Origin of the sequence: Flavobacterium shii (assembly GCF_025847235.1) — a bacterium.
Lineage (GTDB): Bacteria > Bacteroidota > Bacteroidia > Flavobacteriales > Flavobacteriaceae > Flavobacterium > Flavobacterium shii.
In genome coordinates, this window is record NZ_JAOZEW010000001.1 from 173,015 (window position 1) to 230,685 (window position 57,671).

Here is a 57,671-nt window from a genome sequence, read left to right on the forward strand (position 1 = left end):
GAATCTTTATTTTCAAAAGTATTGGCCACAATTGGAAAAGCAACCAAAGAGACTGGAAATTTATCCTTATGGGCAGTTGCAGCCAGAACCCATTATCCTAATGATACTTTTGCCGAATTTGAAAATACCTACTTAAAAGAAGTTCCCTTTGTGGTTTCTCCGTTTATACCAAAAGTGGCGTTTAAAGAAAAATGGAACGAATGGGTAGATTACCAAACCAAAGAAAAAGTAAGAACACCATCTTGGTACGAACTACGATTTGACTTACCCAATTACTCCAAAATTCCAAATTATTTACTGTACAGTTTAGACATATATCAGCGCCCAAATAGTTGGGATTATTTACTCAATTCGGCTGGAAATACTTATTATTGGCATAGTCTCACTCCACAAAATGCAGATGCATTGGCATTAACATTATTGCAAAATTGTGCAACTGGAGATGGTTCGAAACCCGATTTAAAAGGATTTCTGGATATTATAAACCGTCCCGAATTTAAATTTTCGGATACTACATTACTTTTATATGCTTGCAGTTTCTTTCAGGAAAAGAAAGACATCCGATTATTGGCTTCTGAAGTTTTGATTAATCTAGTCGAAAAACAAACTATAGATATCGAATTATTTGCTCAGAAACTGGCTTTCTTAGCATCAGGAAAGTATGGTGTATTCTTACGATTAGTAGATGGATTAATTGCCATAAAAGATGTTTCGCCATTACATAATAGTGCATTACTGAAGTTGTTTAATTCCTTTTTTGAAAATCTTGATTTAAAAGATAAGTTACCTACAAACTTCAAAAAAATAATCGAAAACTATCTTGATATTTTAACAAAAACCAACCAAAAACCATCGCCTAAAGCAATTGTTTTCTTTGAGCAATGGAAAGATAACGCTTCGCTTAAATCATTGATTAGGCAAATTTTAAAATAAAGAAAATGACAGATTTAGAATATAATTATAAAGGAATTTCGACGTATAGCAAAACCAAAGGAATCAATAATTTGGTCTTGGCACACCAAACCGAAATCGAAGAAGTAAATAATATACCGTGCTTTTTTTGGGGAAGTTTGACAGATCCTTATGTTACCGCAAAATGTTGGAGTACGATTGCCAAAGTCGTTCGTTCTAGTTTTGGTCCTGTTCCTCCAAGTCTTCGTGATCCTATTGTATCGGCGGGAGCAGAACGATTGCGTTTTGAAGGTTTTTCGTCCTGCAATGGTGTTTATGTACGACTAGATATGAAACCCGAAGCTATAGATGGAGAGTTTATTGCCAACGGAACTACCAATGTAGATTTTAATGACCCGATGCTAAATGCGCTTAACGCTATCCAAAAAAACGAAAAAGTAACCCTTGCCGTTGGTCAGCAAGAAGTACAGGTTATTACTACCAAAGCAAAAGTTACCGAAAAGAAAGTAACCTTGCCAATGCGATGGATAAAAGGCTTAACAAGTGTGCAGCTTTATCTTGCCGATATGGATGTAAAATATGAATTGAATAAAATACAAACCATTCAGTTATTTCAAAGTTTGCCAAAAGGAAGTGTAAAAGGAGATTTTTATATTACTAAAAGAGCAGGGAAATTTATGTTCTCGACTCTGGCTACAAATGATAGTGTACGAATTGGTGGTGTACAACGACTAAGATTATTAGAAGGAATTCTGGCCATTGTAGAGAAAATTTATATCTATGAATCTTCAGATAAACAAACTTGTGCCATAGTTTCGGAATTTGGAAAAATGCAGTTGTTAATGGCTTTTTCTCCCGATTCGTACCGCGGATTTTCGGGCGAAGGAAATGTTCTCGAAACCATGACCGAAAACTTACCTATAGAATGGGTTTATGGTTTAAACAGTTTATTAAAATCGAATGAAACTTTTGATCCAACCATGCTTTCTATCGAGAATGATATTGATTTTGGAACTATGGATAATCTAACTTCTAATTTATCGTCGATGGGATTATTGGGTTATGATTTAAGCGAGAAAGCCCATTTTTACCGTCGTCTTCCTTTTAAAACCGAGCGTATTTTATCTTTAAATCCAAGGCTGAAAAATGCTAAAAAATTAATCGATAATGAGGATATAGAAATCGTAGAACGCAGAGCCGATTATATCGAAGCCAAAGTAAAAGGTTCGGGCGTTATACATAAAGTTATTATCGAAGGATCAAACCAAAGATGTACCTGCGATTGGTTTACTGCTTATCAAGGCAAAAGAGGTATTTGCAAACATATTCTAGGCGTAAAAATGACTATTTCTTAAAGAATTAGATTTTACTCCTAATAAAAAAATCGCCCTGATAAACGGGGCGATTTTGTTTTATTGATATAACTTTTATTTTTAGTTAAAGTTTATAAAAGTCTTCTATAAGATAAAAAACGGTGTCGATTACAAAATTGTTTTATTAGCGCTGTTTCTTCACTTTTGATCTGCTGGCTTGACTCAAACGTTCTGCTTGCGCTCTTGCTTTTTCTAAGGTAACAGGAGATTGTTTGGATAGTATCTCCATGCCTAACTTAGCTCTTTCCTGAAATGATATTTTGTAGTTCATACTTCATGAAGTTTATAATGCAAATATATAGATTTGAAATATGTATTTAATCAAAGTAAGAAAAAGCATATATTTACGCTATACAAAAAAACAACCTAAACCGTATTTTATCAAATCAAACGTGTTTTTTACGGATTACTACTTTTTTAAAGAATTTTAAATACCTTTGAATTATGAGCACAGCAACAAAATCTAAACATATTGGCAGAAATATAAGCCGAATAAGAGAGCTTCGTGGTATGAAACAAGAAGCACTTGCACAAGCTATTGGTTCAAACCAACAAGCTATTTCCGGAATTGAAGGAAGTGAGGAAGTTGATTCTAAAAAACTGCTAGAAATTGCAAAAGCTCTGGGAGTTACTGTAGAAGCTATTGAAAACTTTTCGGAAGAATCTGTTTTTAACTATTTCAATACCTTCTATGATAATAGTGCTAATCATGGTCAGGTAAATGGTCCTTTTAATTCTTGTAATTTCAATCCTCTTGATAAAGTTGTTGAGCTTTACGAACGTTTGGTTCTGGCTGAAAAAGAAAAGGTTGAGTATTTAGAAAAATTGCTGAAAGGGAAATAATATTTTCTTTTTATATAAAATTGAAAAAAGCTCAAATTTTTAAAGTTTGAGCTTTTTTGGTTTATTGAAATTATTAACTCTTTTAAATTACTTAAAATAAAGATTTTTTACGGCATAAAACTCGCTTAAAACTTCTTCATAATAATCTCCTAATAGCTTAAACTCTTTTTTTAAAATATTTTCGTATTGATTAATCAAATCTATAGGCATTCCGTAAAAAGTATTTCTAAATAATTCTGAAGAATATCTATTTTTATCTTTTACTGTTATGGTATTACTTAGATATAGATATTTTAGAAAATTAATGCATACAATAATTATATTAGGATTACGATTTACAGAATATTGCAAGTTTTCCAAGACTAAAAGATAATAATTTTCTCTACCTGTTATAAAATCAAAAAACTCATTTTTCAAAGTTTCAAGATTAATATCAATACCTAAATAATTACTTTTTAATAAGAATCTATAAAATTCTGTATTACATTTTTCAGGATAAAAGGTTATTAGGTATTTTTCGGGATTAACTATATTACCTCTTAAATTTGCATTTCTTTTAAATAAAAATAAAGTACTATCGCTACTAATTAATTTATGATTTTCCCTCATTGATAAATGCAGATAATCAACTAATATTTTCATAAAATTAGAATCAAATCCTATTTCATTTTGCCTCAATTTTGGAACCAAATCTAATTTTTCTTCGACAAAATCAATTTCGCAATTTTTATCAATCCAGACAAGTATTGAATTTATAAATTCTGCTCTCTTTTCTTTATAATTCTCGGGGATATCATATCTTGTTATTCCTTCCGTAGTAATTTCAATACTCATCGAGGATTCTGGCGAATTTTTAAGCTCTAGTAATTCATCTTCTATTTCTTTCTTAATCAAATAAGATATTTTAAATTTATGCTTAAACTTAAAATCCATATCTCTTTCTAAAGAAAATAGTAATAATAATGTGCTGAAATCTAAAATAAATTCCAACTCATGACTAGAAGTAATCTTTTGGGAAAATGCAATAGGTATTGTAGTATATTTACATCCCCTAATACTGGTCAAATGTGAATACGCATTTATATGATTTTCTCTAAAGACTCCTCTTACTATTTCTGTAAAACCAACTTTATAATCATAATATTCATTTAGAAAATTATCTACTCTTTCCTTTTCTTGAGTGCCCGAAATTCCGAATTGTTCAATCAGAAATTTTTTCATTTCTTCCGCATCTTGAGGTATTTGAAGCGATTCAAAACCTAACTCATTAATTGGGTTATTTGCCTCTTCTGAAATATCTCTAAACAATTTCATAGCATCATTATAAATCTCAATGATTACAATTGTATTAAGATTATTAGACATTGGAGATTTAGTGGAAAAGGATTCTCCTTTTTTCTTACCTATAAATTTTTTATTTAATCCTCCTGCGCTTGTAATTTTCTTCTTTTCAATTTTTCCATTTACACTATATGCGACCCAATAACCTAATGCCACTTCCTCATACTGTTCAAAAAAATCTTTAAGTAATAATGAAGCTGTAAAATAGTTTTTTCTCGCATTAGTATTATTAATATCGAATGCTAGATTATATAAAATTTCAAATCCTTTTGAAATCTTAATATTATTGCGAATCATTATATGGCTAATATTTAGCCCAATAGCTTCATCATCAAAAACGGTTTTAATGTCTGTACAGATTTCATTAATTTTATCAAATGATTTCTTCCTTTCAAGAGTCGCTAAATAAAAAAATAGATATTGTTCATTATTAGGAAATTCTTTGCATAAAAGTTTATCTATCTCTTCAAGATTATTCACATCATCTATCTCGAAATAGAAATTATGTTCAAATCCAAGTAATAGCTCATCTATGTATGAATTATTCTCTCTCCAAAATTTTAATAGTTCTAACAATTCCTTATATCTACCTCTTTCCTCATCATTTTTATCGTGCAATTGTTTGTGAAGGAGTATTATATATAATCTTAAAGAAACTGATATTTTAGATTTATCTATATAAGTTTCCATATAATTAATGGCTTCTTTTACCTTTCCTATTAAGTCTAGGTTATTAGCTATTACATTTTTACAATTAGCATCAAATAAATTACAGTCCTTTATTTGAATTATCCGTTCATAAATTTCTTCACTATCATACTCTTTTATATATATCACTTTTATTAAAATTTCAAAAAAAACTTTTAATTCATCAAAACTAAAATCTTTTTTTAAAACTTTTTCTAATTCTCTATTATACAATTCTTTATCATAATTTTTAGTTTGAACACTAAAGAACGCATTATCAATATTAAGAATATGCCTTTCATTTAGAACATCTATTGATTGTAAATACTGGTCAAATAATTTTTCAACTTCGTCATCTTTTCCCAACAAATGAAATACAACAGACTTAAAGAGAAAATATTCACTATTTAATTCTCCATTTAAACTTTCATAATCATCCAATAATGCAAGTGTTTTTTCGTATTCCTTTCTATGATTCAGAATTTGACACATAAAGTATGTGTAAAACCAAAAGTTTTTTTGCAACTCTTGAAATGCTTTATTAATGTTTTCAAAATCATTATCATTATATGTTTGTACATAACTTAAATAGTAATAATAAAACTTTTGGTGACTAATGGTATTAGATATTTCTGTTTTATCTAATGTATTAACAAAAATCTCAGCTAAACTGATAGTAAGCACAAGTTCAGGGATTTCTTCCAAGAGAAATCTTTCCCCTGCAATATATTTTGTTGGATATTTGTTAAATATTTTAGTAAGTGCCAAATCTATAACAATTAACCATGATGTTTTATTATCGAATGTAACTTCCTTGTATCTTTCAAAATCAATATTTAACTCAAACCCATATTCTTTTAAGTTTTCAAAAAAATCTGAATTTTCAATTCGAACAATTTGATAAATGACACTCTGCTGAAAACCATAGTTATCAAATACAATTTCAGGCACAGACTTAAGATAATTCTTAATATCATCAGAGGTTAAAACTTTTACAAACCAAGCACTTATATTATATTCATCAATTTGAATTATTTCATCAGATAATTTTATTGCTTTTACGTTATCTTTTAAATTCAGATATTCAACGCAAGCTCTTTCTTTTAGAGTTTCATCTTGATTATTCAATAAATATGCTTGAATAAAATCTTTCCCAGAGTCTTCCTTAGAGTATTCAGCTAGATCACTTTTGCATAGAGCTTTTAAATAAAGTAATTTACTTTTTATTTTATTATCGATTTCAGCCTGTCCATTTTTTATTCTGTCTTCTAATCCATTAAGTAAATGAAGTGCCGTCTTAGGTTTAAAAGACAAAATCAGATTATTAATCTCCTCTAATTGTTGTTTATACTCAGTAAGTAAAAAAGATAATCCTTCAAAAACATTCGTAATACTGTTCCCGAGATGAACTCCCCCTCCGCCACTATCAATATTTCCTAAATTTACATTATTAAGCTCCATAATTATCTCCTAATCTAAAATCTCCTCCTCCTGTGTTTACATTACCAATATTTACGTTTTTACTATTCGTAATTGTATTTTCAACTTTTGGAAGTTTTTCTAAAATTTCCTTTAAATGAATTTCAAATTCAGGATTATCTTCAATAGAGTTTTCAATAAGTGCTTTTGCAATATTTTGTTTTTCTTTACTTTCAGGATTTGCTTGAAGTTCAAGTAATGCCTTTTTAGGTTTATCATCTTTAAAGAATAATGTTTTAATCCAATTAATTGCTCCTTCTGAAATATTTTCAAACCCCTTCTCGCTAAATTTTTCGATTCCTTTCTTTCCTAATTCAATTAAAAAAGGTGTAATAACTGCCATTGTAATTGGTTCCATAATATTTATTTATTTTTTAACTAATTCTTAGAAATAAATCTCACTCCTAAATAAACTTTTTCCTCTCCTCTAATATACTTTCATTTTTCTAATTAAAATCGTACTTTGATTATTTTATATTAAAAACATTTTGATCAAAGATGAATAACATTTTAGTAATAATTTTACGATTTTCCGTAAATTTTCAAATATAACAAAACAATAAACTTTCAAACCAAACACCTGATTTTTCATAGGACTAAAGCCGTAGAGTTTTATTCCTAGAGTGTAAGAAACTTTGATAAAAGCTCAAGTTTAATGTCGAGCTACTCGTGGAGATTTCTCCTTACGTCGAAATGACAAGTTTGGGATTATTTTGTGTAAAACTAAAGTTTCTTACACTCTTGGTTTTATTTTATTCTATGCTGAATGTTTCTAAATTTTATCCTCTGTCCCTTTGCTTCTTCGCGCCTCAGTTCCTTCTATTCCTTTGTCCCTCTGCACCTTTGTCACTTTGCATCTTAGTTCCTATGTCCCTCTGTTCCTAACAAAAACTAATAATCTTCATCATCAGGTGGAGCAGTTTTATTGCGTGTTGTAATTTCCCAATTCTCTTTTTGATATGGATTATCTAATTTATCAATTTGAACTGAAATTTCTAATTCCTCTTTGTCTTCCTTGTTTTTTCGAATAAAAATCCTAAAGCCATACCCTTTTATTTTTTCGATGTATTTATCGGTTATGGCATTGTTTTCATAATAGTTTATCGCAACATTAATTTCTTTTGAAAACTGCGTATTCTTAGCTAAGAATTCTAAAAATTGCATGGCAGTTTCTTCTCTAAATTCAGTATCGTTTATTTTATCTGGATCTACTTTATAAAACGCATTAAACTCTAACATTAAATTATCGCACCCCCCTACACTTGCATTAATTATAGTATCATTCTTTCTGTATACTTCTAAGATAGTTTCCGTATAATTATGCATTTCAATACTTCTGGTACGCGTTTCTACTCCAGGAATATCATTAAAAATGGTTTTTGATTTTAATTTTGCAGCTTTGCAACTTGACAAATACGATTCTTCATATAGATTACCATTCTTGTATATAAATGATAATGAAGTAGATTTTAAATCTTCTACCGAACTAGAATATGTTCTGAAATTTTGTGTAACCTTAATTTTAAATTTATTATCAATAAAATTTGCTTCGTCAATTATATTGTATGAAAAAGGAGCATATGCAAGAATACTATGTGACTCTTTCTCCTTAATTTCATCTTTCATAATATAAAAAATAAAATCTTGATTTGTGTTTGCATTTCCTCCCAACATTCCTTCAGATGATCTATTAATTACATAATCAATGATTCCGTCATTATTAAAATCACCTTTTTCAAAAATTGAAAATGAAACTGTATAAGGATCGCCATCATTTGCAAATGAAACATAATAAGGTGATTCACTTATTTGCATTTCCTTATATTTTTGGCTACCAATTTCTTCGCTTATAAGTCTTTTTAAAAAATTGCTTTCTATTTCTGTGAGAATTATTTTTTCCTCTTCTGGTTCTACAGCCGAAATGGTATCCTTAGTGATTTTTTTATGTTTTGTTTTAACTTCTTTTTTACATGAAAATGCTAAGACAATAAATACAAGAAGAATTATTTTATTACTTATATAGTATATTGATTTAAAACTCATTAATTAATCTATTTTTTATCTCGTAAAATATTTAAATTTAATTGTTTTTTTGGTACTTATTATTTGTAATAAGGTTTCAAATTAACAAATAATAAACCACAAATCATTATAATAAATTCGCTTAAATATAAAACCTAACCAATTTTAAAAACATAAAAGTTCTGAATTGCCTCCTGCTTCAGCTGGAGGTTAAAGAATTGATGATAATGAATGTGGCTTTAGCCAAATAACTAAATATTTCGGCTAAAGCCACATCTATATTTCCTTTTATCACTCCAGCTAAAGCAGGAGCCAATTCAAAAATGGAAATAGGATTTGTCCAAATCTATTATTCAATATCATCTAAATTCTTCTGAGCATTTATGCTTTAAAACAGATTAGGTTTATTCTATATTCCAAAAAAGCTTTTAGCATTCCTAGTAGTTTCTTCCGCAATTTTAATTCCTGAAATTCCTTTAAACTGTGCAACAGTAGCTGCAACAAAAGGCAGAAAAGCAGGTTCGCAACGGCGTTCGTGGTATTTCTTTAAGAGATTGTTTGGAACATTTTTTGGCAGCATGAATGGCGCATCGGTTTCGATCATCATTCGGTCAAGCGGAACGTATTGAATCACCTCTTTTAAATGACTGAAACGTTTAACATCAGAAATCGCTCCCGTAAAACCCAGATAAAATCCGTTATCGAGATAGGTTTTAGCTTCTTGTAAACTTCCTGTAAAACAATGTACCACAGCTTTTGGTAATTGTGGCAAATAGTCTTTTGTAATGCTCATAAATCTTGCAAAAGCAGCTCTCTCGTGCAGGAACAAAGGTTTCTGAACTTCGATTGCTAATTCTAATTGGGCTTTATAACACAATTCCTGTACATTTCTGGGCGAAAAGTCACGATCGAAATCGAGTCCGCACTCTCCTACCGAAACTACATGTTTTTGCTTTAATAAATTTCGCAGTTTCGAAATGCTCTGCACATCAAAACTCTTGGCATCATGCGGGTGAATTCCTGCTGTTGCGTATAATATTCCGGGATATTCTTTTGCCATTTCAGCCGAAGCTCCACTATTTTTTACGCTTGTTCCTGTAAGTATCATTTGTGATACATCGGCATCTAATGCGTTTTGTACGACATCGTCTATGTCATTATGGAATTGTTTATTGGTTAAATTAATTCCTATATCTATATATGTATTCATTTTTTTTTAAGTTACAAAGGCTCAAAGGTTCAGAGGTACAAAGGTTTTCTCACTTTGAGTCTTTATATAATTATTTTTGTTTTTTGTCATGTAGGCACTAAATTTTATTCTTTGGTTTGTTTTAATCGCGCAAAGCCGCGGAGTCGCAGAGTTTTTATTTTTGCCACAGATTAATAAGATTAAAAGGATTTTAAAAATCCGCTGAATCTGCAAAATCTGCGTGAAATAATTCTTTGCGCACTTCGCGTAAATCTTAGCGAACTTTGCGGTTAAAAGCCTTTGAACCTTTGCCTCTCTGAACCTTTAGAAATCTCCATAATACACCTGAAAACACGGCAATTTCAGGTCATTTCTCCATGTATCTACTACTTGGTTTCTATCATCGAGAGCAAACTCTACAAAGTATTTATCTTTGATAAAATCATTATAGATTTCCGTTTTTATAATAGAATCTTTTCGGCTATCCTGACTTTTTCGCATAATTAAGTCATCGAATTCTATTGTATGTTTTTCAAGAAACCTCAACGTTGGTTCTTTGTATCTATCTTCTCTTCCTGAAACCAAAAGTATTTTATAACCTAATTTATTGTAATTCCTTAACACGTTTGCCACGGGTTCATTTATTAAATCCTGATCACATTTACTTGCATCAAATGGATTTCTTCCGTTCATTAAAGCCAATGTTCCGTCAAGATCACAGATTATGGCTTTTGGCAATTCTGGGTTTTGGATTGCGTATTCAGGAGAATCTTTAAAAAATTGTCGATGCATTTTCTTAATCACTTTTTCTCCAACTGGTTTTTCTCTTAAAGCATCTCGCTCAATACAAACCGTAACATCTGTATTTACTTCGAGAACCTCAACAGTTACATTTTCGCTGAATTTTGTATTGTATTCCTGAACCAATTGCGTAACTCGTTTCAAGTTTGTTTCGGATAAATTGGTATCATCTACCACAATACTTTTTCCTTCCTCTAGACATTTTACGATTAATAGGTCACGAACTTTTTTTACAAACTTCTCGTTATTTTTACTCGTTGTTCCGTTATCAAACATCGCACGTAAATCGTCTCGATTGATTCTTTTATATGTTTCTGGATTTTCTGAGATTATCTTTTTTGCCAAAGTCGATTTTCCACTTCCTGGCAATCCTTTCATTAAAATTACTTTTCTCATTTTATTCTTCTCCTTTATTAAACGGTTTTTCAAATGTTGGTCGAATCATTTTCCAGATAATCTCTGAATAGTCTTTGCCATTTAGCATTGCAAATAATACACCTGAATATTGACAAGTCAGGAAATACAAGGCTGTTTCTTTCTGGGAATCTAATACTTTAAAATCTGCTTTGCTCTGGTTCTCTATTATTAAATATTTATTCTCTAAATCGGCTTTGGTTTGTTTCACCCAATCAAAAAATTCATCAGGAATGCGTTCCAGAATTTCTTCCATTGATTGATTTGTTTTGAGATATTCCCAAATATTTAGGTTAGAAACCTGTGTAATGATTCGATGCAAACGAAGGTATTCTTCAAATTTGATTTTCACTCTAAAATTATTCGAATATTTAATAATAAAACCTTCTTTGTTGGTGGTATCCATTTCTTTTAAAGTCAGAATATCTTTAATTCCATCATATCTTTCAACTACAGGAAAACCAATATCTTCTAGCGGAAATTCTACTCCCGTTTGTGTATCGATAATTGCTAGTAAAACCAACTCTTCGGAAGAACCATAATCTAAAACAATTCGGTTTTCGGGATAAATAATCTCGAATAAATACGTTTTGCTTTTATCCAATAATGTCCATGAGTCTTTATATTTCCCGTGCAACATTTCGTTTGCCTTATCGGATTGGTCGCTTGCAAATGAACCTCTACTAGCTATAAATGGAACCTCATCTATCCAATACAAAATTCCCATTGAACCATCCATTTTATCATACACCTCAAAAGTTGTATCAGGAAGTATTTGATTTTCCATTTCGCCTAAATTAAAAAACTTAGGAAATGGTCTTGCAACGACTTTAAAATTTTCATCTAAGATTAATCCTCTACAACTTAATGTAACATCATTCCATATTCTTTCGAATTGAGCACTTTGGGTATAATTATAGATATATAAATCATAATTAGGGTGTTTGTTCACTCTAATATAATTTTGGGATATCATCTCTTTTAAAAGTACTGTATTCATTTTTTCTTTTCTTTAAACAAAGATTCAAAAATTACTACGCAGTTATTTTGCGTAATTAAAATTATTTTCATCTTCATACTTGTATTCAGATAGTTGTTTCATTGCAATGATCCTTGTTTTTAGTAATTCGATATATACTAAAAGTAATTTTTGAAAGATATAAAAAACCCTGCTTTTAGCAGGGTTAAAAATTAATTTAGACGAAACGATTGAGGCCCAAACTCTTCATAAAAAATATCTGATTTATCAATATTAAAACTAATTAATGATTCATAATGAGCTTTGATAAATGGTGCTGGTCCGCATAAATAATATTGAGCATTTTTAAGTAAAATCGCTTCTTTACAAAGATGCAAGTCAACTCGACCTTTGATAACATTAGCATCAACATCTTGTTCGCTGTCTTCATTAAACAAAAATGTTTCTAACCAGTCCGATTCTTCTTCCATAGAATTAATTACCTCTTTGAAAGCATGTACCGATTCATTGCGACAACCATGAATCCAGACCGTTTTATTTTGATTGTTTTTTTGGTTGGTTTCCAGCATACTCAATAAAGGGGTAACTCCAACCCCACCACTTATTAAAACGATTGGTACATCAACGTTTTGCAATGAAAAACTACCTGCAGGAGCTGATACATTCACAGCATCCCCCACTTTCATTTTATGCAGCGTATTCGAAACCATTCCTTCGGGATGAACACCTAAACTAGTTTCTTTTTTTACAGATATTCTATAATATTTTGGATTAAAGGAACTAGAGAGACTATATTGCCTTGGTTGTACCAATCCTAATTGTTCTACAAATACTTGTACACTCAAATATTGCCCTGCGGTGTAAGTTGCAATTCCTTTACCATCGGTGGGATATAAATAAAATGATTTAATTTCATCTGATTCTTTAACAATTTCTTTTATCGTAAAACTTCTCCAGCCATTCCACCTGCTTGTTATACTTTCATTATTAAGATAGAGTTCGGCTTCTATACCAATCATAATTTCTGCCAGTTCCCTATAAGCTATAGTCCAGGCGTAAATTAATTCTGGTGTTGCAACTTCTCCCAGGACTTCGCTAATAGAAGCAATAAGATGTCCTCCTACAATAGCATAATCATCGGCTTGGATGTTTAAACTAACATGTTTATTTCCTATACCTTTTAAAACATTAATCAAAACTGAGGGATTATCTATATGCTCTGCATAAGCCAAAACAGCTCCTGCTAAAGCCTGTTTTTGTTTACCATTGGATTGATTTCCCATATTAAAAACTGACTTTAATTCTGGATTATGTTTAAACATTCTTTTATAAAAATAGTCTGTTAAGACTTCTCCTGATGATTGCAAAATTGGAATTGTAGCTTTTATTAATTCTTTCTGATTATTATTCATAATATATTTTTTTAATTTCCCACAAAGCTAATCTTGACACTAATTCTTTTTTATGATTTAAATCACAAAGCCATAAAAACAATACTTTATTCAAGCCTTTTAACACTTTCTAAATTTAATTTGGTGACATCGATGTGGGGATATTGTGGGAATTTAAAATCATTTATAAATGACAAACGCCTTATAAATAAGGCGTTTTGAATCAAAATAAAGGTAAAATTGTGACCTTGATGAGATTCGAACTCATATTCCCTCTCGGGCATTGCGGCTCTAAATACGCTTCCCTACTTTCCCTAACGATTTCGGTGCTTCTGTAAATTCTACCCATTAGTCCGCACGGGTCTAACCGGAATATCCGCAAACTCTACAGCTAGTATTTTTCTGTAGGCTTTTCCTTTTAAGCTACAAGGCCTTTCTTTTTGATGATACAAAGGTTTACAGTTGGTACGCAATTATTTTGCGTACTAAGAAAAATTTCTATTTTTATGTAAATTAGCCTTATGAATTTAGAAGAAAAATATACCGAATTACTCTTAAATATTGGTTTTAAAGAGAATGAGATTCAGAAAAATTGGTTGGATTTGAAAAAAGCATACTCGAATAAATCAAGGCATTATCATAACTTATCGCATATAAAAGATATGATTGCTAGTTTTGAAACGTATCGAGATAAACTTCAAAAACCTAATGAAATATTATTTGCTATTTTCTATCATGATTATATCTATAAAAGTTCCAAAAAAGATAATGAACTCAAAAGTGCCGAATATGCGTTATCGATTTTACCTGAAAGTATCTCATTTGATAAACAATTGGTTTTTGATACTATTTGCGCAACGCAGCAACATCAACACAATGCAATTGAAGATACTAATTGGTTGATTGATTTTGACTTGAAGATTCTCGCCAGAGATTGGGAGGATTATCAAATTTACTTTGAACAAATCAGAAAAGAATATCGCATTTATCCTGATTTCCTATACAAACCCGGACGCGCAAAAGCATTGAAACATTTTCTTGAAAATGAATATATTTTTCAGACAGAAGAATTCAGGAGTTTATATGAGGAGAAAGCGAGAATGAATATTGAAAAAGAGATTGCAGTATGATGTAGAGGCGCACAGCAGTGTGTCTCCCACAATACATTTATACGTATAAAAATACCTAACAGGTTTTAAAAACTTGTTAGGATAACAATACTTGATCTTGTAGATATAGGACTAAATCGAGATTTTATATATATTTTTAAAAGCTAAATTCATTTCGTCAACAGTTTTGCGTTTAACCACAAAATGTTAGCCGCACTGCGGTGCATCACTACTGAAAATTGGGAACGAAAAACAACACATTTATAACAATATAAAAACGATCGTTTATTCCATAATCGGGGTTTGCGTGAAGGATGGGAGCGGCATCCTTTTTTGGGCATTTTCGCCCAAAAAAGATATAGCGCACAGCCTGACCCGCTTTTTTCGGCGGGACACGCCCAAAAGAATATTTATATCTTTATAAAAACTTATCGCTTTCCTGTGTAATTAGGACAGCCGAAACATTTTACGCTTAGATTAAATTGATACGTTAGTAAGATTTCGTAAACGCCTCCGGTTTTTCCCATACTTGAGGTATTTAAATCGTAGGAAAGTCCTAATTTTAAATTTTCATATTGCAATCCTGTAAAAAGATTTATTGAGGTAAGTAACTCTCTGTTTATTCCGTTTTTTGATGGATTGGTAACTGCTGTTGCTCCAAAATATATTTTTTCGAACTGGATTGATGTCCCTAAATCAAATCGATTGTAACGTCCTTGTTGCATATAATTGGAGGTAATGAGCATTTTGGTTTCGTACGGAAGAAATAACACATCGACATAATCTGCCAATAGAAATTCATAACCCGAACTTAGGGAAAAGAATGTATCCAAAGGCACATTTCCGTTTGCAGCAAACGAAATATTGGGTCTGTTAAGGTGTTTCATAGACAATCCAATCCAAAGACTTTCGGTGTTGAAAACCATACCTGCTGAGACATCGAAAAAATTGACTTTATCATTTTTCAACATCGGATCTACTGAACTTGAATTTATAACTCCTGTTCTTATATTAATCTGATCTTCGAGTAATAGGTTTTGGAATGCAAATGATTTTAATCCAAAACCGGCTTCGACAGCAGGTCGAAAATACCAAGTATCGTTAAGCTTTACTCTATAAGCATAATTGGCATTAATTTGCGTGTAATTATAATTGGTTAGGTTTTCTCTTTGATTTAAAACACTTATACCATAACCGCTATTCATGTTTTCGTCCCAGGTATTGACAAATGCATAATCGGTATCTATTTTTAAATCCAAATCGGGCCATTGTTCTCTGTGTACAATCCCTGCGTATGTGGTTTCCATAAAACCCGAGAAACCTGGATTTAGGGTTTCGGGAATTAAAAAATATTGTGTAAAAATTGGGTCCTGTGCTCTTGATTCTGAATAAAAGCAACAGGTAATAATTATAATAAATAGTCTTAATCTCATTGTAATCTGTTGCTTTTATTTAAGTAATGTGAATGCTCCTCTTTCGGTTACTGTATGGTTGTAAAAGGTTTTTGCCGTGATTCTGAAAAAATAATTACCATTTTCGCCTGGATGATTTTTGATTTGTCCGTTCCAACCGCTGATGTTTTTTCCTGTTTCGGAATATACTATTCCCCCCCAAGTGTCAAACACATCAAGAGTAATGTTTTCTAATCCTAGAAATACGGGTGCAAATGTGTCGTTAATACCATCATTGTTAGGCGTAAAAGCTGTTGGCATTATTAAGCTATATCCTTTTTCTACCACTAGTGTGGATGTATAACTATATTGGCATCCGAATGGATAAGTAACTGTTTGCTTTATAGTATAGGTTCCTACTCTTGTATAAATGTGCTTTGGACTTTCTTCATTTGAAAAATTACCATCTCCAAAATCCCATGAAATATTTGTAAAGTCGCCAGTCGCCAGGTTTGTAAACAAAATTGGGTCGTAAATGGAATACAGATCATAAACATCTTTTCCATATGAGCTTGTAGAGTAATTGGCTATTCCTAAAACTGGTGTTTTAACATTGTAAGGAAAATTGGCAGTACAACCAAAACTATCGGTTACACTAAATATAATTAAGCCATTATTCTCGGTATTCATGATCTCATTATTGGCTCCTGTAATAACTCCATCGGACCAGCTTAATGTATATGGCGGAATACCTCCTTTTACATGTCCTACAAATGTTTGGTGAACATATTTGGTCGCACAATCAAAATCTGTTAGGACTTCGATTGTTGGCGTAAGTTGTTCGAATCGGGTAATTTTATATGTTTCTGATTTTTTACAACCATTGGCATCGGTAACTGTGACGGTGTAATTATCAGGTGGAAGTTTACTTAAATCCTCTGTTTTTGCACCATTTGACCATGCATAAGTAAATGGAGGCAGACCACCTGTTACAATTAAATTAATCTCCCCCGTATTTGCATCCAAACAATCTAATGGGTTCGAAACATCGGCTCTTAATTCTAATAATGGTGGTTCAATTATAATAAAGGTTTCTTTTATTACGCATGACTTGGCATCGGTAATTGTTACACTATATTTTCCTGGCCCAATATTATTACGTTCTACTCCTGCGGTCGAATTATCATCCCAAACCAAAGTAAGTGGGGCTTTACCGCCTACGAGATTTAATCGGATATGAGCATCATTTGATCCAAAACAAGAAACGTTTTTAACATCTGGTTTTATAGTAAAAACCGGAGCATTATCTATTATTATAGGAAATACTTTTGGACAACCTAATGCATCGGTAATCGTAATAATGTAGGTTCCAGCTGATAAGTTATTCTGCACTAAGCCTGTTCCTAAATTACTCCATTTTATGATATATGGATCTCCTGTTGTAAATGGAACTCCTCCTTTTATACTATTAATAGTAATCGATGCATTGGCATAATTATAACATGCAATTTCGGTTTTGCTGTAATTTAAAACTATTTCATCATTTTGTAGTAATACAACTTTCCGTTTATCGGTACATCCTGAATTATCTGTAACGGTTAAGTCATAAGTTCCTGCTGCTAAATTTTTTAAATTCTGAAGATTACTTCTAAATCCGTTTGGTCCTGTCCAACTATATCTGTAATTAAAAACACCTGGCGATGTTTCGGTAAATCGACCACCAGTTGTACTTACATTAATTTCTCCGGTAAAGTATCCATAACATAAAATATCAACTTGACTTTCGAATTTTACTTTTAATAATGGCGGTTCGATAATGGTGTAACTATCTGTAAGTATATTACAATTATTAACTTCGGTAATTGTAACATCATAAGTTCCTGGGGCAAGATTATTAATATTTCCTGTAGTTGCCGGATAAGCAACTCCATCTTTTTTCCATACATACGTATAAGGTGGTGTTCCTCCTGTTGTCGATAAATTTATGTTTCCGTTATTTAAACCAAAACACGTTATATCATTTTTACCTCCACGAGATTGAAATAAATCCGGCTCGGTAACCTGATAGGTTTGTGAAAATGGACAATTCCCATTATCCTTAACTATTAAATTATAATACCCAGGTTTTAAATTGGATATATCTTTATCGGTACTCGTAAATCCGTTAGGACCTGTCCATGAAAAAGTATAAGGTGTTGCTGTTGCAAAAGGAATTCCTCCTGTAACACTTATAGAAATTGAACCATTATTTGATCCATAACAGGTACCATTTTTTATAACTTGGACTACTTTTATTAATGGATCAACTGTTACTGTTATTGTAAAATTTGGTCCGGGGCATACCTTGGATATTGGTGAAACAGTATAGGTTACTGTTGCTGGATTGGCAGTATTATTTATTAAATACTGGCTAATATTTGTTTTGGGAGAAGATTCTGCATTTGCTCCACTTACTGCTCCTGCAGGAGAAACTACTGGAATAGACCAAACATAGGTAGTTCCCGCAGGTACATTATCTGTTCCGTTACTAACAGGCGTAACTTGAAAACTATTACCGCTACATATTTTTGCTGTCTTATCTTTTATAACTGGAGAAAGAACTAAATCAACCGAAAAAGAAGCTTTTTCTGTAGTGGTTCCACAAGTATTACTAACACTAAAGATAGCTTCATACTTACCACTAGTTGTATAATTTATTGGTCCTGGATTAAGTAATGTAGATGATGAAGGTGTTCCTCCTACAAAAGTCCATAGATAAGTAATTTCAGAACTTGGAGAACAAGTTTCTTCTACAATTCCAACTGGATTAATTGTTGCCGAGTTACAGTAATCCGAAATAGGTTTTAGGGTAATAACCGGCTTCTTTTTTACTTGTACAGCTTTTGTAATATATCGGTATTCACCACATGAATTTATTGTTCTTAACGTCACATAATAAGTCCCGGGCATTGTAAAATTAAAAACAGGGTCCTTGGATGAAGAATAAGTGCTATTCGCAAAATTCCATTGTCCTTTTCCTAATCCGGGTACTGCCTCTTTACCACAAAATCCTTCAATATAATTAGTAACGTTCCAATAGTAAGTCTCCATTCCACAAGTAAATCTCGTGTCTGTAGTATTAGTCATTTGAAGATTACTTGATGCACAGGCATTCCCAAAAGTAAAATTAGGTTCTAATATTTGTTCTACACATATTGTTCTTGTAGCTGGTGGAATTCCAACTCCACAAGGTGTTACGGCAGATAATTTAATGGTATAAGTGCCTGGTGTTGAATAAACATGATAAGGATTAACTTGCCTAGAGGGTGGAGTTCCATCTCCAAAATCCCAAGTATAAACATTATCAGTGCTACAACCATTAGCATATCCCGCATAGGTCGTATTACTAAAATAAACATTTGTATTTGCACATACAATACTATTTACATTAAAACTTATTACAGGGACATCTAATATAATAATAGGCCCTGCTGTGAGGTAGGTACTCCCGCAAGAGGTTCCTATTGTTAAACTAACTGTATTTCCATTAGGGCAATTGGCCTTTGTAAATTTATGAGGTACAGGAAAATTTTGGGAAGCACCCGGATTTGCTGCATTATAATAAATAGAACTTTCTAATTGTGCTTGACTATAAGATTGAAATGTGCCATCTCCATAATTAATATTATATTGAGTGTCTGAAGGATTAAGTGCCCATGATCCTATAGCAAAATCCATTGGAGCAACAGGAATACATAAATTGGTCGTATTACCCGGAGCTATAAGTGCCCCAATTGGGTTATTGGAATTTTTAACTACATAGGTAATAGAATTGCTACAACCATTATTTCCTATTCCTGTTATTATCATATTAAAAGAACCTAATTTCTGGTACTCATGTATTTTAGGAAAAGTAACATTAGTTTCGGAACTACCATCGCCCCAATCTACATTATAAGATGTAATACATCCTACTGAAGCCGAATTATTTGCAACACTAATACTGTATTTAGGATTAGAATTATTGTCTCCGCATCGCTCAAAAGGCTTAAGTGATCCCGGAGCATTTGTATTTCCGAATTTTAAATCAGGTTTTTGCTTTACCGAAATAGTTTTTGTTATTGTGTTAGGTACACCACTTGCATCTGTAACAGTAAGCTTTACGCTAAAGTTTTGAAGTCCGCAACCAACTGCTGTAAAAACATGACTTGGATTACTATCTGTAGAAGTTGTTCCATCGCCAAAATCCCATTTATAGGTAAAAGGGGCATTCCCAGTTACAATAGGGTTAAATGTAATGGGGGTTCCCGAACAGGTACCGTCATTGGTAATACTAAAATCGGCAGTAGGAGCTAAAAATAAGTTATTGTAATTTTTATTAATATGGAAATTACTTTTATCAGTCGTACTAAAACCATAAACTGAACTTGTAATTATTAAAAAAAAATGTAAGTGTAAAAAGTAAAGTTTCCCCATGTAATATAATTCAATTTTTAAGGGGTAAAAGTATATGTTCTTTTTTTTAATACAAAATTAACACTAATAATAATCCTTGTTTTTGGGGCATTCCTTTACACACGTAAACCCTATGATTTCGGCTGTAAGAGAAGTATTAATTTTTTTTTCAAAGCACCCTAATAATCCCCTACAAGTTTCCTTTTTTAAGTACTAGTTTTTTGAGATAATACTAAAATTAAAAGCTAGTACGCAATTCTTTTGCGTACTAAAAATAAAAGTGTATTTTTATCATTAGAGTTGTTTTGCGTGAAGGATGGAAGCGGCATCCTTTTTTGGTCTTTTTCGGACCAAAAAAGATATAGCGTACAGCCTGACCCACCTTTTTCGGTGGGGCACGCCCAATAATTATTAATTAAATTAATCTCTCAATACTGATAACTATCGGAAGCGAAGTTGCAAAGTTTTTTTAAGTCACAGATTAAAGGATTAAAATGATTCAAAAAAAAAATCTGCTTGATCTGCAACCCGAGCGATAGCGAACAGGCGAAGCAAATCTGCGAGAAAAAAACTTAGCGTCTTCGTGCTTTCGCAGTAAAAAACATACAATATGTCACAAAACAAAAATGCTTTAATACGCTATAAAACAATCGATAAATGCTTGCAGAACCAATATCGCACCTGGACGCTGGACGATTTAATCGAGGCTTGTTCGGATGCTTTATTTGAATATGAAGGTCGCGAAAACCGTATAAGCAAACGGACTATACAAATGGATATTCAGCTTATGCGAAGTGAGAAATTGGGGTACAACGCTCCTATTGTCGTATATGATAAAAAGTTTTATAAGTATGACGAGGAAGATTTCTCGATTACCGATATTCCGCTTACCGAAACGGATATGAATGTCTTAACCGAAACGGTTTCGATGCTAAAACAATTTAAGGATTTCTCTTTGTTTAGCGATGTTTCGGATATTTTGCAGCGTTTGGAGGATAAAATCTATTCGGAGAAATCACATACCAATTCGGTTATCTATCTGGATAAAAACGAGAACTTGAAAGGATTACATTATCTGGACGAAATCTATCAGGCGATTATCAAGAAAATCGTGCTGGTTATTACTTATAAATCTTTTAAATCCAGAGAGGAGCAAAAATTCTTTTTTCATCCGTTTATTTTAAAGGAGTTTAATAATCGCTGGTTTTTGGTTGGGAAGAAAAAAGGTTCTCAACCTATAACTAATTTGGCTCTTGACCGAATTACTAGCATCGATTTTGATTTTACTCTACCTTATATAGAGGAAAATTTTGATGCCGAAGCTTTTTATAAAGATGTTGTTGGCGTTACCGTAAACGAAGGTCTGGAACCCAAAACTATAAAACTTTGGATAGATAAAGAAAATGCTCCTTATGTATTGACAAAGCCTTTTCATAATTCCCAAAAACTGGAAATGAAAAATGAAGATGGAAGTATTATTATCACATTAAAACTTAAAATTAATTATGAAATAGAACGATTACTTTTAGGTTTTGGTGATGGTCTGGAAGTTATTAGCCCCAATGGTTTGCGTTTGCGAATAAAAGATAAGCTCAGGAAGGCTTTACTTAAATATGATGATTAATTATCCTTGTTTTCAAACCGAAGAATTATCTTTCAGGATACAATAATCCAAATTCCTAATTTACTGGACTCATGTAATTTTTCGATCATTGGATTACCGAAAATCTCAAAAAAATATATTATATTTCATTAAAAAAAGAACTTAATCAACTCTATTACAGAGCAATTTTTAAACTAACTAAAAAATAATCTCAGAAATACTATGCGTGCATAATAATTTTTTATTATATTTGAAATCGATATAGTTGCCAAAAACGAATTCGATTTAAATTAATGTAAAAGGTATTATCTAATGTATTTCACATTAAAATTAAATAATCAAATACGATCTACCAAATGAAAGAAAAAACTATAGATTATATTTTACGAGCAACCTGGCAAGCAGTATCAAGAATGTACAATGAAGAGGCTGCAAAATATGATGCGACAATGGCAACTGGTTTTGCACTATTAAGTATCGATAAAGAGGAAGGCACTCCATCGACAGCATTAGGTCCCAGAATGGGAATGGAAGCCACAAGCTTAACCAGAACGCTTAAATCTATGGAAGACAAAGGATTGATTGTTCGCAAGAAAAATCCAACCGATGGCCGAGGTGTTTTGATTTATCTAACTGAATTTGGAAAAGAAAAAAGAGACTTATCTAAAAATACAGTCTTGAAGTTTAATGAAACAGTTAGAAACCACGTTTCTGAAGAAAAATTAAAACATTTTATGGAAGTGGCAGAAATCATAAATGAATTAATACAAGATAAAAATATATTTAATCAAACAGAAAAAATAGAAAATGAAACGCACAATTAAAAAAGTTGCCGTAATTGGATCCGGAATTATGGGTTCAGGAATAGCTTGTCATTTTGCTAACATTGGTGTGGAAGTTTTACTCCTAGACATCATTCCCCGTGAGTTAACAGAGGCCGAAACTAAAAAAGGCTTAACTCTAGATAGCAAAGCCGTAAGAAACAGAGTTGTAAACGAACATCTTGCTAACTCATTAAAATCTAAGCCCTCTCCTATTTACAGTCAGAAATTCGCAAGCAGAATCACGACTGGAAATACGACCGATGATATGGCAAAAATTGCCAATGTTGATTGGATTATAGAAGTTGTTGTAGAACGTCTTGATATTAAAAAACTAGTTTTTGAACAAATCGAGAAATTCCGTAAACCTGGAACTTTAGTAACATCTAACACTTCTGGTATTCCGATTCATTTTATGAGCGAAGGTAGAAGCGAAGATTTTCAACAACACTTCTGCGGAACTCACTTTTTTAACCCTGCGCGTTACTTAAAATTATTTGAAATTATTCCTGGTCCAAAAACTTCGACTGAGGTATTGGATTTCCTAAACGAATACGGTTCTAAATTTTTAGGAAAAACTTCGGTTGTTGCTAAAGATACTCCTGCGTTTATAGGAAACAGAATTGGTATTTATGGTATCCAAAGTTTATTCCACTTGGTTAAAGAAATGGGATTAACAATTGAAGAAGTTGATAAATTGACTGGTCCAGTTATTGGTCGTCCAAAATCGGCTACTTTCCGTACTGTTGACGTTGTTGGTTTAGATACATTAGTACACGTTGCCAATGGTATTTATGAAAACTGCCCGAACGACGAACAACACGAATTGTTTAAACTTCCTGATTTCATCACAAAAATGATGGAGAATAATTGGTTAGGAAGTAAAACCGGACAAGGTTTCTACAAAAAAGTAGACAAAGATATTCTTACGCTTGACTTAGATACTCTGGAATATCGTGCTGCTAAAAAAGCAAATTTCGCTACGCTTGAGCTAACTAAAACTATCGATAAACCTATCAATCGTTTTAAAGTTCTTGTAAAAGGAAAAGATAAAGCTGGAGAATTTTACCGTAAGAGTTTCGCTGGAATGTTTGCTTATGTATCAAACAGAATTCCTGAAATCTCTGACGAATTATATAAAATTGATGATGCTATGAAAGCTGGTTTCGGATGGGAAAATGGTCCTTTCGAAATTTGGGATGCTATTGGTGTCGAAAACGGAATCGAAATCATGAAAGCTGAGGGCTTAGCTCCTGCTGCATGGGTAAACGATATGTTAGCTTCTGGAAGCAAAAGTTTCTATACTGTAAAAGAAGGAGCAACTTATTTTTACAACATTCCGACAAAATCACAAACTAAAGTTCCTGGACAAGATTCATTTATTATCCTAAACAACATTCGCGAAAGCAAAAAAGTTTGGAGTAATAGTGGAGCAATTATCCAAGATTTAGGAGATGGAATTTTGAACTTAGAATTCCAATCTAAAATGAATACTATTGGTGGCGATGTACTTGCAGCTATCAATAAAGCAATCGACTTATCTGAAAAAGAATATCAAGGTTTAGTTATTGGTAACCAAGCAGCAAACTTTTCTGTAGGTGCTAATATCGGAATGATTTTTATGATGGCTGTTGAGCAAGAATATGATGAGTTGAATATGGCTATCAAAATGTTCCAAGACACGATGATGCGCGTACGTTACTCAGGAATTCCTGTTGTTGTAGCACCTCACGGAATGACTTTTGGTGGTGGATGCGAAATGAGCTTACATGCTGATAAGGTTGTAGCTGCTGCTGAAACTTACATGGGATTGGTTGAATTTGGTGTTGGTGTACTTCCTGGTGGTGGTGGATCTAAAGAAATGGCTTTGAGAGCGTCTGACCTTTTCCGTAAAAACGATGTGGAATTAAACGTTCTTCAGGAGTATTTCTTAACTATTGCTATGGCAAAAGTATCTACTTCTGGTTATGAAGCTTTTGACACTGGACTTCTTCAACATGGTAAAGATGTTATTGTAGTAAACAAAGACCGCCAGATTGCCGAAGCTAAAAAACATGCATTGTTAATGGCTGAAGCAGGTTATACTCAACCAATAAGAAGAACTGATGTAAAAGTATTAGGAAAGCAAGCTCTTGGAATGTTCTTAGTAGGAACTGATCAAATGGAGGCTGGAAAATACATCTCTGAGCATGATAAGAAAATTGCCAACAAACTTGCCTACGTAATGGCTGGTGGTGATTTATCTGAAGCTACTTTAGTATCTGAGCAATATTTATTGGATATCGAACGTGAAGCTTTCTTATCACTTTGTACTGAAAGAAAAACATTGGAAAGAATTCAATATATGTTAACTAAAGGAAAACCACTAAGAAATTAGAAAATAGAACAAAGAGAATAGAATATAGATTTCAGACTTGGTAAAGTCTATTTTCTATACTCTATCTTCTATACTCTTAAAAAATAGAATAAAGAGAAAAGAATATAGATTTTGAGACAAAGTAATAGTCTATTTTCTATGATCTATTTTCTATAATCTTAAAAAATAAAAACAAATGAAAACAGCATATATAGTAAAAGCATACCGTACTGCGGTAGGAAAAGCACCAAAAGGAGTTTTTAGATTTAAAAGACCTGATGAATTAGCTGCAGAAACCATTCAGTTTATGATGAATGAATTGCCTGATTTTGACAAAAAACGTATTGATGATGTTATGGTAGGAAATGCCATGCCAGAAGCTGAACAAGGTTTGAACGTTGGTCGTTTAATTTCTCTTATGGGATTAAAAGTAGAAGATGTTCCTGGTGTAACCGTAAACCGTTACTGTGCATCTGGACTTGAAACTATCGGAATGGCAACTGCAAAAATCCAATCGGGAATGGCAGATTGTATCATTGCCGGTGGAGCAGAAAGTATGAGTTTTATTCCGATGGGAGGTTACAAACCAACTCCGGATTATAAACTTGCTGCCGAAGGTCACGAAGATTATTACTGGGGAATGGGACTAACTGCTGAGGCGGTTGCCAACCAATATAAAATTTCTAGAGAAGACCAAGATGAGTTTGCTTACAACTCTCATATCAAAGCATTAAAAGCACAAGCTGAAGGTAAATTCGACAAACAAATCGTTCCGATTACTGTTGAGCAAACTTTCATTAATGAAAATGGTAAAAAAGAAACTAAATCATACATCGTAAATAAAGACGAAGGTCCTCGTGCTGGAACTTCTAAAGAAGCTTTGGCTGGTTTAAGACCTGTTTTTGCTGCTGACGGAAGTGTAACTGCTGGTAACTCTTCTCAAATGAGTGATGGTGCCGCTTTTGTTTTAATCATGAGTGAGGATATGGTAAAAGAGTTAAATCTTGAGCCTATTGCTAGATTAGTAAACTTTGCTTCATCTGGTGTTGAGCCAAGAATCATGGGTATCGGTCCTGTAAAAGCAATTCCAAAAGCCTTAAAACAAGCAGGATTACAATTAAAAGATATTGATTTAGTTGAGCTAAACGAAGCTTTTGCTTCTCAGTCATTAGCCGTTGTTCGTGAGTTAGGTTTAAACCCTGATATCGTAAACGTAAATGGTGGTGCAATTGCTTTAGGTCACCCGCTAGGTTGTACTGGTGCTAAACTTTCTGTTCAATTATTCGACGAAATGAAACGCAGAGGAAGCAAATACGGAATCGTTTCTATGTGTGTAGGAACTGGACAAGGTAGCGCTGGGATTTACGAAGTTCTTTAAAAATAGAATATAGAACAAAGAGAATAGATGTTTTTTGAGAAGAAAGAGACAAGAGCAAAGACTTATAAAAAGTAATATAAAACTTACTTTTAAATTCATGTTTTCTTATCTTGGCTCAAAAAAAACATGAGACATAATTATAAGAACTTAAAGATTTGGAAGATCGGAATTGCAATTGCTAATGAAATTTCAGATATATTAATAGAATTTCCAAAACACGAACGATACGATTTGAGTTCTCAAATAAGCAGATGTTCGGTTTCGATGCCTAGTAATATTGCCGAAGGATCTTCAAGAACCGATAAGTCTTTCAGTCACTTTTTAGACATTTCTCTTGGTTCTTCATTTGAACTAATTACGCAATTATTAATTGCTAAACATAGAAAATATATAAACGAGATACAATTTAACCAATTAGAAATTAAAATAGAAGAATTTCAAAGAATGACAATGAGCTTCCAAAACGGACTAAAATAAGTTCGGTCAAAAGTCTATTTTCTATATTCTATTTTCTTTTCTCTAAAAAATTAAAAAATGGCAGATACAATCGAAAAAAACGTAACCCGTGGTGGTCAGTTTTTAGTTAAAGAAACAAAGTGCGAAGACATCTTTACTCCAGAAGATTTTTCGGAAGAGCAATTAATGATGCGTGACTCTGTAAAAGAGTTTGTAGACAAAGAAATTTGGCCTAACAAAAATCGTTTCGAGAAAAAAGATTACGCTTTTACAGAAGAAAGTATGCGTAAAGCTGGTGAACTTGGACTTTTAGGAGTTGCTGTTCCAGAAGAATACGGTGGACTAGGAATGGGATTCGTATCGACTATGTTAGTTTGTGATTATATCTCTGGAGCTACAGGTTCGTTCTCTACTGCTTTTGGTGCTCATACAGGTATCGGAACTATGCCAATTACTTTATATGGTACTGAAGAACAAAAGAAAAAATACGTTCCTAAATTAGCGTCAGGCGAATGGTTTGGAGCTTATTGCTTAACTGAGCCAGGAGCTGGATCTGATGCAAACTCAGGAAAAACTAAAGCAGTTTTATCTGAAGACGGAACGCATTACAAAATTACTGGTCAAAAAATGTGGATTTCTAACGCTGGTTTCTGTAGTGTATTTATCGTTTTTGCCCGTATTGGTGATGATAAAAATATTACTGGATTTATCGTAGAGAATACTGCTGACAATGGAATTTCGATGAATGAAGAAGAGCATAAATTAGGTATTCGCGCTTCATCTACTCGTCAGGTTTTCTTTAATGATACCAAAGTTCCTGTAGAAAACATGCTTTCTGAAAGAGGAAACGGTTTTAAAATTGCAATGAACGCTTTAAACGTTGGTCGTATTAAACTTGCTGCTGCTTGTCTTGATGCTCAAAGAAGAGTTACTACAGGTGCTGTAAAATATGCTAACGAAAGAATCCAATTTAATACTGCAATTTCTCAATTTGGAGCTATCCGTTCTAAATTAGCAGAAATGGCTACAAACTGTTACGCAGGAGAAAGTGCTTCTTACCGTGCAGCAAAAGATATCGAAGATAGAATTATCGCTCGTGAAGCTGAAGGATCTTCACATCAAGAAGCAGAATTAAAAGGTGTTGAAGAATACGCAATTGAGTGTTCTATCCTTAAAGTTGCAGTTTCAGAAGACGTACAAGCTTGTGCTGATGAAGGAATTCAGATTTTTGGTGGTATGGGATTCTCTGAAGATACTCCAATGGAAAGTGCTTGGAGAGATGCTCGTATCGCTCGTATTTACGAAGGTACAAACGAAATCAACAGAATGCTTTCTGTAGGTATGTTAATCAAGAAAGCCATGAAAGGCCATGTTGATTTATTAGGTCCTGCTATGAAAGTATCTGAAGAATTAATGGGTATTCCATCTTTTGACACTCCAGATTTCTCTGAATTATTTGCTGAGGAAAAAGGAATCGTTGCAAACCTTAAAAAAGTATTCTTAATGGTTGCTGGAAGTGCTGTACAAAAATATGGTCCAGACTTAGATGCTCACCAACAATTATTAATGGCTGCATCTGATATCTTAATCGAAATCTACATGGCTGAAAGTACTATTCTTAGAACTGAAAAATTAGCTAAAAAAGAAGGAGAAGCAAAAGTACAAGAACAAATTGCTATGGCAAAATTATACTTGTATAAAGCTGTAGATACCGTAAACTCAAAAGGAAAAGAAGGAATTATTTCTTTTGCTGAAGGTGACGAACAACGTATGATGTTAATGGGATTAAAACGTTTTACAAAATACACAAACAATCCAAATGTAGTGGCTCTTAGAGAAACGATTACTTCAAAATTAGTTGCAGAAAACGAATACTGCTACTAAATTAAAAATAGTTTTTAGTCAATTTTAATTTGTTTAAACCGCACCTGTCCCGAAAACAGTGCGGTTTTTTTTATGTCAAGTCTTTTCACCACCTGTAGAGGCGCACAGCAGTGCGTCTTACACAAACCCTTTTTTCACCATATAAGTTATATAAGTTCATTTAAATATGACGCTTAGATTTAAACTCATAAAGGATTTATTATCATTAATAATTAACCATTTACAATTAATAATTAATTATTTGGTTTCATAATCAAATCATGATCACCTTCTGAACTTAGATTTAAAAAGCGCTCATATTCCCTCAAAACATCTGAGATAATTCCATCTTTAGTTAAATATTGAATATCATATCCTTTACGATGATCTCCAAAATAAGTAATTGGTTGAAAAATGGTTTCCAAATCCATATCCGGAGTATTCTTTTCCTTTAGTAATGTTTCAGAAACAGTTTGTCCCTGAACCATTACACCATATTTAAAGTTTCGCAACTCATCATATTCTATTTCTAACTCGATAGCTTGTTGCGGTGATGAAAAATAATTTATATGTGCTTCAATATTATTTTTAGCCAATTCAACCACTAATTCTTCAAAAGCTTTTTTTACAGTTCCATTCAAAAATTCATGAATATCTTTCTTTTTAGAGACAGTCACAATCTTTTCTAGATGTTCCTTCCAATTAGTATTATTCCAATTTAAACTTCCATGCGAATATTTTTTAGCACTATACTCACTATCTACAACCAATGCTTTCCACAAATTATAACACAACAGCAACATAATAATTCCGAAGGGCAAAGCAGTAATTAATGTCATTGTCTGAAGAGAAGCCAAACCACCCGAATGCAATAAACTCAAGGACAGAAGTGACAATAAAACACCCCAAAAGATACTTTGCCATTTAGGTGAATTTACCGCTCCTTTTGATGCTATACCATTCATTATAAAAATCCCCGAATCTGCTGATGTGATAAAAAACACGCAAATAATCAGAATCGATAAAAGATTCAAAAAGGTCGTTAATGGGAAATAAGTAAAGAAATTAAACAAAAGTGTGTCCGGATTTTTGGCAAATACACTTAAAGCGCCATGCGCTATATGCTCATCTATCCATACGGCACTGCTACCGAAAACAGTCATCCACAAAAAATTAAAAAAGGCAGGAATAAATAATACCGCCAAAATAAATTCTCGTATCGTTCTTCCTTTAGAAATTTTGGCAATAAATAATCCAACATAAGGCGCCCAGGAAATCCACCATGCCCAATACAAAATAGTCCACTTAGAAAACCATTCCTGGCTTCCCTTTTCGTAAGCATAAGTATTAAAAGTTAGCGAAACAAAATGACTTATATAGTGGCCTAAACCTTCTGTAAATGTACTTAGAATATAAATAGTTGGTCCGAAAACAAGTATAAACAACATTAATAAAACGGCCATAATAATATTTAGCTCACTTAGTTTTTTAACCCCTTTTCCTAAACCTGAAATGGCCGAAGAAACAGCAATTATCATAACTACCAAAACAATAATAATTTGGTAATTAAAACTAGATTCTGGAATTACATGAAGACTTACTAATCCGGCACTTAACTGTACAACACCGAAACCAAGAGTTGTTGCGATTCCGAAAAAAGTACTGCACAAACCAAAGACATCTACAATATTCCCAAACTTTCCGTGAATTCTATTTTTTAAAATCGGATAAAATCCACTTCGGATTGCAAGAGGCAAATTGTGTCTATAAGCAAAATAGGCTAATGAGAGCCCTACAACACCATATATAGACCATGCGTGAAAACCCCAATGGAAAAAAGTATACAATTGCGCTTCTTTCGCTCTTAAATTATCCGCCAAATTAGCATTGGCTGGCGTTGCATAATGCGCCATGGTTTCCCCTACTCCAAAATACATCAACCCAATTCCCATTCCGGCTGCGAAAAGCATTGCTATCCATGAAAAAAAAGAATATTCAGGCTCAGAGTCATCAGCCCCTAATTTAATCTTACCAAATTTACTAATGGCTAATGTGACTAAAAACAAAACAAAAACAGTCACCAACAATACATAAAGCCAACTTAAATTTTTAAATATTATGTCTTTTGCAAAATTAAGTGCCAGCTCTGCATCCTTTGAAAAAAAAATACAAAATAATGAAATTGCAATAATTATAGTTAAACTTGGTAATGCAACTGATTTTGTAAAATTGGTTTTAAAAACACTTGAGCTTGTAGATTTATTCATGGTAAAATTGTTTTTTCTCTGTTATTATCTAAAGCAAATCCAAATTTTAAATTCGGATTGAGGAAGTTTTTATAAATGTAACTTTGATAATTTGTATACAGAAGAATTGTAAATTTAATGAAAAAGAAATAATTCCCCCCTTAAAACACTATAAAAGTTGCTTTGTAAAACAAAAACTGTAACAAATAAGCTTAATACTGTGTATCTATTTAATTAAAACTTTGTTTGAAATGTTTTATATTTAGCATTCAAAAAAACTACAAAAACTATTTAAAATGAAAAGATTAAATCTTATTATCATCTTTCTATTGTTCTGTTGTGTCACAAACACTTTTGCACAATCGGGCAAGAAAATTGATGTTATCGCCTATTATACTGGCGACGATAAACTAATTGATCAATATGACGTAAGTAAACTTACTCATATAATTTACAGCTTTTGTCACTTAAAAGACGGAAAACTAAATGTTGATACAGCAAAGGACACAATTGCTATCAAACATCTTGTTGGATTAAAAGCTACATATCCTAAACTTAAAATCATGCTTTCTCTTGGCGGATGGGCAGGATGCGAAACTTGCTCTGCAGTTTTTTCTACTGCCGAAGGAAGGTCACTTTTTGCTAAATCTGTAAAAGCAACAAATGATTTTTTTAAAACTGATGGATTAGATTTAGATTGGGAATATCCTGCAATCGAAGGACTTCCTGGGCATTTATATCAAGCAGCAGATAAACCCAACTTCACTGAACTTGTAAAAATATTACGTACAACTTTAGGAAAAAAACATGAACTTAGCTTTGCTGCCGGAGGATTCCAGCAATTTTTGGACGAATCTATAGAATGGAAATTAGTAATGCCATTAGTAGATCGTGTGAATATAATGAGCTATGATTTAGTAAATGGATATTCAAAAGTAACAGGTCACCAAGCACCTTTATATAGCGGAACTCCAGATGCTCAGTCTACAAACAGAGCTGTGACTTATTTGTTAAAATTAGGAATTCCTGCTCACAAATTAGTAATTGGTGGCGCATTTTATACTCGTATCTGGAAAAATGTTGCCAATGTAAACAATGGTTTATACCAATCTGGTGAACACATCGAAGGCGTTTCATTTAAAGATTATGCAACTACTTTTACAGAAGCAAACGGTTGGAAATATTTTTGGGATGATAAAGCAAAAGCAGGTTATTGGTATAATGAAAAAGAGCAAAAATTTGCTACAGGAGATGATTTAGCTTCAATAAAAGAAAAAACAGAATATGCGAAATCTAAAAAATTAGGAGGCATTATGTTCTGGGAATTACCTTTGGATACATTTAAAGACGGAATGGTCGATGCCATTTACGATGTAAAAAACAAGAAGTAAATCTCATCAATTAAAAAATAAAAGGCGGTAATAACTTTAAAATTATTACCGCCTTTTCACACTAAAAATACCCTTTTTAGTTCACTTTAGTTTTTTCAATTTCTCCAATAAAGGGAATAGAATCCTGAATTTCACTACGGATAGCTGTTTGTAAATAAACCTCTAATTGAATAAATTTAGCTGCGTTTATAGCACCAATAGCCTTTTTAGCTTTGCTATATGTTTTTGAATATAGTTTTTCATAAGCAAGATCATTTTTCAATGCTCCTTTTGTCAGTTCATCAGCTTTTGCATCAGTAAGAGTAGCATAATTTTTAGCATAATCATCAAGCAACTGCATTCTTTGTTGCCCCAAAGATTTACGCTCGGCTTCATAACCATCATACACTTTTTGGAAAGCAGCAGTCTGTACATCCGACAAATTCATGTATTGTTTCACAAGTTCAGCCTTAGACCTACCATAAATACGCTGAATAACCTCTACATCTTCTTTCACCAAAGATTGAGCAAATGAACTTGCTGAAACCACCAACACCAATGCGACAAGAAACTTCTTCATAATTTTAGATTTAAATTTTATTTATAATTAATCGATTTAATTAACTTTTAGAAAATCAATGTTGCTATTTAAAAGATTCTTAAACTCTATCTTCTTGAAATATTACGTTATTTTTTCACAAATCGCATCGTTGCGATATCACCCGAAATAAAATTTAATGTTTTTCCGTCTTCAGTAATATCATAAGAAGTTACCTTTTGCATTTCGTCCATAAAAACATGCTCGCCCTGATTGTCCGTACACATCATTCTTGTTGTTGCCAATCCATCTCTGAAATTGATTTTATGCCCATCTACATTTAACTTTCCTGTAAATGTATTACAGCTATTGTTTCCAGAAACTCTTTTCCCTGCAACGTCAAAATTAATTGTTGGCTTTTTATTTGGATACAAACCATCGAAGGCAATTCTAGGTCCGGTTATATAGTTTAACTCCCAAGTTCCGTTAAGTTGCGCTAGAGGTTTTGAAGTTGTTGTTTTATTTTGAGCAGAATTACATGAAAATAGAATAATTCCAAATGTAGCTAAGATTGATATTTTTTTTATCATAATTTAAAATTTTAAAATTTATAAATAATTATCAATAAACATCTTTAGCATCATAATTATTAAATGCTCCTACGAATTTAAGCAATATTTCATCTTCTTTTGTAAATTTAAACTTATTTTTTACTTTATATGTTAATACATTTTAACTTTCGAATGATTTTCTTTCGATAATTTTGAACTAACTTTACTTTAGATTTTAACAAAAACACATATTATGAAAAAAATAATTCTATCTCTTGTAGTAATTGCAGCAGTTATTATTGGATGTAAAACCAAAAATAATTCAGAGGATTCAAAAAAATTAACCATTACACTTGAGCCAAAAAGTAACAGCTCAGTAACGGGTACAGCAACTTTTACAGAAAAAAAAGGGGAAGTAACTTTTGTTGCCAAAATAAGTGGTTTAAAACCTGGTGTTCATGCGATACATATTCATGAAAAATCCGATTGTACTGCAGCCGACGGAAGTTCTGCTGGTGGTCACTGGAATCCAACATTTAAAAAACATGGAAAATGGGGATCTGCAGAATATCATAAAGGAGACATCGGAAACTTTACAGCAGATGAAAAAGGAAATGGTACAATTACACTAACGACCAACGAATGGTGTATTGGTTGTGGCGATCCAACTAAAGATGTTTTAGGAAAAGGATTAATTGTACACCAAGATCCAGATGATTATGTTTCTCAACCAGCAGGAAATGCGGGTGCTAGAGTAGCTTGCTCGGCAATTATAAAATAATTACATCAGTTAAAAATAACCATTTTATTCACAAAATATAATGGTTATTTTAATTTTAAACAATTACGAAACCATAAAAAAAAGATAGCTTTGTAGCTTCAAATTAAAGTAATGATTAACCCTTCGGCAACAGGTTGGATAGATAAATTTTTTAGTGAACAAAAGTTCTCACAACAAGCAGTTCCTGAAACCAACAACCATTCTTTTTATCAAAAGGTTAGAGAAACCGGCTTTATTTATGGCCATATAATATCGATAGCAACTCCTTTTCCTATTGAAACAAAAGGTTGGTTCAAGACCGAAATTTCAAAAGTAGCTTTACTAAATACTCTATATGGAATTTTTAGTCTAACAAAAAACGACAATAACCCAGAACATTTTATAACAGAAGCTTTGGCTTTTTATAATCAAATGAATCCTGAAGGATTTAACCTCTTCAAGATATTACTTCCAAAAAGTAGCAACTCATTAACTCTGGAAAATATTATCGATGAACGTGTTCAAACTAATGATAGTATTATTAGCAAGAACTTTTCTCATCTCGTTACAAATGCATTATTATTTATAGATGTTTTGGCTTTCCGCCAATATTTAATTCATGGAGAAATCCCCGAAAAATATCTTAAAAAAATCGAAGAAACCGTTATGAGTATTGTTGCATTGGCCTTAAAAACCAAAACCAACAAATCTCAATATGATGATTTATTAATTAAACTTTTTGAAGCCTCAATACGTTACAGTAAATTTTCAAAAATCACAGTTCAAACTTTAGAGACATTACAATTTCATCTTTTTACCAATGAACTGGAAAGATATTACCTAATCGATATGGCAGGTATGGCGCTATGGAGCGATGGAGTATTGGAAAATGAAGAAGCTTACTTTTTACATACTCTGGCTGGTATTCTAGAAGTTTCGGATGATTTTGTAACAGAAAGTATCAAAAACACCAATACTTTTATATCCGATCACAAAAAAAACATTCCTTATTTTAACTATTCGAACCCTGTAAAGCATTTTTACGATCAAATGACCCTAGGAGTTATTACCCTTATAAAACGTAATAAAAACAGACTAATTAAGGAAATTATACAAAGTAAAGAATTAATGCTCCTCCTTGCTTACTCGACTCGTAGAGATTTAAGTCCCAGCGAAAAGAAAAAGGTAAAAAAACAATTATTAGATATATGTAAAACTATCCCGTCGTTAACAATATTCTTGCTCCCTGGAGGAAGTTTATTATTACCAATTTTAATTAAGTTTATCCCAACTTTATTGCCTTCGGCATTTAATGAAAACTTAGAAGAAAACGAATAAAAAAAAATCGCCTTAAAATTAAGGCGATTTTTAAATTTTATAGATTACTTAGTTGATAAACTTCATCAAGCTCATCATTTGAACTAATATTTACATTTAGATCAGTTACAAATCCAGAGTTTAAACCGTAAACCCATCCGTGTAACATTAAGTCCTGACCATTCTTCCAAGCACCTTGTACAATTGAAGTTTTAGCCAGATTATAAACTTGTTCTTTAGCATTAACTTCTACGAAAGCATTAAAACGTTCTGTTTCATCTTCGATAGAATTTAAATATTTATCATGTAAACGATACTCATCTTTAATATGACGAATCCAGTTATCAATAATTCCAACAGATTGATTCCCCATAGCAGCTTTTACACCTCCACAACCATAATGACCACACACGATAACATGTTTTACTTTTAAAACATTTACAGCATAATCCAAAACACTAAGCATGTTCATATCTGAGTGAACAACCATGTTGGCGATATTTCTATGTACAAAAACTTCACCAGGTTTTGCACCAATAATTTCATTTGCAGGAACACGACTATCCGAACAACCAATCCATAATAATGGCGGAGTTTGTCCTTTGGCTAAATCTGCGAAGAAATTAGGATCTTTAGCTAATGAATCTTCTACCCACTTTTTATTATTATCTAATATTTTTTTATAAAACTCTTTCATCTTTTTTAATTTTTATATCTATAATTTTACCCTGTGTTTCTAATGTTTACAAAGAAAACCTATGTAAAGTTATCTCTTTTAAATAGCTCCGAAACATTAAAAAACACTCTTGTTTTTTTTTATTAATTTATTTTTTGATTTAGAAATTCTCTTGGGAATTTTCTTTTTTCACCATCATTCTTTTTGCAACATCATAATAATGCTCAATAGATACATGATTGTTTAAATCCGGAGTGTTTTCCAGCTCGTAAGCTTTTTTAAATCCTTTAAGCTTCACTTTGATGTTCTCATCAACGGCTCTTGTCTCCTTAAACTCCTTTATCAAATCTAGAATATCATGAGCAATATACACTGTATCTTGCGCATTGATAATCACTTTTGAATTTTCAGGAATAGAATTCAACGTAAGTTTAATTGCTGCTTTATTCAAGAAAGACACTTCCTGAGCCAAGTCAATATGAATTACATCTCCATCTTCATACTCTTCTTTTTTGAAGCTGTATGCTCTTTTTAGATTACCTCTTAAAACGAAAATAACACTTATTACAATTCCTATTGCAACACCTTTCAACAAGTCGGTTGCAACAACAAATACTAAAGTCGCAACAAATGGTACGAATTGGTATTTTCCTTTTTCCCAGAAATGTATAAAAGTCGCTGGTTTAGCCAATTTGTAACCTACTAATATTAATATAGTAGCTAAAGTTGCCAAAGGAATTTTATTTAAAATCATAGGAATTGCCAATACACTTATCAACAATAAAACACCATGAATGATTGCAGACATTTTAGATTTTGCTCCAGCATTATTATTTGCCGAAGATCTTACCACAACCGAAGTCATTGGTAATCCACCCAAAAGTGAACTTACAATATTTCCAATTCCCTGGGCTTTAAGCTCAACATTGGTATTTGTATATCTCTTTTGCACATCCATTCTATCTGCTGCTTCAATACATAATAATGTCTCGATAGAAGCAACAATTGCAATTGTTAAAGCAACAACCCAAACTTGTGGATTTGTAATTCCAGCAAAATTAGGCGTAACAATAATCGCTTTAAATTCATCAAATGAAGTTGGAATTGGTAATGATACTAAATGCTCTTTACCGATAGCTAAAGGACTTCCTGTAGAAACAAAAATTTCGTTCACGACTATCCCGGCAATTACAGCAATAAGTGCACCAGGAATTAATTTAAGTTTTTGTAAAAACGGAACTTTATCCCAAGCAATTAATATTACAAAAGAAATTAGTGTAATAATAACTGCTCCTAAATGAATATGGTTGAAGATAGCAAACAAAGAGGAAATTGAGTTATTCCCATCATTTTGAATAAAAGCCTGATCTCCTTCAAAATTGGCATCGTAACCAAATGCATGAGGCAATTGTTTCAGAATAATAATAATTCCGATACCTGCCAGCATTCCTTCAATTACATTGGTAGGAAAATAATTTGATATACTTCCTGCTTTTAAAAAGCCTAATCCAAGCTGAATTAATCCAGCAATAAAAACGGCAGTCAAGAATATATCAAAAGCACCAAGATCGGTAATTGCAGTAAGGATAATTGCTGTTAAACCAGCTGCCGGACCAGATACACTAATATGTGACTGGCTCAAATACCCTACAACGATTCCTCCAATAATTCCAGAAATAATTCCAGAAAACAATGGCGCTCCTGAAGCCATTGCAATACCTAAACACAATGGGAGAGCTACCAAAAACACTACTAAACCTGATGCAAAATCAGATTTAAGGTTGGCAAAAAGACTAATTTTTTTTGTCATAATACGATAGTAAAAAATATTCATAAAATGCTTACTGTACTACTTAAAATACAGCAAACGTTTAAAAATTATAAACCGGATGTACTATGCGAAATTAGGGGGTGGTGCAAAAATGCTTGCTGAGATCTTATCATGTTTAGATAATTTCTCGGATAATATTGGATTTGATTTGTCAAACATTGGTAAAACAAACTCACCATGAAATACAAGATGGTACACAATGACTTTCATCTCTTTGTGTGAATGCTCTTCTTCTGAAAAACTATAAAATGCCGACACATCGCTATTTTTCTTTATCATCGTCACAATAGGTGGCGTTGACAAGAAAGCAACAAATATGAATAATAATATGTAAGCGATTTTTTTCATTATTGCAAAAGTAGAGCTAAACTGATAAAATCAAAACGGTAAGTTGAAAATTTTAAACAAATTTAACATTAACTAAGAAAACCAGAATAGTATTTTAACGCTATTCTGGTTTAATTGCTTCATTTACAAATCTTCCTCTAACCACGCTCTCATCATCCAAATTGTTTTTTCTTGCTCAGAAATGAAGTCACTCATCATCGAATTTGTTCCTTCATCGTTTATTTCATCAGATTGTTTTAAAATTTCTCTTTCTATCTTTAATAAATCTGTTAATGAATTTACAATTAAGTGAACTGCCTTTTCATCATTCGAGATATTCTTTCCAACTTCGATTTTATTATTTTTAATATAATCCTCAAAAGTATGTAATGGTGTACCTCCTATTGTGAGAACTCTCTCGGCGATTAGATCTATTTTTAATTGAGCGTCTGTGTACAACTCTTCAAACTTTACATGCAAATCAAAAAAACGTTTTCCGCGAATGTTCCAGTGAATTCCTCGCAAGTTTTGATAGTAAACCTGAAAATTTGATAGTAAGACATTTAATTCTTTTACAATTAATTCTGACTCCTTAACTGGCAATCCTAAAATATTAGTTTTCATATTCAATTAATTTAAAATTCTATTAATTGTAAATTTAAAATAACTTTTTCAAAATTGCTATAAAAAAAAATTATATTTTATTATTTTTGCATCAGAAAATACTATTAAAAATGACAATCACTCAACTCCAATATGTTTTAGCTGTGGCTGAACACAAAAACTTCACTCTTGCTGCCGAAAAATGTTTCGTTACTCAGCCTACGCTTAGTATGCAAATACAAAAAATAGAAGAGGAACTTAGCATATTAATATTCGACAGAAGCAAGAAACCCATCCAACTTACAGAAATTGGGCAAAAAATCGTAAATCAGGCAAAAAACATTGTAAACGAAGCCGATAGAATAAAAGACATTGTAGAACAACAAAAAGGTTTTATTGGAGGCGAATTTAAATTGGGGATTATCCCAACGGTTATGCCTACCCTTTTACCAATGTTCCTGAACAACTTCATCAAGAAATATCCAAAAGTTAAACTATTAATTGAGGAACTTAATACTGATGAAATTATCGTTAAATTAAAAAACGGACATCTTGATGCTGCAATTGCAGTAACACCACTAGAAGATGAAAAAATAAAAGAAATCGTTCTGTATTTCGAACCTTTTGTAGCCTATATTCCTGAACACCATTCTGTTTTCCAAAAAGAAGAAATAGAAGTATCTGATTTAAACATCAATGAAATTTTACTTCTACAAGACGGACATTGTTTTAGAGATGGTATTTTAAACCTTTGTAAAAATGGTACAGATATAGAGCATAATGCTTTCCAGATCCAAAGCGGAAGTTTTGAAACACTTATAAAATTAGCCGACGAAGGCTTGGGCACAACATTATTGCCGTATTTACATACATTAGATCTAAAAGAAACAGACAAATTAAAGCTTCGTCACTTTAAGGAACCTAAACCTGCCAGAGAAGTAAGTTTAATTTACCCTAAAAGCGAATTAAAAATTCAAATCATCGATGCCTTACGAAGCACAATTGCTGGTGTTGTAAAAGGAGCTATTGTTTTCCAAAATGTTCAGATAGTAAGTCCAATTCAAAAGAAATAAAAAAGGAACCAATTGGTTCCTTTTTTATCCTTTAACTATCAGTAGACATTCTTTTAATTCGGGTTTTCCGATTGTAAAATTCAATAACCACTCTTGCAATTGTTCCATTTCGTATGGTAATAGTGTTTTGATAGCTTTTTCTAATTCTTTTAAGAAAAGTACCGGGTCGAAACTAACTCTTTCAAGTATTGATTTCGTGTAATCGAACATCATTTTTGACATAATAAATTAAGATTATGGGGTTATCTCATTATTTTTTAACTCGACGTAAAAATAAACAATTTACATACATGTAGTCAGCTTTTAACTTATTATTTTGTTTTATTATTTACGAATACGTTTTCTTAAATACACATATAGCAATTTAAAATTAATCTAAATAGTATGATTTACATCCCTTTACGGGCTCTAAACATCTCTCTTTTCCCTGGAGGGCCTGCAAGCTTTTCGACAGTGAATCCTACCTCGATCATGCTTCTTTTAACAACTCCTCTGGCAGCATAAGTTACCAAAACTCCATTAGGTTTTAAAGAATTGTACATTTTTCTGAAGATTTCGGTACTCCAAAGCTCAGGTTGCACCCGATATCCAAAAGCATCAAAATAAATTAAATCAAAAGTTTCAACATCATCTATATCCTGAAAAAACTGTTTTCTCTTAGTTAATGTAAACGTATCATTAAGCCTGATTAATTCATCCCAATTGCTTTCATGCATTTTTTTAAACACATCTGTATCTGCATCGGCTCCCAATTCGGCGACATAATTCATCATAAGAACTTCATTGGCAGCTACCGGATATGCTTCTACTCCAACATAATTTATATTTTGCTTTTTCTCATTTGCTTCCAAAAAAGTAATGAAAGCATTTAACCCCGTTCCAAAACCAATTTCTAATATTGAAATAGATTTGTTATCGAATAAAGAAAACCCATGCTGAATAAATACATGTTTCGCTTCTTGTATTGCGCCATGTTTAGAGTGATAACATTCATCCCATTCTTCCAAATGAATTGTAGTTGAACCATCTAGAGTTTGAATTATTTCTCTTTTCACAATTTATAAATCAGATTATTGATGTTTTTGTTTCATTTTGTAGTCAAATTTAAACAAAACAAATGCGTAAAGCCTTAAAAAACCGTACTTTTTTCATAAATTTCATATAAAACAAAGCTCTTTTTTTAACTTTTTTACAAAATAAATAAATCACAGTTAAACCCTATAATTAATGCCTTTTTAGCATCTAAATTGTATATTTTTACTTAATTTTGCAATTGTTAAAATTTATTTCACACCCTTTCAAGGTTTTGGATTACAATCTTAAACAATGAAATAGCACACAAAAACCATACTTTATCATGAGTACAACTCAAACAAACAAAATTGAAATCATCAAAGCTACTTCGACAAAAATAAACGATGTAGACTTTGACAACTTAAGCTTTGGTGCTGTATTTACAGACCATTTATTCGAATGTGATTTTAAAAATGGAGAGTGGCAAACACCTGTCATTAAGCCTTACGCTCCAATTTTAATGGATCCATCTTCAAAAGTCTTTCATTATGGACAAGCAATTTTTGAAGGAATGAAAGCTTACAAAGATGATAAAGATGCTATTTGGCTTTTTAGACCAGAAGAAAACCACAAACGTTTTAATGCTTCTGCAGTAAGAATGGCAATGCCTGAAATTCCTGAAGCTATTTTTCTAGATGGATTAAATGAGTTATTGAAATTAGACGCCGAATGGGTTAAAAGAGGAAATGGAAGCAGTATGTATATCCGTCCGTTTATGATTGCAACTGGCGCTGGTGTTGTTGCAAACCCTTCTGATGAATATAAATTTATGATTTTGCTTTCCCCTGCAAAATCATACTATGCTGGAGAAGTAAAAGTTATTATTGCTGAGCACTATAGTAGAGCTGCAAATGGTGGTATCGGAGCCGCTAAAGCTGCAGGTAACTACGGAGCACAGTTTTACCCAACAAATTTGGCTAATAAAGACGGTTTCCAACAAGTAATCTGGACTGATGATGCAACACATACCAAACTTGAAGAAGCAGGTACAATGAATGTGTTTTTCAGAATTAACGATACTTTATTAACCGCACCAACAAGCGAAAGAATTCTAGACGGAATTACTCGTAAAAGTTTATTAGCAATTGCAGAAAAAGAAGGTTTAAAAACTGAAGTTCGTTCTGTATTAGCTTCTGAATTAGTTGAAGCTGCTAAAGATGGTTCATTAAAAGAAATTTTTGGTGCTGGTACTGCTGCAGTAGTTAGCGTTATTAAAGGATTCTCATACAAAGATGAATATTACGAATTACCTAAAACAGATGATTCTTACGCTTCTCTTTTAAAAGAAAAACTAACAGGTATACAAAACAAACTTGCCGAAGATACTTTTAACTGGACTGTTCAAGTAAAATAATTCGTCGCACACTATTATAATTAAAGGCGATTTTCTTAACGGAAATCGCCTTTTTTATTAAACTAAACTCTCCAAAAACCAATGATTACCAATAATATTAAAAAGAAAATAATCCTTCTTTTAACTACAATTCTCGCTTGCATCAATCTTTATTCTCAGGATAATTATGCTTTTTTTGGTTCGTATAATTGGGATAAAACTACCAACGGAATTTATGTATACCAACTAGACACTATAAACGGAAGGTTAAAAAAAATTACTACAGTAAAAAATATTACTAATCCTTCTTTTCTAACCTTATCGCCTAACGGAAAATATGTGTATGCCTGCAACGAAAGCAAAACTCCAAATGCAGGAAGAGTAAGTAGTTTTGAATTTAACCCTGAAAAGAAAACGCTGACTTTTATGAACAGCCAGAGAAGCGGAAGCGAAAATCCAGTTTATCTAACGGTTCATAAAAACGGAAAATGGCTTATTAATGGTAATTATACCGAAGGAAGCGTTTCGGTTTATCCAATTGCCGAAGATGGAAAAATAGAACCAATTGCACAAAACTTTCAATATACAGAAGGAAGTGTAGATCCAAAAAGACAAGACCGCTCTCATATTCATTCTACAGTATTCTCTCCTAATTATGACTATATCTTTTTTCCAGATTTAGGCGCAGATAAAATACGATGTTATCAATTTGACGCTAATCAAAGTCAGCCTTTACAAACTGCCGAAAATCCTTTTGCGAAAGCACCTCTAGAAAGTGGCCCAAGACATTTTACTTTTCATCCAAACGGAAAATTTGGGTATTGTATTGAAGAACTCTCGGGAACGATAAGCGTGTACAAATATGAAAACGGAAATCTAGATCCTCTCCAGAGAATAAATACGCATCCTGAATCATTAAAAAGTGGATTCGAAAGTTCGGACATTCACATTTCGCCCGACGGAAAATTCCTTTATGCATCGAATAGAGGACAAGAAAACAATATTGCTATTTTCTCTATTGCCGAAGATGGAACATTAAAAACAATAGGTTATCAATCGACTCTAGGAGAACATCCCAGAGTATTTGCTTTAAATCCATCAGGAAGTTTTTTAATCGCTACAAATACGGGTAACGGAAATGTAATTGTATTTAAAAGAGATAAAGAAACTGGATTGTTGGAAAAAGTAGGTAAAAAAATTAAAATCAGAAATGTTTCCTGCGTACAAATCAAACGATATTAAAAGGATAATAGTTTTTAAAAAAAACTAAAATACAAAACGCAAATTTCACTAATTAGCACTAATTTGAGCTGTTCGAATAAGGCTCTTTTAATTGGTGTAAATTAGTGAAATCCGTGTTATCCTTCTTTATAACTAAGTCGTAATTATTATTTTAAAATCTTAGAGAAATCGGGTTTAAAATAATTTGGACCTTTCATTACTTTTCCATCTTCACGATAAATTGGTTGTCCATCTTCGCCCAATTTACTCATATTACTTTGCTGAATTTCATCAAAAACAGCTTCAATTTTATCCTGTAGACCGTGCTCGATAATTGTTCCACATAAAATATACATCATATCTCCTAGCGCATCGGCAATCTCTACTAAATCATTATTTTGTACCGCCTCAAGATATTCTTCGTTTTCTTCTTTCATCAAATTGTAACGAAGTATATTTTTTGTTTCTCCCAAATCGGCAATTGGCGATTCGCTATGTCCAATTTTAAAAGCAGTATGAAATTCCTTCACTGCATCAATTTGTTTTTGCATAATTATATTTGATTAAATGAAATGCCAAATTAGCAACTATTCTTAAACTATTGCCTAAATTTGCCAAAAAAATTAAAACTATGTTTAGTCAGGGACAATTAATATTTGCATTGTGTTTTTTTATTGCTTTCGTTATCGCAATGATATTTGCCTACAGAAAAGATGTAAAACTGCACAAAGTATTCTACAAAGGAAATTATAAGGTTTTACTAGTTTTCATAGCTTTTATTATCCTTTTATTTCTAATAAAAATATTCTTCAAACGATAATTTAATTCATAAAAAATGCCCGCTAAACCAGCGGGCATTTTTATTATCTACAATAAATACTTGTTAGTTCTCTAAAGGCAAGAAACCAAAGTTTTTAGAATAATCTAGCATTTGTTCTGCAAAGGTTTTTGGTTGTTTTACTTCAATCGAAATAATTTTACCTTTTGTATCTAGTTTAGGTTCCAAAACAGGATTTACAAATCCGCTGTAAGGCGCAGATGGAAATTGTTTGTTACGCTCTAGAACTTCAGCATGTAATTTCTGATCTACTTTTACACCATAATTTTCTACCAAAGCTTTTCCTGCATTGTAATCTCCTTCAGATTTTATACGTTGTACTTCACGTAATAACTGTCCGAATAAATCATGTAATTTATCATAATCAGTAATATTAAAATACGTTTTACCGTTACGTGTAATTTTCTCGATTACATTATCTTTTTTACCTTTTTCGTAAACCCAAGCACTTACCCACTGACGGTTTCTCATGTGTGCTTCTTCGATATTAGCACCTAAGTCTAAACGAACCAATTGCGTCATTAATCCGTTACGGATATAACTATCGTATGATTCCATTCCTACTTTTTTCCAGTCATCAACCAATCCAATTTCTTGTAATTTAGGATTGTATAAATAGTATAAACCAACTAAGTCAGCCCTACCTTCTTCTAGAGTTGAAGCATAACTTTTTAAAGTTTCTTTTGGAGTACCAACACCTTCATTTATTTGTCCTGAAGCATGACCTATAACTTCATGTAAAGCTGTATGCAATTTATCTCCCAGTTCACCATATTTTTTTGCTAAAGCAATTTCTTCTTCATCATTGGCAAATTCTTGTAATTTCCCAGTTCCTGCAGATTTAGAATAAGCATCGATAATATTACCTAATGAAACCGATTTAGAACCATGTTCTGCACGAATCCAATCGGCATTAGGAAGATTCACTCCAATTGGTGTACTTGGAGAAGCATCTCCAGACTCTCCTGCTACAATAACAGTTTTGTATGAAACACCAACAACATTTTTCTTTTTGTGTTCTGGCATTAACGGAGAATTATCTTCAAACCATTGTGCATTTTTAGATACTACTTCCATTTTGGCCGACATATCAAAATCTTTAATTTGCACCACACCTTCATAAGAACCTCTATATCCTAATGGATCATTATATACTTCGATAAAACCATTGATATAATCAATATTCCCTTCTGTTGCATGTAACCAGGCAATATTATAATCATCCCACGTTTTTAAGTTTCCAGTTTTGTAAAAATCAATTAATAACCCCAAGGCATCAGCTTGTTTTTTATTCTCGGCAACAGATTTGGCTTTTTCTAACCAAAAGATAATTTTATCAATTGCAGCTCCGTACATCCCACCACTTTTCCAAACTTTCTCTTCCAGTTGTCCTTTGGCGTTTTTAACCAATTTAGAATTTAATCCATAAGAAATAGGTTTCTTAGGATCTGGGCTTGTTTGTTTTTTATAAAAATCTTCTGCTTCTTGTATTGTAATTCCTTTAGCATAAAAATTAACTGCCGATCCTGCCAGCAATCCTTTCGATTCATCAAGATTTACTTTTTTACTATCTTCATTATTAAATAAGATAGCAACAACATCCGGAGCTAGTTTTGTTTTGGTAGCTTTTAATAAACCATCAAAATATTCTTTTGAGAAATCAGGTTTAATTTTATCATTCGAATAATGATGATGAATACCATTAGAAAACCAAACACGTTTAAGATAAATCTCGAAGTTATTCCAGTCTGCACTCTTTTTATCTCCTTTATAATTTACATAAATCTGCTCAAGCGCTTTTCTGATTTTTAAATTATTTTTATAGTTCTGATCCCACATTATATCACGACCGGCAGTTCCTGCCTGAGTAAGATAATATACTAATTCTTGTTCTTTTAGAGATAAATTTTCCCAACCTGGTATTTGATAACGTAATACTTTAATGTCGGCAAATTGCTCTACTATAAAATCGAAAGGTTTTTCATTATTGGTTTTTAGTGTAGCTGTATTTGCAACCTGAGCGTTGCAAAGAACTGAAACACCAACAGTCATAAAAATTCCTGCAGCTGTACGTAATTTCATTATTAATGATATTTAGTTTATAAAAAAATTATTATTTAACAAATATACGTTTTCTTTAAAAAAATTATAAAAAACATCGTTAATATTACTTTCCACCGATATTTAAAAGGTAAAATTCTTTATCTTGCTCTTACCTTTTTTCTTGCAAATTATTTTTTATAAAACTATCTTAAAAGCATAAAAATTAACAAAAAAGGCCTAGTTTTGACTTTTTATTAGTTCCTGTAAAATATTAATAAAATTTATAACTTTACACCAGATAACAACCAAGATACCATGAGAATTTTAAAATATATATTCCTTTTATTATTATTAAGTTTAGTCTCATTAACTGTATTTGTTGCCACTCAAAAAGGTGATTTTATAGTAGAAAGAAGCAAGGTTATCAAGACACAACGTGTACCGCTATTTAATTTTGTGAATGACTATAGAAACTGGGAAGATTTTGGTTCTTGGGTTGTAGAAGATCCTACTATGAAAGTAGTATATCCGGCAAATACTTCAGGCTTAAATTCTTCTTTCTCATGGCAAGGTAATGATGGTGGTGGAAACATGAAAACTACAGCTATAACCGATACTCAAACCATTAGCCAAAAAATGGATTTTGACGGAACTACGGCAGATGTTTCATGGGTTTTTAAAGATACTCTTGGCGGAACAAAAGTTACCTGGAAATCTAAGGGGACAATGAGTTTTGCTTTCAAAATATATTCGGCATTAAATGGTGGAGCCGATAAAGTAATTGGTACAATGTATGAAAAAAGTTTGGCGAACCTGGATAAAATACTGGTTTATGAAACTAATACATTTGACATAAAAGTAGATGGAGTTGTAAAAAAATTAGAGACATTTTACATCAACCAGTCCTTTACAAGTGAAATTGCAAAAATCGCAAAAAACGTTAGAGTTGTTGTTCCTCAATTAATTGCATTTTGCGAAGCTAATGGCATTGAAACCAACGGAAAACCATTTGTAATATACCACACATATGATACTACAAGCGGATTAGCCAAAATATCTATTTGTATTCCTATCAAAAAAGAAATATTTACAAGTTCGGGAAGCGATATCCTAACAGGGAAATTAGAACCATTTGAAGCTGTAAAAACTACCTTAAAAGGGGATTACTCTCATACGAAACAAGCTGTTGAAAAATCGACAGCATATATCAATAATCAAAAAATATCCCCAGACCTTACATGGTCACACCTTGAAATATATACGGTAGGAAAATCAGAGATTGCAAATCCATCAAAATGGGTTACAGAAATCTATTATCCTATAAAACCAAAAGCAGTTCCTGTAGAGAAACAAGCCGTTTATACTCCTAAAACAGAAACTACTACTCCAACTCACACACCTCCTCCTGTTAAACAAGAGGAATCAGAATTTTAAATTTCGAAAGAGAGATTAAACCTTTTCGATTTATTGTATTCTAAGCTTATATAAATTAGAAAATTTGACAGACGAAAAGGTATTTATACAAGAGTTAATGGATCCAAAAACGCAAAATACCGCGTTTCAAACACTTGTATCTAATTACCAGAAACCGTTGTACAATCATATTCGAAATATTGTTTTGAATCATGATGATACGGACGATGTTTTACAAAATACATTTGTGAAAGTTTTTAGATATCTAAGCAAATTTAAAGGAGATAGTAAACTTTTTTCTTGGGTATATCGCATTGCTACCAATGAAGCTTTGACTTTTTTAAGTCAGAAAGCAAAATTAAACGGAGTAACCTCTGAGGCTTTACAAAATAAAACTATTGATAATCTCCAAACCGATGCTTATTTTGACGGAAATGAAATTCAGTTAAAATTACAAAAAGCTATAGTTACGCTTCCAGAGAAACAGCAATTAGTTTTCAAGATGAAATATTTCCAAGAATTAAAATATGAAGAAATATCCGAAATATTGGGTACTTCTGTTGGCGCATTAAAGGCATCGTATCATCATGCAGTAAAAAAAATAGAAGCTCATGTTACATCCAATTAAACCTTTTACAACTAATAAAGTCTTACATACATTATGAAAGCATTTAAATTACAAAACGAACCTAAAATAGAAACTGGATTTAAAACTCCGGATCATTACTTTGAAAATTTCTCTACAAATTTATTGGAGAAATTGCCACAAAATGAACCCAAAACAATTTCTTTATTTTCAAGAAATAGAAAAACATTCATGGCAGTTGCAGCAGTACTTGTAATTGCATTAACGGTTCCGATAGTAAATAAATATATCACAAAATCAAAAGAACTTGACGAAGCAACTCTGGAAAGCTATTTATCATATCAATCTAATTTGAATCAATATGATTTGATTCACGAATTAGATGCTAACGACATTCAAGATTTGGATCAGAATATTGCTTTAGGAGATGATGCCATAGAAGATGTTTTGGCAACAAACCCAAATTTTGAACATCTTATTTTAGAATAAAACCACAATTACAATAAAAATGATGCAGATGAAAATAAAAAACGTACTTCCGATATTTCTATTCCTTATCACATTACCATTTTACGCTCAAAACGAAAAAATGGATGAGAAAAGAGAAAAAATAAAAGCATACAAAGTTTTTTTCCTAACAACCGAATTGGAATTAACATCGACTGAATCCGAAAAATTCTGGCCAATATACAATGCTTACGATGACAAACAATTTGAATTAAGACATCAAAAAATGAAATCGTATACGAAAAAGATAAACGATGAAAGTTTCAAAAGTATGTCCGAAAAAGATGCTGCTACTCTTCTTTCTCAAATGGAAAGTACCGATGAAGAATTATATCTCTTACGCAAAAAGTATATGACAAACTTAAAGAAAATACTTCCTGCGAAGAAAATCATAATCCTTCGAAAATCCGAAGATGATTTCAATCGTAAACTATTACATCAATATCGTGATAAAGCAGGTAAAAATTAAATCCTTCTAAACAATAACAACAGCGGAGAACCCTTTATAATAATTACTTTATTATTTAGGGTTCTCACTTTTTAAAATGAATCATAACCATTTTATTATGACCTGTAGCAATTGCAGTATTTGAATTCATAAAACGTATTGTAAAAAAACTTGAGTCTGTAGATAATTGTTTCCACGTATTCCCTCCATCGGCAGAGTAATGCAATCCTAAAGTCCCTACTACTACCAATTCTTTTCCGTTACTTTTAGGTATATATTGTACACAAGAAGCATATCCAAAACCTGAATCCTGAGCTATTAAATCCCAAGTTTTACCACCATCTTTTGTGATTGCTTTATTATTCGAATTTTTCTCAGGAAGTTCATAATCCCCTCCAGCAATAAATCCGTTTTTTGAGTCATAAAAATCGGCTGTAAAAATTCCCGTCATTGTTTTTCCTTGTACAATTGGCGTTTCTGAAATTTTCCAGGTTTTACCTTTATCTGATGAATAAAAAACCCTAGCCTTTTTTCCTCCAGAAACCAACCAGGTATCTTTTCCTTTTATAACAATATTAGTATTGCTTGCTGCAAAAGCCGCTTCTCCTTTGGCCATTGTAGGCAATTGATCTGATAATATTTTAACCCAAGTATTCCCTCCATCTCTTGTTATCAATACCGAAAAACTATCTTCGGTAGGATCTCCAATAGCAATTCCTTCATTATCATTCCAAAATTGCATGCTATCATAAAACACTTTTACATTAACCTCTTTATAGACTAATTTTGTTTTTTGAGTTTTTTTCGAAACCTGATAAAGCAAAGCTGGATTCCCTACACTCATCAAAAAAATATTTTTTGATGTTTGGGCAATACTTCTAAACTCCAATTTTAATGTATCCTTATAAATATGCTCAACATATTTCACTTTATCCTTTAAATCATAATATCCAAATCGTGAATTATCAGCTCCAAACCACACTTTGTTTTTATCAATTACTATCGCTCTAATACTTATTTTATCCTGAAACAACGTATCAATTACTATTGACTGAAAACCTTTGCCAGATGCTTTATAATCCACTGTCTGACAACGCATAACAAAACTAAAAAAACAAAAAAAGAGTACTAATTTTTTCATAATATTTTAAAATTTTTATGCTAAAATACAATTATTTACATAAAATCAAAGCCCTGTATATTTTTTGTGGCACAGTAATTGGATAATTCAAAACAACAATATTAATACGTTACAACATGAAAACGAAAATACTTTTAATAGGTCTACTTACTTTAGGGTTTGCAACAATGCAAGCTCAAGCTGGAGCTACTGTATATGCTAAAAATTCTGACATTAGTGATAATTTAGATTTAAGAGCTGTAGCTTCTATTTTTGGGGAATCTGCAAATCTTCAGGATTTTGAAAGAAGATTGAATGAACCAAAATATCAAATTTCTAATTTGGATTTAAATAATGATAATCAAGTAGATTATTTGCGTGTAATCGAAAGTGTAGAAAACAGAACTCACGTAATCATCATACAAGCTGTACTTGACCGTGATGTTTACCAAGATGTTGCAACAATTGATCTTGAAAGAGATTCTTTTAACAAAGTACACATTCAAGTTGTAGGAAATGATTTTATTTACGGTCAAAATTATATATACGAACCTGTTTACACTGTTACACCGGTAATTTATACTTCATTCTGGGTTACAAACTATCGTCCTTACTATTCAAGCTGGACATGGAATTATTACCCAACTTATTATACAGCATGGAGACCTTACCCTGTTTACAGATACAGAAACAATGTTAATGTGTGTATCAATTTAAGCAACAACCGTTACAATTATGTAAATTCCAGAAGAAGTAATACTGCTGTTGTGATATACAATTCTAACCGTACTTACGGATATGAAAGACGAAATCCTAATAATGGTTTTGCACAACGTAATAGTAGTGTTAATAATAGATACGAATTAGATCAAAGACGTGTAGCCAGTAGAGACATAAACAGAAGAGGGAACAATGATTACTCAACAAACAGATCTACTGATAGAACTGTAAATACAAATAGAGATTATACTCAAAACAGAACGAGTTCTTCGACAGATAATACTACTGTAAGACCAAGTCGTGATTATTCTCAAAACAGAACAAGTCCATCAACAGATAATACTACTGTAAGACCAAGTCGTGATTATTCTCAAAACAGATCAACCTCAACAGGAACACCTGCACAAAGAACAGAAACCTCAAGAGATTACGGTCAAAATAGAGGAAATACAACTCAAAGAGCTGATGTTTCCAGAGATTATGGTCAAAATAGATCAAGTTCCCCTGTAGTAACACCTGCACAAAGAACAGAATCTACTAGAGACTATAGTCAAAATAGAGGAAATAATTCAAGAGATTATGCTACACAAAGAACAGAATCTCCAAGAGTAAATACTGAAAACAGATCAAGTTCTGCAAGAACTTCATCTCCACAAAATTCTGATAATCAAAGATCCGGTTCTGCTTCTAGAGGCGATTCAAGCCCGAGAGAGAATAGTTCTACTTCTAGAAGTAACAACCGTAGAATTTAATTTTAATATCCATATTAAAATTAAAAAGAAAAACACGATTTAACGATCGTGTTTTTTTTATCTTTAATTATTTATAATTTGATGTTAATTTGTTTTAAAACAGTAAATTTGACGCGACTTTTATAAAATTAAAAATTAAATGAGCGCATCACACAAGAACTTACATAGTAAGTTAACTTTAGGAGGTTTATTAATCACATTAGGAATTATTTACGGTGATATAGGTACCTCTCCTTTATATGTAATGAAAGCCATCCTTGGTAAACATATAATTGATGCAGATATAGTTTTAGGCGGAATTTCATGTGTCTTCTGGACACTTACACTTCAAACAACTATAAAATATGTACTTATCACTCTAAGTGCAGACAATCATGGAGAAGGTGGGATTTTTGCATTATATGCATTAGTCAAAAAAACTAAAATAAAATGGTTAATTGTTCCTGCAATAATTGGGGGAAGTGCTTTACTTGCCGATGGTATTATTACACCACCAATCTCAGTTTCTTCGGCAGTAGAAGGTATTAAAACCTATTATCCAGAAATAAATACTGTTCCAATTGTTATAGCAATCTTATTTGTCTTATTTACAATTCAACAATTTGGAACAAAATTAGTGGGTAAATTTTTTGCTCCAATGATGCTAATCTGGTTTACGATGCTAGGTGTTTTGGGAGTTATACAAATTGTACATCATCCCGAAGTTTTTAAAGCGATAAATCCTTATTACGCGTATCATTTACTATCTATACATCCCGATGGTTTCTTTGTATTGGGGTTTGTTTTCTTATGTACCACTGGTGCCGAGGCTTTATATTCGGACATGGGACACTGCGGAAGAAAAAACATTCGTATAAGCTGGATATTTGTTAAATCGGCATTGGTTCTAAACTATTTCGGTCAGGCTGCATTTCTTATTCACCATGAAGGTCAAACTTTACAAGGTTTAGGCGGTAATGGAAATCCATTTTATTTAATCATGGCCGATTGGTTCCAACCTATCGGAATTGTCATAGCAACTCTTGCGGCAGTAATTGCTTCTCAAGCACTTATTAGTGGCTCATTTACATTAATAAATGAAGCCATGAGACTGAATTTCTGGCCAAAAGTAAAAATAAAATACCCAACCGAATTAAAAGGTCAATTATACATCCCATCTATAAACTGGTTATTATTTATTGGTTGTGTTGGAATCGTATTGCACTTTGAGGAATCAGGAAAAATGGAACATGCTTATGGACTAGCAATCATTTTATGTATGATTATGACCACTATTTTGCTTAATTTTTACTTAATCATGAAACGAGTAAAATTATACTTCATGGTTCCATTAATTACAATATACTTAGCAATCGAAATTAGTTTCTTAATTGCCAATGTGACTAAGTTTGCCGAAGGTGGTTATGTAACATTAATTATAGCTGCAGTTCTTATTTCGATTATGACGATTTGGTTCCTTGCTAAGAAAATTAATAAAAACTACACTAAAGTTATCAAAATTGAAGATTATAAAAAGGTGTTGATGGAATTGAGCGAGGATTTATCTATTCCAAAATATGCAACACATTTAGTTTATATGACTAATGCTAGTCGTGTAGATGAACTTGAGGAGAAAGTTATTTATTCTATTTTGCAAAAGCGTCCAAAAAGAGCCGATATATATTGGTTTGTACACGTCAATATTTTAACTGAACCTTATAAAACTCAATATAAAGTAACCGAAATTGCTAAAGACGACATCTATAGAGTCGATTTTAATTTAGGATTTAGAGAGCCTACCAAAATCAACTTAATGTTTAGAGAAGTTATTCGTGACATGGTAAAAAAAGGAGAAGTTGATATTACCAGTAGATATGAGTCATTGAATAAAAATAATATTATTGGAGATTTCAAATTCGTATTGTCTGAGAAATTCCTTTCTAATGATAATGATTTAAGATGGCATGAAAATATTATTATGAACTCTTATTTCTTTATCAAAAAACTAAGTCTTTCCGAAGAACGTGCTTTTGGTCTAGACAGCAGTTCTGTGAAAATAGAAAAATTCCCAATGGTGCTTCATGCTCCGGAAAACATAGGTTTAACGAGAGTTCATTAAACTCCAAAACTATTCCAAAAAACACTCTTTTAATCTCTAAAGGAGTGTTTTTTTTTGGTTGAAAAATATAAAAAGAACAATCAAAATTAAAAATTTAACTTTCAATCAATTAATAGTACCTTTGCAGCTCAATTATTTAAAATGAGATTACACAGAAATTTAGTTTATACGACCATCGATTCTTTAAATGCAATATTCAATGAAGGTGAATATGCAGATAAAGTGGTTGCAAGAGCATTAAAAAAAGACAAGCGTTGGGGAAGTTCTGACAGGAAATTTGTCGCAGAAACGATATACGAAATAGTTCGTTGGAAAAGATTATACGGTGAAATTGCCGAAGTTAAGGAACCTTTTGACAGAGATAACCTTTGGAGAATGTTCTCGGTATGGGCAGTATTAAGAGGTTACCCAATCCCAGACTGGCGCCAGCTTGAAGGAGTTCCTGAAAGAAAAATAAAAGGTCGTTTTGACGAGCTTTCTAAAATTAGAGCTATTAAAGAATCTATTCCAGACTGGATGGATGAATTAGGAGTTAAAGAATTAGGCGAGAAACTTTGGGCTACAGAAATTGCTGCTCAAAACCAACCTGCCAAAGTTATACTTAGAGTAAATACGCTAAAAACTACCAAAGAACAATTGAGAGCAATCTTGATGGATTTAAATATTGAAACAGAATATTTAAAAAATCAACCAGATGCTTTGGTTCTAAAAGAAAGAGCAAATGTATTCTTAACAGACGCTTTTAAACAAGGTTTCTTTGAGGTTCAGGATGCAAACTCGCAACTTGTAGCTGCATTTCTTGATGTAAAACCAGGAATGCGTGTAGTAGATACTTGTGCTGGTGCTGGAGGAAAAACATTGCATATTGCTTCTTTGATGGAAAATAAAGGACAATTAATTGCAATGGATTTATACGAAAGTAAATTGAAGCAATTAAAATTAAGAGCAAAGCGTAATGGTGCTTTTAATATTGAATACCGTATTATCGACACTACTAAGGTAATTAAGAAATTACACGAAAAAGCCGATAGAGTTTTAATCGATGCTCCTTGTAGTGGTTTAGGTGTTTTAAAAAGAAACCCTGATGCTAAATGGAAATTAAAGCCTGAATTTATCGATAACATTCGTAAAGTTCAAGCAGAGGTTTTAGAGAATTATTCTAAGATTGTAAAACCAGGAGGAAAACTAGTTTATGCTACGTGTTCTATATTACCATCTGAAAATCAAGAACAAGTAGAGAAATTCTTAAAAACAGAAATCGGAAAACAATTTACTTTTGTAAAAGACCAAAAAATATTGGCTTCAGAGTCTGGATTTGATGGTTTTTATATGGCTTTATTAGAGCGTAAAGAGGCTCCAGTTGTAGCTTCATAAAACGAATCATTTTATATTAAAGAAGGTTTAACATTGAAAAATCAATGTTAAACCTTTTTTTTATTCTATTTTAGAGAATTTGAAATATCATTTCCTCTAATAAGTATTTTAGGTTCGGTATTCTCCTTAATCTTTGTTAGAATACTAACAATATCCAAATCTATCCCTTGCAAATTTTCAATTGTATCAGAACTAACTACATCTGTTTTAAATATATATTTTTCGTCAATTTTATAAGTTCCTACATCATTAAGGATAAGTACACCATTTAATACAAACAGAACCTTTTTGCTTTTACTTTTCGTAAATTTATTTTTAATATCTTTTAGAGACATCAAATTAATATTTTTTGGATTTTTCGAAGTAATCATTATTCTGCCTGCATAATTAACTGCTTCAATCCTGATTGTATCTTTTATCACATTAATATTTTTAATTTCGTTTACATCAAAATTTGCAATGGTATTTTTATGTACAAAATTTCCATCCAAAAAATAAGCAGCTTCATTCGTTTGTGAATGTAACCCTGTAAACATAAATAGTGAGAACAGTATAAATAGTACTTTCATAATTATAATAAGTCGAGAATTGGTTGTTTAAATATACTGTTATTTCCCTTACCCCAACCAGCCGTCGCGATCTAAACTACGATATTGAATCGCTTCGGCAATATGAGAAGAAATAATATTGGGAGCAGCATCAAGATCGGCTATAGTTCTGGCTACTTTCAAAATCCTATCGTAGGCTCTAGCCGAAAGATTAAGGCGTTCCATTGCAGTTTTCAATAATAACTTAGATTGATCATCTAGAACACAGAACTCCCTAATTTGTTTTGTATTCATTTGTGCATTGTAATTTATATTCTCAAATTCTTCAAATCGTTTCGACTGGATTTCCCGCCCAGCAGTAACACGTTCTCGAATATCTACACTACTTTCGGCCTTATTATCGTCTGATAGTTTTTCAAAAGGAACTGGTGTAACTTCTATATGAATATCTATTCTATCGAGTAAAGGACCAGAAATTTTACTTAAATAGCGTTGCATCTCGTGTGGAGAAGATTTTTGAGGTGCGTCGGGATCGTTAAAAAATCCACTCGGACTTGGGTTCATACTCGCCACAAGCATAAAAGAAGACGGATATGTTACGGTAAACTTTGCTCTCGAAATAGTCACTTCTCTATCTTCCAGAGGTTGCCGCATTACTTCGAGAACATCCCTTTTAAATTCCGGTAACTCATCGAGAAATAAAACACCATTATGTGCCATCGAAATTTCTCCAGGTTGCGGATAACTGCCCCCTCCTACCAATGCCACATTTGAAATTGTGTGATGCGGACTACGAAAAGGTCTTTGATTCATTAATCCTACTTCTTTTAATTTTCCAGCAACACTATGAATTTTGGTTGTTTCCAGCGCTTCCCGTAGAGTCATTGGCGGCAAGATACTTGGTAAGCGCTTGGCAAGCATTGTTTTCCCAGCTCCCGGAGGACCTACAAGAATTATATTATGTCCGCCAGCTGCTGCAATTTCCATACAACGTTTAATACTCTCCTGCCCTCTTACATCCGAGAAATCAAATTCGGGAAAATCGAGCGTTTTATAAAACTCTGCTCTGGTATCGATTGTTGTTGGTTCTAAATTTCCTTTCCCTTCCAGAAAATCTATTACTTCCTGCACATTATCAACTCCATATACATCCAAACCCGCTACAATTGCAGCTTCTTTTACATTTTGCTTTGGCAGAAAAAAACCTTTATAACCTTCTTCTTTTGCTTTTATGGCTATAGGCAAAGAACCACGGATGGGTTGCAAACTTCCGTCAAGCGAAAGTTCCCCCATAATAACATACTTATCCAGCTCCAACGCTTTTATCTGATCTGAAGCAACTAATATTCCGATTGCCAAAGTAAGATCATAAGCAGAACCTTCCTTACGCAAATCGGCTGGCGCCATGTTTATAGTTATCTTTTTACCGGGCATCTTATAACCGTTATTTTTTAGTGCTGCC

The 57,671-nt window shown here is 32.3% G+C and carries 48 protein-coding genes (2 of these 48 running past the window's edge); 24 read left to right on the plus strand and 24 right to left on the minus strand.

From position 1 onward, the window contains the following. Together OIU83_RS00765 and OIU83_RS00770 are read left to right on the plus strand one after the other, a co-directional pair. A protein-coding gene (locus tag OIU83_RS00765; RefSeq protein ID WP_264204371.1) for a DUF6493 family protein crosses the window boundary here: on the plus strand, positions 1–933 show its final stretch. The gene continues 2,160 nt to the left of window position 1, outside the view; only the last 933 of its 3,093 coding nucleotides appear in the window; its start codon lies beyond the left edge, outside the window; the stop codon is at positions 931–933. A 5-nt stretch (positions 934–938) separates the two neighbouring features. Then, on the plus strand, positions 939–2,267 hold the full coding sequence (locus tag OIU83_RS00770) for an SWIM zinc finger family protein (protein ID WP_264204372.1): 1,329 nt from the start codon (positions 939–941) through the stop codon (positions 2,265–2,267). Positions 2,268–2,409: 142 nt separating this feature from the next. Here OIU83_RS00770 and OIU83_RS00775 read toward each other — a convergent pair whose 3' ends face one another. Continuing rightward, a complete protein-coding gene (locus tag OIU83_RS00775; RefSeq protein ID WP_264204373.1) occupies positions 2,410–2,556 on the minus strand; it encodes a hypothetical protein in 147 nt (48 codons plus the stop codon). Between the two features lie 173 nt (positions 2,557–2,729). On the opposite strand from OIU83_RS00775, the gene OIU83_RS00780 reads away from it, so the two are divergent. Further along, complete coding sequence (locus tag OIU83_RS00780; protein WP_264204374.1) at positions 2,730–3,128, plus strand: helix-turn-helix domain-containing protein; 399 nt, start codon at positions 2,730–2,732, stop codon at positions 3,126–3,128. An 87-nt stretch (positions 3,129–3,215) separates the two neighbouring features. On the opposite strand, the gene OIU83_RS00785 is transcribed toward OIU83_RS00780, so the two are convergent. The 7 genes from OIU83_RS00785 to hmpA form a co-directional block, all read right to left on the minus strand. Further along, on the minus strand, positions 3,216–6,617 hold the full coding sequence (locus tag OIU83_RS00785; protein WP_264204375.1) for a PIN domain-containing protein: 3,402 nt from the start codon (positions 6,615–6,617) through the stop codon (positions 3,216–3,218). Further along, positions 6,607–6,993 (minus strand): hypothetical protein, encoded by a 387-nt coding sequence (locus tag OIU83_RS00790; RefSeq protein ID WP_264204376.1) that lies wholly within the window; start codon positions 6,991–6,993, stop codon positions 6,607–6,609. Before OIU83_RS00790 ends, OIU83_RS00785 begins: the two co-directional genes overlap by 11 nt. A gap of 533 nt (positions 6,994–7,526) precedes the next feature. Beyond that, positions 7,527–8,678, minus strand: coding sequence for a hypothetical protein (locus tag OIU83_RS00795; protein ID WP_264204377.1), 1,152 nt, complete (start codon positions 8,676–8,678; stop codon positions 7,527–7,529). Between the two features lie 388 nt (positions 8,679–9,066). Then, positions 9,067–9,867: a TatD family hydrolase gene (locus tag OIU83_RS00800; RefSeq protein ID WP_264204378.1), complete on the minus strand. Its 801-nt coding sequence runs from the start codon at positions 9,865–9,867 to the stop codon at positions 9,067–9,069. Positions 9,868–10,170: 303 nt separating this feature from the next. Then, the gene (locus OIU83_RS00805) at positions 10,171–11,043 is read right to left on the minus strand and encodes a phosphatase domain-containing protein (RefSeq protein WP_264204379.1); all 873 of its coding nucleotides are present in this window, start codon (positions 11,041–11,043) and stop codon (positions 10,171–10,173) included. Position 11,044: 1 nt separating this feature from the next. Next, entirely contained in the window at positions 11,045–12,061 is a 1,017-nt protein-coding gene (locus tag OIU83_RS00810) for a T4 RnlA family RNA ligase (RefSeq protein WP_264204380.1), read from the minus strand. A 191-nt stretch (positions 12,062–12,252) separates the two neighbouring features. Further along, positions 12,253–13,452, minus strand: a complete 1,200-nt coding sequence (gene hmpA / locus OIU83_RS00815; protein WP_264204381.1) for an NO-inducible flavohemoprotein — start codon at positions 13,450–13,452, stop codon at positions 12,253–12,255. Positions 13,453–13,952: 500 nt separating this feature from the next. Here hmpA and OIU83_RS00820 point away from each other — a divergent pair, with 500 nt between their 5' ends. Next, positions 13,953–14,561 carry an HD domain-containing protein gene (locus OIU83_RS00820; protein ID WP_264204382.1) on the plus strand — a complete coding sequence of 203 codons (609 nt, stop codon included), beginning with the start codon at positions 13,953–13,955 and terminating at the stop codon, positions 14,559–14,561. Positions 14,562–14,968: 407 nt separating this feature from the next. On the opposite strand, the gene OIU83_RS00825 is transcribed toward OIU83_RS00820, so the two are convergent. After that, the gene (locus OIU83_RS00825) at positions 14,969–15,973 is read right to left on the minus strand and encodes a PorP/SprF family type IX secretion system membrane protein (protein ID WP_264204383.1); all 1,005 of its coding nucleotides are present in this window, start codon (positions 15,971–15,973) and stop codon (positions 14,969–14,971) included. A 15-nt stretch (positions 15,974–15,988) separates the two neighbouring features. Beyond that, positions 15,989–20,386 (minus strand): PKD domain-containing protein, encoded by a 4,398-nt coding sequence (locus OIU83_RS00830; RefSeq protein WP_264204384.1) that lies wholly within the window; start codon positions 20,384–20,386, stop codon positions 15,989–15,991. A 589-nt stretch (positions 20,387–20,975) separates the two neighbouring features. On the opposite strand from OIU83_RS00830, the gene OIU83_RS00835 reads away from it, so the two are divergent. The 6 genes from OIU83_RS00835 to OIU83_RS00860 all read left to right on the plus strand — a co-directional run bounded on the left by OIU83_RS00835 (position 20,976) and on the right by OIU83_RS00860 (position 28,863). After that, the gene (locus OIU83_RS00835) at positions 20,976–21,989 is read left to right on the plus strand and encodes a helix-turn-helix transcriptional regulator (protein WP_264204385.1); all 1,014 of its coding nucleotides are present in this window, start codon (positions 20,976–20,978) and stop codon (positions 21,987–21,989) included. Positions 21,990–22,324: 335 nt separating this feature from the next. Then, complete coding sequence (locus OIU83_RS00840; RefSeq protein WP_264204386.1) at positions 22,325–22,792, plus strand: MarR family winged helix-turn-helix transcriptional regulator; 468 nt, start codon at positions 22,325–22,327, stop codon at positions 22,790–22,792. After that, complete coding sequence (locus tag OIU83_RS00845; protein ID WP_264204387.1) at positions 22,776–25,166, plus strand: 3-hydroxyacyl-CoA dehydrogenase/enoyl-CoA hydratase family protein; 2,391 nt, start codon at positions 22,776–22,778, stop codon at positions 25,164–25,166. Before OIU83_RS00840 ends, OIU83_RS00845 begins: the two co-directional genes overlap by 17 nt. 175 nt (positions 25,167–25,341) lie before the next feature. After that, the gene (locus OIU83_RS00850; RefSeq protein WP_264204388.1) at positions 25,342–26,523 is read left to right on the plus strand and encodes a thiolase family protein; all 1,182 of its coding nucleotides are present in this window, start codon (positions 25,342–25,344) and stop codon (positions 26,521–26,523) included. 126 nt (positions 26,524–26,649) lie between these two features. Beyond that, positions 26,650–27,000 carry a four helix bundle protein gene (locus OIU83_RS00855; protein ID WP_264204389.1) on the plus strand — a complete coding sequence of 117 codons (351 nt, stop codon included), beginning with the start codon at positions 26,650–26,652 and terminating at the stop codon, positions 26,998–27,000. Between the two features lie 57 nt (positions 27,001–27,057). Further along, positions 27,058–28,863, plus strand: coding sequence for an acyl-CoA dehydrogenase family protein (locus tag OIU83_RS00860; protein WP_264204390.1), 1,806 nt, complete (start codon positions 27,058–27,060; stop codon positions 28,861–28,863). A gap of 233 nt (positions 28,864–29,096) precedes the next feature. Here the strand turns inward: OIU83_RS00860 and OIU83_RS00865 are convergent, their stop codons facing one another. Further along, a complete protein-coding gene (locus OIU83_RS00865) occupies positions 29,097–31,109 on the minus strand; it encodes a BCCT family transporter (RefSeq protein ID WP_264204391.1) in 2,013 nt (670 codons plus the stop codon). 275 nt (positions 31,110–31,384) lie between these two features. Here OIU83_RS00865 and OIU83_RS00870 point away from each other — a divergent pair, with 275 nt between their 5' ends. Beyond that, positions 31,385–32,479 carry a glycoside hydrolase family 18 protein gene (locus tag OIU83_RS00870; RefSeq protein ID WP_264204392.1) on the plus strand — a complete coding sequence of 365 codons (1,095 nt, stop codon included), beginning with the start codon at positions 31,385–31,387 and terminating at the stop codon, positions 32,477–32,479. A gap of 76 nt (positions 32,480–32,555) precedes the next feature. On the opposite strand, the gene OIU83_RS00875 is transcribed toward OIU83_RS00870, so the two are convergent. Together OIU83_RS00875 and OIU83_RS00880 are read right to left on the minus strand one after the other, a co-directional pair. Beyond that, on the minus strand, positions 32,556–33,038 hold the full coding sequence (locus OIU83_RS00875) for a hypothetical protein (protein WP_264204393.1): 483 nt from the start codon (positions 33,036–33,038) through the stop codon (positions 32,556–32,558). Between the two features lie 107 nt (positions 33,039–33,145). Next, positions 33,146–33,586: an META domain-containing protein gene (locus OIU83_RS00880; RefSeq protein ID WP_264204394.1), complete on the minus strand. Its 441-nt coding sequence runs from the start codon at positions 33,584–33,586 to the stop codon at positions 33,146–33,148. A 214-nt stretch (positions 33,587–33,800) separates the two neighbouring features. On the opposite strand from OIU83_RS00880, the gene OIU83_RS00885 reads away from it, so the two are divergent. Continuing rightward, positions 33,801–34,328, plus strand: a complete 528-nt coding sequence (locus tag OIU83_RS00885; protein ID WP_264204395.1) for a superoxide dismutase family protein — start codon at positions 33,801–33,803, stop codon at positions 34,326–34,328. Positions 34,329–34,439: 111 nt separating this feature from the next. Continuing rightward, a complete protein-coding gene (locus tag OIU83_RS00890; protein ID WP_264204396.1) occupies positions 34,440–35,645 on the plus strand; it encodes an LETM1-related biofilm-associated protein in 1,206 nt (401 codons plus the stop codon). A 37-nt stretch (positions 35,646–35,682) separates the two neighbouring features. On the opposite strand, the gene can is transcribed toward OIU83_RS00890, so the two are convergent. From can to OIU83_RS00910, 4 genes are all read right to left on the minus strand, one after another. Beyond that, positions 35,683–36,321: a carbonate dehydratase gene (gene can, locus OIU83_RS00895; RefSeq protein WP_264204397.1), complete on the minus strand. Its 639-nt coding sequence runs from the start codon at positions 36,319–36,321 to the stop codon at positions 35,683–35,685. Positions 36,322–36,460: 139 nt separating this feature from the next. After that, a complete protein-coding gene (locus OIU83_RS00900; RefSeq protein ID WP_264204398.1) occupies positions 36,461–38,110 on the minus strand; it encodes a SulP family inorganic anion transporter in 1,650 nt (549 codons plus the stop codon). 84 nt (positions 38,111–38,194) lie between these two features. Continuing rightward, positions 38,195–38,479, minus strand: coding sequence for a hypothetical protein (locus tag OIU83_RS00905; RefSeq protein WP_264204399.1), 285 nt, complete (start codon positions 38,477–38,479; stop codon positions 38,195–38,197). A gap of 123 nt (positions 38,480–38,602) precedes the next feature. Continuing rightward, positions 38,603–39,082: a Dps family protein gene (locus OIU83_RS00910; protein WP_264204400.1), complete on the minus strand. Its 480-nt coding sequence runs from the start codon at positions 39,080–39,082 to the stop codon at positions 38,603–38,605. A 110-nt stretch (positions 39,083–39,192) separates the two neighbouring features. Here OIU83_RS00910 and OIU83_RS00915 point away from each other — a divergent pair, with 110 nt between their 5' ends. Beyond that, complete coding sequence (locus OIU83_RS00915; protein ID WP_264204401.1) at positions 39,193–40,134, plus strand: LysR substrate-binding domain-containing protein; 942 nt, start codon at positions 39,193–39,195, stop codon at positions 40,132–40,134. A 24-nt stretch (positions 40,135–40,158) separates the two neighbouring features. On the opposite strand, the gene OIU83_RS00920 is transcribed toward OIU83_RS00915, so the two are convergent. Then, entirely contained in the window at positions 40,159–40,356 is a 198-nt protein-coding gene (locus OIU83_RS00920) for a hypothetical protein (protein WP_264204402.1), read from the minus strand. Positions 40,357–40,523: 167 nt separating this feature from the next. Continuing rightward, the gene (gene mnmD / locus OIU83_RS00925) at positions 40,524–41,189 is read right to left on the minus strand and encodes a tRNA (5-methylaminomethyl-2-thiouridine)(34)-methyltransferase MnmD (protein ID WP_264204403.1); all 666 of its coding nucleotides are present in this window, start codon (positions 41,187–41,189) and stop codon (positions 40,524–40,526) included. Between the two features lie 302 nt (positions 41,190–41,491). On the opposite strand from mnmD, the gene OIU83_RS00930 reads away from it, so the two are divergent. Both OIU83_RS00930 and OIU83_RS00935 read left to right on the plus strand, forming a co-directional pair. Further along, positions 41,492–42,562: a branched-chain amino acid aminotransferase gene (locus tag OIU83_RS00930; protein ID WP_264204404.1), complete on the plus strand. Its 1,071-nt coding sequence runs from the start codon at positions 41,492–41,494 to the stop codon at positions 42,560–42,562. A gap of 81 nt (positions 42,563–42,643) precedes the next feature. Then, positions 42,644–43,783: a lactonase family protein gene (locus tag OIU83_RS00935; RefSeq protein ID WP_319005338.1), complete on the plus strand. Its 1,140-nt coding sequence runs from the start codon at positions 42,644–42,646 to the stop codon at positions 43,781–43,783. 146 nt (positions 43,784–43,929) lie between these two features. On the opposite strand, the gene OIU83_RS00940 is transcribed toward OIU83_RS00935, so the two are convergent. Continuing rightward, positions 43,930–44,313, minus strand: coding sequence for a nucleoside triphosphate pyrophosphohydrolase family protein (locus tag OIU83_RS00940; protein ID WP_264204405.1), 384 nt, complete (start codon positions 44,311–44,313; stop codon positions 43,930–43,932). 80 nt (positions 44,314–44,393) lie between these two features. On the opposite strand from OIU83_RS00940, the gene OIU83_RS00945 reads away from it, so the two are divergent. Further along, positions 44,394–44,582, plus strand: a complete 189-nt coding sequence (locus OIU83_RS00945; protein WP_264204406.1) for a hypothetical protein — start codon at positions 44,394–44,396, stop codon at positions 44,580–44,582. A 63-nt stretch (positions 44,583–44,645) separates the two neighbouring features. Here the strand turns inward: OIU83_RS00945 and OIU83_RS00950 are convergent, their stop codons facing one another. After that, complete coding sequence (locus OIU83_RS00950; RefSeq protein ID WP_404827632.1) at positions 44,646–46,652, minus strand: dipeptidyl-peptidase 3 family protein; 2,007 nt, start codon at positions 46,650–46,652, stop codon at positions 44,646–44,648. 306 nt (positions 46,653–46,958) lie between these two features. On the opposite strand from OIU83_RS00950, the gene OIU83_RS00955 reads away from it, so the two are divergent. The 4 genes from OIU83_RS00955 to OIU83_RS00970 all read left to right on the plus strand — a co-directional run bounded on the left by OIU83_RS00955 (position 46,959) and on the right by OIU83_RS00970 (position 49,618). Beyond that, positions 46,959–48,077: an SRPBCC family protein gene (locus OIU83_RS00955; protein ID WP_264204408.1), complete on the plus strand. Its 1,119-nt coding sequence runs from the start codon at positions 46,959–46,961 to the stop codon at positions 48,075–48,077. A 64-nt stretch (positions 48,078–48,141) separates the two neighbouring features. Next, the gene (locus OIU83_RS00960; protein WP_264204409.1) at positions 48,142–48,684 is read left to right on the plus strand and encodes an RNA polymerase sigma factor; all 543 of its coding nucleotides are present in this window, start codon (positions 48,142–48,144) and stop codon (positions 48,682–48,684) included. Between the two features lie 33 nt (positions 48,685–48,717). Beyond that, complete coding sequence (locus OIU83_RS00965; protein ID WP_264204410.1) at positions 48,718–49,131, plus strand: hypothetical protein; 414 nt, start codon at positions 48,718–48,720, stop codon at positions 49,129–49,131. 28 nt (positions 49,132–49,159) lie between these two features. Next, positions 49,160–49,618, plus strand: a complete 459-nt coding sequence (locus OIU83_RS00970) for a sensor of ECF-type sigma factor (RefSeq protein WP_264204411.1) — start codon at positions 49,160–49,162, stop codon at positions 49,616–49,618. Between the two features lie 64 nt (positions 49,619–49,682). Here the strand turns inward: OIU83_RS00970 and OIU83_RS00975 are convergent, their stop codons facing one another. Continuing rightward, on the minus strand, positions 49,683–50,738 hold the full coding sequence (locus tag OIU83_RS00975; protein WP_264204412.1) for a beta propeller repeat protein: 1,056 nt from the start codon (positions 50,736–50,738) through the stop codon (positions 49,683–49,685). A 116-nt stretch (positions 50,739–50,854) separates the two neighbouring features. Between OIU83_RS00975 and OIU83_RS00980 the strand changes: the two genes are divergently transcribed. The 3 genes from OIU83_RS00980 to OIU83_RS00990 all read left to right on the plus strand — a co-directional run bounded on the left by OIU83_RS00980 (position 50,855) and on the right by OIU83_RS00990 (position 55,661). Further along, positions 50,855–52,189, plus strand: a complete 1,335-nt coding sequence (locus tag OIU83_RS00980) for a hypothetical protein (RefSeq protein WP_264204413.1) — start codon at positions 50,855–50,857, stop codon at positions 52,187–52,189. Between the two features lie 139 nt (positions 52,190–52,328). Then, positions 52,329–54,287 carry a KUP/HAK/KT family potassium transporter gene (locus OIU83_RS00985; RefSeq protein WP_264204414.1) on the plus strand — a complete coding sequence of 653 codons (1,959 nt, stop codon included), beginning with the start codon at positions 52,329–52,331 and terminating at the stop codon, positions 54,285–54,287. 141 nt (positions 54,288–54,428) lie between these two features. Beyond that, entirely contained in the window at positions 54,429–55,661 is a 1,233-nt protein-coding gene (locus tag OIU83_RS00990) for an RsmB/NOP family class I SAM-dependent RNA methyltransferase (protein ID WP_264204415.1), read from the plus strand. 65 nt (positions 55,662–55,726) lie between these two features. On the opposite strand, the gene OIU83_RS00995 is transcribed toward OIU83_RS00990, so the two are convergent. After that, entirely contained in the window at positions 55,727–56,230 is a 504-nt protein-coding gene (locus tag OIU83_RS00995; protein WP_264204416.1) for a hypothetical protein, read from the minus strand. Between the two features lie 48 nt (positions 56,231–56,278). After that, a protein-coding gene (locus OIU83_RS01000; RefSeq protein ID WP_264204417.1) for a YifB family Mg chelatase-like AAA ATPase crosses the window boundary here: on the minus strand, positions 56,279–57,671 show its 3' portion. It continues 143 nt past the right edge of the window; 1,393 of the gene's 1,536 nt are visible here — the last part of the coding sequence; its start codon lies beyond the right edge, outside the window; it ends in the stop codon at positions 56,279–56,281.

Bases quoted from the DNA above. Each gene is read 5' to 3' on its own strand.
- OIU83_RS00770 (WP_264204372.1), top strand. From the start codon at position 939: ATGACAGATTTAGAATATAATTATAAAGGAATTTCGACGTATAGCAAA.
- OIU83_RS00775 (WP_264204373.1), bottom strand. From the start codon at position 2,556: ATGAACTACAAAATATCATTTCAGGAAAGAGCTAAGTTAGGCATGGAG.
- OIU83_RS00780 (WP_264204374.1), top strand. From the start codon at position 2,730: ATGAGCACAGCAACAAAATCTAAACATATTGGCAGAAATATAAGCCGA.
- OIU83_RS00785 (WP_264204375.1), bottom strand. From the start codon at position 6,617: ATGGAGCTTAATAATGTAAATTTAGGAAATATTGATAGTGGCGGAGGG.
- OIU83_RS00790 (WP_264204376.1), bottom strand. From the start codon at position 6,993: ATGGAACCAATTACAATGGCAGTTATTACACCTTTTTTAATTGAATTA.
- OIU83_RS00795 (WP_264204377.1), bottom strand. From the start codon at position 8,678: ATGAGTTTTAAATCAATATACTATATAAGTAATAAAATAATTCTTCTT.
- OIU83_RS00800 (WP_264204378.1), bottom strand. From the start codon at position 9,867: ATGAATACATATATAGATATAGGAATTAATTTAACCAATAAACAATTC.
- OIU83_RS00805 (WP_264204379.1), bottom strand. From the start codon at position 11,043: ATGAGAAAAGTAATTTTAATGAAAGGATTGCCAGGAAGTGGAAAATCG.
- OIU83_RS00810 (WP_264204380.1), bottom strand. From the start codon at position 12,061: ATGAATACAGTACTTTTAAAAGAGATGATATCCCAAAATTATATTAGA.
- hmpA (WP_264204381.1), bottom strand. From the start codon at position 13,452: ATGAATAATAATCAGAAAGAATTAATAAAAGCTACAATTCCAATTTTG.
- OIU83_RS00820 (WP_264204382.1), top strand. From the start codon at position 13,953: ATGAATTTAGAAGAAAAATATACCGAATTACTCTTAAATATTGGTTTT.
- OIU83_RS00825 (WP_264204383.1), bottom strand. From the start codon at position 15,973: ATGAGATTAAGACTATTTATTATAATTATTACCTGTTGCTTTTATTCA.
- OIU83_RS00830 (WP_264204384.1), bottom strand. From the start codon at position 20,386: ATGGGGAAACTTTACTTTTTACACTTACATTTTTTTTTAATAATTACA.
- OIU83_RS00835 (WP_264204385.1), top strand. From the start codon at position 20,976: ATGTCACAAAACAAAAATGCTTTAATACGCTATAAAACAATCGATAAA.
- OIU83_RS00840 (WP_264204386.1), top strand. From the start codon at position 22,325: ATGAAAGAAAAAACTATAGATTATATTTTACGAGCAACCTGGCAAGCA.
- OIU83_RS00845 (WP_264204387.1), top strand. From the start codon at position 22,776: ATGAAACGCACAATTAAAAAAGTTGCCGTAATTGGATCCGGAATTATG.
- OIU83_RS00850 (WP_264204388.1), top strand. From the start codon at position 25,342: ATGAAAACAGCATATATAGTAAAAGCATACCGTACTGCGGTAGGAAAA.
- OIU83_RS00855 (WP_264204389.1), top strand. From the start codon at position 26,650: ATGAGACATAATTATAAGAACTTAAAGATTTGGAAGATCGGAATTGCA.
- OIU83_RS00860 (WP_264204390.1), top strand. From the start codon at position 27,058: ATGGCAGATACAATCGAAAAAAACGTAACCCGTGGTGGTCAGTTTTTA.
- OIU83_RS00865 (WP_264204391.1), bottom strand. From the start codon at position 31,109: ATGAATAAATCTACAAGCTCAAGTGTTTTTAAAACCAATTTTACAAAA.
- OIU83_RS00870 (WP_264204392.1), top strand. From the start codon at position 31,385: ATGAAAAGATTAAATCTTATTATCATCTTTCTATTGTTCTGTTGTGTC.
- OIU83_RS00875 (WP_264204393.1), bottom strand. From the start codon at position 33,038: ATGAAGAAGTTTCTTGTCGCATTGGTGTTGGTGGTTTCAGCAAGTTCA.
- OIU83_RS00880 (WP_264204394.1), bottom strand. From the start codon at position 33,586: ATGATAAAAAAAATATCAATCTTAGCTACATTTGGAATTATTCTATTT.
- OIU83_RS00885 (WP_264204395.1), top strand. From the start codon at position 33,801: ATGAAAAAAATAATTCTATCTCTTGTAGTAATTGCAGCAGTTATTATT.
- OIU83_RS00890 (WP_264204396.1), top strand. From the start codon at position 34,440: ATGATTAACCCTTCGGCAACAGGTTGGATAGATAAATTTTTTAGTGAA.
- can (WP_264204397.1), bottom strand. From the start codon at position 36,321: ATGAAAGAGTTTTATAAAAAAATATTAGATAATAATAAAAAGTGGGTA.
- OIU83_RS00900 (WP_264204398.1), bottom strand. From the start codon at position 38,110: ATGACAAAAAAAATTAGTCTTTTTGCCAACCTTAAATCTGATTTTGCA.
- OIU83_RS00905 (WP_264204399.1), bottom strand. From the start codon at position 38,479: ATGAAAAAAATCGCTTACATATTATTATTCATATTTGTTGCTTTCTTG.
- OIU83_RS00910 (WP_264204400.1), bottom strand. From the start codon at position 39,082: ATGAAAACTAATATTTTAGGATTGCCAGTTAAGGAGTCAGAATTAATT.
- OIU83_RS00915 (WP_264204401.1), top strand. From the start codon at position 39,193: ATGACAATCACTCAACTCCAATATGTTTTAGCTGTGGCTGAACACAAA.
- OIU83_RS00920 (WP_264204402.1), bottom strand. From the start codon at position 40,356: ATGTCAAAAATGATGTTCGATTACACGAAATCAATACTTGAAAGAGTT.
- OIU83_RS00930 (WP_264204404.1), top strand. From the start codon at position 41,492: ATGAGTACAACTCAAACAAACAAAATTGAAATCATCAAAGCTACTTCG.
- OIU83_RS00935 (WP_319005338.1), top strand. From the start codon at position 42,644: ATGATTACCAATAATATTAAAAAGAAAATAATCCTTCTTTTAACTACA.
- OIU83_RS00940 (WP_264204405.1), bottom strand. From the start codon at position 44,313: ATGCAAAAACAAATTGATGCAGTGAAGGAATTTCATACTGCTTTTAAA.
- OIU83_RS00945 (WP_264204406.1), top strand. From the start codon at position 44,394: ATGTTTAGTCAGGGACAATTAATATTTGCATTGTGTTTTTTTATTGCT.
- OIU83_RS00950 (WP_404827632.1), bottom strand. From the start codon at position 46,652: ATGACTGTTGGTGTTTCAGTTCTTTGCAACGCTCAGGTTGCAAATACA.
- OIU83_RS00955 (WP_264204408.1), top strand. From the start codon at position 46,959: ATGAGAATTTTAAAATATATATTCCTTTTATTATTATTAAGTTTAGTC.
- OIU83_RS00965 (WP_264204410.1), top strand. From the start codon at position 48,718: ATGAAAGCATTTAAATTACAAAACGAACCTAAAATAGAAACTGGATTT.
- OIU83_RS00970 (WP_264204411.1), top strand. From the start codon at position 49,160: ATGAAAATAAAAAACGTACTTCCGATATTTCTATTCCTTATCACATTA.
- OIU83_RS00975 (WP_264204412.1), bottom strand. From the start codon at position 50,738: ATGAAAAAATTAGTACTCTTTTTTTGTTTTTTTAGTTTTGTTATGCGT.
- OIU83_RS00980 (WP_264204413.1), top strand. From the start codon at position 50,855: ATGAAAACGAAAATACTTTTAATAGGTCTACTTACTTTAGGGTTTGCA.
- OIU83_RS00985 (WP_264204414.1), top strand. From the start codon at position 52,329: ATGAGCGCATCACACAAGAACTTACATAGTAAGTTAACTTTAGGAGGT.
- OIU83_RS00990 (WP_264204415.1), top strand. From the start codon at position 54,429: ATGAGATTACACAGAAATTTAGTTTATACGACCATCGATTCTTTAAAT.
- OIU83_RS00995 (WP_264204416.1), bottom strand. From the start codon at position 56,230: ATGAAAGTACTATTTATACTGTTCTCACTATTTATGTTTACAGGGTTA.